The organism is Amycolatopsis sp. NPDC004169 (assembly GCF_040610315.1).
In the GTDB taxonomy this organism is placed as follows: Bacteria; Actinomycetota; Actinomycetes; order Mycobacteriales; family Pseudonocardiaceae; genus Amycolatopsis.
Map to the genome: position 1 here is coordinate 1 of NZ_JBEXMD010000007.1, position 53,457 is coordinate 53,457.

57 protein-coding genes and 4 pseudogenes (1 of these 61 only partly in view) are annotated in these 53,457 nt (G+C 72.5%); 29 read left to right on the forward strand and 32 right to left on the reverse strand.

Annotated features, from left to right (window positions below; all coding sequences use genetic code 11):
- The 3 genes from ABZX11_RS11100 to ABZX11_RS11110 all read right to left on the reverse strand — a co-directional run.
- A partial coding sequence (locus ABZX11_RS11100) for a M15 family metallopeptidase (RefSeq protein WP_354912041.1) occupies window positions 1-563 on the reverse strand: 563 nt, incomplete at its 3' end.
- Window positions 564-905: 342 nt separating this feature from the next.
- Complete coding sequence (locus ABZX11_RS11105) at window positions 906-1,307, reverse strand: arsenate reductase ArsC (RefSeq protein WP_354912043.1); 402 nt, start codon at window positions 1,305-1,307, stop codon at window positions 906-908.
- A gap of 12 nt (window positions 1,308-1,319) precedes the next feature.
- Window positions 1,320-1,667 (reverse strand): metalloregulator ArsR/SmtB family transcription factor, encoded by a 348-nt coding sequence (locus ABZX11_RS11110; RefSeq protein WP_354912046.1) that lies wholly within the window; start codon window positions 1,665-1,667, stop codon window positions 1,320-1,322.
- Window positions 1,668-1,738: 71 nt separating this feature from the next.
- Here ABZX11_RS11110 and ABZX11_RS11115 point away from each other — a divergent pair, with 71 nt between their 5' ends.
- Window positions 1,739-2,152 carry an ArsI/CadI family heavy metal resistance metalloenzyme gene (locus tag ABZX11_RS11115; protein ID WP_354912049.1) on the forward strand — a complete coding sequence of 138 codons (414 nt, stop codon included), beginning with the start codon at window positions 1,739-1,741 and terminating at the stop codon, window positions 2,150-2,152.
- Here the strand turns inward: ABZX11_RS11115 and ABZX11_RS11120 are convergent.
- The 3 genes from ABZX11_RS11120 to ABZX11_RS11130 form a co-directional block, all read right to left on the reverse strand.
- Window positions 2,091-2,447: a GNAT family N-acetyltransferase gene (locus tag ABZX11_RS11120; protein WP_354912052.1), complete on the reverse strand. Its 357-nt coding sequence runs from the start codon at window positions 2,445-2,447 to the stop codon at window positions 2,091-2,093. The two genes, ABZX11_RS11115 and ABZX11_RS11120, sit on opposite strands and share 62 nt — an antisense overlap.
- A gap of 108 nt (window positions 2,448-2,555) precedes the next feature.
- The gene (locus tag ABZX11_RS11125) at window positions 2,556-3,104 is read right to left on the reverse strand and encodes a type 1 glutamine amidotransferase domain-containing protein (protein ID WP_354912055.1); all 549 of its coding nucleotides are present in this window, start codon (window positions 3,102-3,104) and stop codon (window positions 2,556-2,558) included.
- Window position 3,105: 1 nt separating this feature from the next.
- Window positions 3,106-4,260 (reverse strand): glutathione-independent formaldehyde dehydrogenase, encoded by a 1,155-nt coding sequence (locus tag ABZX11_RS11130; protein WP_176170411.1) that lies wholly within the window; start codon window positions 4,258-4,260, stop codon window positions 3,106-3,108.
- Window positions 4,261-4,427: 167 nt separating this feature from the next.
- On the opposite strand from ABZX11_RS11130, the gene ABZX11_RS11135 reads away from it, so the two are divergent.
- Both ABZX11_RS11135 and ABZX11_RS11140 read left to right on the forward strand, forming a co-directional pair.
- On the forward strand, window positions 4,428-5,378 hold the full coding sequence (locus ABZX11_RS11135; protein ID WP_354912059.1) for an SRPBCC family protein: 951 nt from the start codon (window positions 4,428-4,430) through the stop codon (window positions 5,376-5,378).
- A complete protein-coding gene (locus tag ABZX11_RS11140) occupies window positions 5,375-6,550 on the forward strand; it encodes a zinc-dependent alcohol dehydrogenase (protein ID WP_176170413.1) in 1,176 nt (391 codons plus the stop codon). The genes ABZX11_RS11135 and ABZX11_RS11140 overlap by 4 nt, the downstream gene beginning before the upstream one ends.
- Here the strand turns inward: ABZX11_RS11140 and ABZX11_RS11145 are convergent.
- The 5 genes from ABZX11_RS11145 to ABZX11_RS11165 all read right to left on the reverse strand — a co-directional run bounded on the left by ABZX11_RS11145 (window position 6,540) and on the right by ABZX11_RS11165 (window position 10,271).
- Window positions 6,540-7,145, reverse strand: coding sequence for a hypothetical protein (locus ABZX11_RS11145; protein ID WP_354912062.1), 606 nt, complete (start codon window positions 7,143-7,145; stop codon window positions 6,540-6,542). The two genes, ABZX11_RS11140 and ABZX11_RS11145, sit on opposite strands and share 11 nt — an antisense overlap.
- A gap of 68 nt (window positions 7,146-7,213) precedes the next feature.
- The gene (locus ABZX11_RS11150; RefSeq protein ID WP_354912065.1) at window positions 7,214-8,149 is read right to left on the reverse strand and encodes an ABC transporter substrate-binding protein; all 936 of its coding nucleotides are present in this window, start codon (window positions 8,147-8,149) and stop codon (window positions 7,214-7,216) included.
- Window positions 8,150-8,158: 9 nt separating this feature from the next.
- Window positions 8,159-8,926: an amino acid ABC transporter ATP-binding protein gene (locus ABZX11_RS11155; protein WP_354912068.1), complete on the reverse strand. Its 768-nt coding sequence runs from the start codon at window positions 8,924-8,926 to the stop codon at window positions 8,159-8,161.
- The gene (locus tag ABZX11_RS11160; protein ID WP_354912071.1) at window positions 8,923-9,789 is read right to left on the reverse strand and encodes an amino acid ABC transporter permease; all 867 of its coding nucleotides are present in this window, start codon (window positions 9,787-9,789) and stop codon (window positions 8,923-8,925) included. The genes ABZX11_RS11155 and ABZX11_RS11160 overlap by 4 nt, the downstream gene beginning before the upstream one ends.
- Window positions 9,786-10,271, reverse strand: a complete 486-nt coding sequence (locus ABZX11_RS11165) for a GNAT family N-acetyltransferase (RefSeq protein WP_354912074.1) — start codon at window positions 10,269-10,271, stop codon at window positions 9,786-9,788. The genes ABZX11_RS11160 and ABZX11_RS11165 overlap by 4 nt, the downstream gene beginning before the upstream one ends.
- Window positions 10,272-10,470: 199 nt before the next feature.
- Between ABZX11_RS11165 and ABZX11_RS11170 the strand changes: the two genes are divergently transcribed.
- Together ABZX11_RS11170 and ABZX11_RS11175 are read left to right on the forward strand one after the other, a co-directional pair.
- Window positions 10,471-11,457: an LLM class flavin-dependent oxidoreductase gene (locus ABZX11_RS11170; RefSeq protein WP_354912077.1), complete on the forward strand. Its 987-nt coding sequence runs from the start codon at window positions 10,471-10,473 to the stop codon at window positions 11,455-11,457.
- Window positions 11,454-12,737 (forward strand): LLM class flavin-dependent oxidoreductase, encoded by a 1,284-nt coding sequence (locus ABZX11_RS11175; RefSeq protein ID WP_354912079.1) that lies wholly within the window; start codon window positions 11,454-11,456, stop codon window positions 12,735-12,737. Before ABZX11_RS11170 ends, ABZX11_RS11175 begins: the two co-directional genes overlap by 4 nt.
- A gap of 148 nt (window positions 12,738-12,885) precedes the next feature.
- Here ABZX11_RS11175 and ABZX11_RS11180 read toward each other — a convergent pair whose 3' ends face one another.
- A complete protein-coding gene (locus ABZX11_RS11180; RefSeq protein ID WP_354912082.1) occupies window positions 12,886-13,731 on the reverse strand; it encodes a LysR family transcriptional regulator in 846 nt (281 codons plus the stop codon).
- Window positions 13,732-13,821: 90 nt separating this feature from the next.
- On the opposite strand from ABZX11_RS11180, the gene ABZX11_RS11185 reads away from it, so the two are divergent.
- Complete coding sequence (locus ABZX11_RS11185; RefSeq protein WP_354912085.1) at window positions 13,822-14,661, forward strand: TIGR03620 family F420-dependent LLM class oxidoreductase; 840 nt, start codon at window positions 13,822-13,824, stop codon at window positions 14,659-14,661.
- Window positions 14,662-14,850: 189 nt separating this feature from the next.
- Window positions 14,851-16,020: a S8 family peptidase gene (locus tag ABZX11_RS11190; RefSeq protein WP_176170420.1), complete on the forward strand. Its 1,170-nt coding sequence runs from the start codon at window positions 14,851-14,853 to the stop codon at window positions 16,018-16,020.
- Window positions 16,021-16,078: 58 nt separating this feature from the next.
- Here the strand turns inward: ABZX11_RS11190 and ABZX11_RS11195 are convergent, their stop codons facing one another.
- From ABZX11_RS11195 to ABZX11_RS11205, 3 genes and pseudogenes are all read right to left on the reverse strand, one after another.
- Window positions 16,079-16,879 carry a hypothetical protein gene (locus ABZX11_RS11195; protein ID WP_354912088.1) on the reverse strand — a complete coding sequence of 267 codons (801 nt, stop codon included), beginning with the start codon at window positions 16,877-16,879 and terminating at the stop codon, window positions 16,079-16,081.
- 200 nt (window positions 16,880-17,079) lie between these two features.
- Window positions 17,080-17,495, reverse strand: a pseudogene (locus ABZX11_RS11200) (ABC transporter permease); the annotation flags it as partial.
- A complete protein-coding gene (locus tag ABZX11_RS11205) occupies window positions 17,494-18,630 on the reverse strand; it encodes an acyl-CoA dehydrogenase family protein (protein WP_354912091.1) in 1,137 nt (378 codons plus the stop codon). The pseudogene ABZX11_RS11200 and the gene ABZX11_RS11205, both read right to left, overlap by 2 nt.
- Before the next feature lie 163 nt (window positions 18,631-18,793).
- Here ABZX11_RS11205 and ABZX11_RS11210 point away from each other — a divergent pair, with 163 nt between their 5' ends.
- The 14 genes from ABZX11_RS11210 (at window position 18,794) to ABZX11_RS11275 (ending at window position 31,299) form a co-directional block, all read left to right on the forward strand.
- Window positions 18,794-19,903 carry an LLM class flavin-dependent oxidoreductase gene (locus ABZX11_RS11210; protein ID WP_354912094.1) on the forward strand — a complete coding sequence of 370 codons (1,110 nt, stop codon included), beginning with the start codon at window positions 18,794-18,796 and terminating at the stop codon, window positions 19,901-19,903.
- Complete coding sequence (locus tag ABZX11_RS11215) at window positions 19,900-20,577, forward strand: alpha/beta hydrolase (protein ID WP_354912096.1); 678 nt, start codon at window positions 19,900-19,902, stop codon at window positions 20,575-20,577. The genes ABZX11_RS11210 and ABZX11_RS11215 overlap by 4 nt, the downstream gene beginning before the upstream one ends.
- 8 nt (window positions 20,578-20,585) lie before the next feature.
- Window positions 20,586-21,008, forward strand: a complete 423-nt coding sequence (locus ABZX11_RS11220) for an Rrf2 family transcriptional regulator (protein ID WP_176170425.1) — start codon at window positions 20,586-20,588, stop codon at window positions 21,006-21,008.
- An 11-nt stretch (window positions 21,009-21,019) separates the two neighbouring features.
- Window positions 21,020-21,448: a cupin domain-containing protein gene (locus ABZX11_RS11225; RefSeq protein WP_176170426.1), complete on the forward strand. Its 429-nt coding sequence runs from the start codon at window positions 21,020-21,022 to the stop codon at window positions 21,446-21,448.
- Window positions 21,449-21,451: 3 nt separating this feature from the next.
- Window positions 21,452-22,177, forward strand: coding sequence for a DsbA family protein (locus ABZX11_RS11230; protein ID WP_176170427.1), 726 nt, complete (start codon window positions 21,452-21,454; stop codon window positions 22,175-22,177).
- Window positions 22,178-22,277: 100 nt separating this feature from the next.
- The gene (locus ABZX11_RS11235) at window positions 22,278-23,246 is read left to right on the forward strand and encodes an ABC transporter substrate-binding protein (protein ID WP_354912101.1); all 969 of its coding nucleotides are present in this window, start codon (window positions 22,278-22,280) and stop codon (window positions 23,244-23,246) included.
- Window positions 23,243-24,049 (forward strand): ABC transporter permease subunit, encoded by an 807-nt coding sequence (locus ABZX11_RS11240; RefSeq protein ID WP_176170429.1) that lies wholly within the window; start codon window positions 23,243-23,245, stop codon window positions 24,047-24,049. Before ABZX11_RS11235 ends, ABZX11_RS11240 begins: the two co-directional genes overlap by 4 nt.
- A 17-nt stretch (window positions 24,050-24,066) precedes the next feature.
- Window positions 24,067-25,035, forward strand: a complete 969-nt coding sequence (locus ABZX11_RS11245) for an ABC transporter substrate-binding protein (protein WP_354912104.1) — start codon at window positions 24,067-24,069, stop codon at window positions 25,033-25,035.
- Window positions 25,032-25,730, forward strand: coding sequence for an ABC transporter ATP-binding protein (locus tag ABZX11_RS11250; protein ID WP_176170431.1), 699 nt, complete (start codon window positions 25,032-25,034; stop codon window positions 25,728-25,730). Before ABZX11_RS11245 ends, ABZX11_RS11250 begins: the two co-directional genes overlap by 4 nt.
- The gene (locus ABZX11_RS11255) at window positions 25,727-27,187 is read left to right on the forward strand and encodes an FAD-binding protein (RefSeq protein WP_176170432.1); all 1,461 of its coding nucleotides are present in this window, start codon (window positions 25,727-25,729) and stop codon (window positions 27,185-27,187) included. The genes ABZX11_RS11250 and ABZX11_RS11255 overlap by 4 nt, the downstream gene beginning before the upstream one ends.
- Window positions 27,184-27,537, forward strand: a complete 354-nt coding sequence (locus tag ABZX11_RS11260) for a ferredoxin family protein (protein WP_176170433.1) — start codon at window positions 27,184-27,186, stop codon at window positions 27,535-27,537. Before ABZX11_RS11255 ends, ABZX11_RS11260 begins: the two co-directional genes overlap by 4 nt.
- Entirely contained in the window at window positions 27,534-28,589 is a 1,056-nt protein-coding gene (locus ABZX11_RS11265) for an LLM class flavin-dependent oxidoreductase (RefSeq protein ID WP_354912109.1), read from the forward strand. Before ABZX11_RS11260 ends, ABZX11_RS11265 begins: the two co-directional genes overlap by 4 nt.
- Complete coding sequence (locus tag ABZX11_RS11270; protein ID WP_354912112.1) at window positions 28,586-30,808, forward strand: molybdopterin-dependent oxidoreductase; 2,223 nt, start codon at window positions 28,586-28,588, stop codon at window positions 30,806-30,808. The genes ABZX11_RS11265 and ABZX11_RS11270 overlap by 4 nt, the downstream gene beginning before the upstream one ends.
- Window positions 30,808-31,299 (forward strand): flavin reductase family protein, encoded by a 492-nt coding sequence (locus ABZX11_RS11275; RefSeq protein WP_176170436.1) that lies wholly within the window; start codon window positions 30,808-30,810, stop codon window positions 31,297-31,299. The genes ABZX11_RS11270 and ABZX11_RS11275 overlap by 1 nt, the downstream gene beginning before the upstream one ends.
- 3 nt (window positions 31,300-31,302) lie before the next feature.
- Here the strand turns inward: ABZX11_RS11275 and ABZX11_RS11280 are convergent, their stop codons facing one another.
- Entirely contained in the window at window positions 31,303-31,851 is a 549-nt protein-coding gene (locus ABZX11_RS11280) for a TetR/AcrR family transcriptional regulator C-terminal domain-containing protein (RefSeq protein ID WP_254896729.1), read from the reverse strand.
- 35 nt (window positions 31,852-31,886) lie between these two features.
- Between ABZX11_RS11280 and ABZX11_RS11285 the strand changes: the two are divergent.
- From ABZX11_RS11285 to ABZX11_RS11295, 3 genes and pseudogenes are all read left to right on the forward strand, one after another.
- Window positions 31,887-32,456 (forward strand): annotated as a pseudogene (locus ABZX11_RS11285) (nitroreductase family protein); the annotation flags it as partial.
- A gap of 109 nt (window positions 32,457-32,565) precedes the next feature.
- Window positions 32,566-33,405 (forward strand): helix-turn-helix transcriptional regulator, encoded by an 840-nt coding sequence (locus ABZX11_RS11290; RefSeq protein WP_354912116.1) that lies wholly within the window; start codon window positions 32,566-32,568, stop codon window positions 33,403-33,405.
- A gap of 30 nt (window positions 33,406-33,435) precedes the next feature.
- Window positions 33,436-34,185 (forward strand): SDR family NAD(P)-dependent oxidoreductase, encoded by a 750-nt coding sequence (locus tag ABZX11_RS11295; protein ID WP_354912119.1) that lies wholly within the window; start codon window positions 33,436-33,438, stop codon window positions 34,183-34,185.
- Here ABZX11_RS11295 and ABZX11_RS11300 read toward each other — a convergent pair.
- From ABZX11_RS11300 to ABZX11_RS11320, 5 genes are read right to left on the reverse strand one after another with little or no spacing between them, the layout of a single operon-like run.
- A complete protein-coding gene (locus ABZX11_RS11300; RefSeq protein ID WP_176170441.1) occupies window positions 34,173-34,463 on the reverse strand; it encodes a muconolactone Delta-isomerase family protein in 291 nt (96 codons plus the stop codon). The two genes, ABZX11_RS11295 and ABZX11_RS11300, sit on opposite strands and share 13 nt — an antisense overlap.
- Window position 34,464: 1 nt before the next feature.
- Window positions 34,465-35,583 carry a muconate/chloromuconate family cycloisomerase gene (locus tag ABZX11_RS11305; protein ID WP_354912122.1) on the reverse strand — a complete coding sequence of 373 codons (1,119 nt, stop codon included), beginning with the start codon at window positions 35,581-35,583 and terminating at the stop codon, window positions 34,465-34,467.
- A gap of 33 nt (window positions 35,584-35,616) precedes the next feature.
- Window positions 35,617-36,462, reverse strand: a complete 846-nt coding sequence (catA, locus tag ABZX11_RS11310; protein ID WP_354912124.1) for a catechol 1,2-dioxygenase — start codon at window positions 36,460-36,462, stop codon at window positions 35,617-35,619.
- Between the two features lie 26 nt (window positions 36,463-36,488).
- Complete coding sequence (locus ABZX11_RS11315) at window positions 36,489-38,045, reverse strand: 4-hydroxyphenylacetate 3-hydroxylase N-terminal domain-containing protein (RefSeq protein ID WP_354912126.1); 1,557 nt, start codon at window positions 38,043-38,045, stop codon at window positions 36,489-36,491.
- A gap of 28 nt (window positions 38,046-38,073) precedes the next feature.
- Window positions 38,074-38,634, reverse strand: a complete 561-nt coding sequence (locus tag ABZX11_RS11320; RefSeq protein WP_354912129.1) for a flavin reductase family protein — start codon at window positions 38,632-38,634, stop codon at window positions 38,074-38,076.
- A gap of 113 nt (window positions 38,635-38,747) precedes the next feature.
- On the opposite strand from ABZX11_RS11320, the gene ABZX11_RS11325 reads away from it, so the two are divergent.
- A complete protein-coding gene (locus ABZX11_RS11325) occupies window positions 38,748-39,542 on the forward strand; it encodes an IclR family transcriptional regulator C-terminal domain-containing protein (protein WP_354912131.1) in 795 nt (264 codons plus the stop codon).
- A 111-nt stretch (window positions 39,543-39,653) separates the two neighbouring features.
- Here ABZX11_RS11325 and ABZX11_RS11330 read toward each other — a convergent pair whose 3' ends face one another.
- Window positions 39,654-40,610, reverse strand: coding sequence for a quinone oxidoreductase (locus tag ABZX11_RS11330; RefSeq protein ID WP_354912134.1), 957 nt, complete (start codon window positions 40,608-40,610; stop codon window positions 39,654-39,656).
- Between the two features lie 49 nt (window positions 40,611-40,659).
- On the opposite strand from ABZX11_RS11330, the gene ABZX11_RS11335 reads away from it, so the two are divergent.
- Both ABZX11_RS11335 and ABZX11_RS11340 read left to right on the forward strand, forming a co-directional pair.
- The gene (locus tag ABZX11_RS11335) at window positions 40,660-41,241 is read left to right on the forward strand and encodes a TetR/AcrR family transcriptional regulator (RefSeq protein WP_354912136.1); all 582 of its coding nucleotides are present in this window, start codon (window positions 40,660-40,662) and stop codon (window positions 41,239-41,241) included.
- Window positions 41,242-41,314: 73 nt separating this feature from the next.
- Window positions 41,315-41,809, forward strand: coding sequence for a MarR family transcriptional regulator (locus ABZX11_RS11340; protein ID WP_176170450.1), 495 nt, complete (start codon window positions 41,315-41,317; stop codon window positions 41,807-41,809).
- Between the two features lie 13 nt (window positions 41,810-41,822).
- Here ABZX11_RS11340 and ABZX11_RS11345 read toward each other — a convergent pair whose 3' ends face one another.
- Window positions 41,823-43,835 (reverse strand): ATP-binding protein, encoded by a 2,013-nt coding sequence (locus ABZX11_RS11345; RefSeq protein WP_354912140.1) that lies wholly within the window; start codon window positions 43,833-43,835, stop codon window positions 41,823-41,825.
- Window positions 43,836-43,909: 74 nt separating this feature from the next.
- Here ABZX11_RS11345 and ABZX11_RS11350 point away from each other — a divergent pair, with 74 nt between their 5' ends.
- Entirely contained in the window at window positions 43,910-44,545 is a 636-nt protein-coding gene (locus ABZX11_RS11350; protein ID WP_354912143.1) for a TetR/AcrR family transcriptional regulator, read from the forward strand.
- A 22-nt stretch (window positions 44,546-44,567) separates the two neighbouring features.
- Here ABZX11_RS11350 and ABZX11_RS11355 read toward each other — a convergent pair whose 3' ends face one another.
- From ABZX11_RS11355 to ABZX11_RS11365, 3 genes are read right to left on the reverse strand one after another with little or no spacing between them, the layout of a single operon-like run.
- Window positions 44,568-45,515, reverse strand: a complete 948-nt coding sequence (locus ABZX11_RS11355; protein WP_354912146.1) for an NmrA/HSCARG family protein — start codon at window positions 45,513-45,515, stop codon at window positions 44,568-44,570.
- A gap of 26 nt (window positions 45,516-45,541) precedes the next feature.
- Window positions 45,542-46,492 carry an alpha/beta hydrolase gene (locus ABZX11_RS11360; protein WP_354912149.1) on the reverse strand — a complete coding sequence of 317 codons (951 nt, stop codon included), beginning with the start codon at window positions 46,490-46,492 and terminating at the stop codon, window positions 45,542-45,544.
- Window positions 46,493-46,537: 45 nt separating this feature from the next.
- Window positions 46,538-47,473, reverse strand: a complete 936-nt coding sequence (locus ABZX11_RS11365) for an NADP-dependent oxidoreductase (protein ID WP_354912152.1) — start codon at window positions 47,471-47,473, stop codon at window positions 46,538-46,540.
- Between the two features lie 279 nt (window positions 47,474-47,752).
- Here ABZX11_RS11365 and ABZX11_RS11370 point away from each other — a divergent pair, with 279 nt between their 5' ends.
- Entirely contained in the window at window positions 47,753-48,682 is a 930-nt protein-coding gene (locus ABZX11_RS11370; RefSeq protein WP_354912155.1) for a 2-dehydropantoate 2-reductase, read from the forward strand.
- A gap of 110 nt (window positions 48,683-48,792) precedes the next feature.
- On the opposite strand, the pseudogene ABZX11_RS11375 reads toward ABZX11_RS11370, so the two are convergent.
- The 6 genes and pseudogenes from ABZX11_RS11375 to ABZX11_RS11400 form a co-directional block, all read right to left on the reverse strand.
- Window positions 48,793-49,041 (reverse strand): annotated as a pseudogene (locus tag ABZX11_RS11375) (AAA family ATPase); the annotation flags it as partial.
- Window positions 48,993-49,607: pseudogene (locus tag ABZX11_RS11380) on the reverse strand (P1 family peptidase); the annotation flags it as partial. The pseudogenes ABZX11_RS11375 and ABZX11_RS11380, both read right to left, overlap by 49 nt.
- Window positions 49,608-49,680: 73 nt before the next feature.
- Window positions 49,681-49,842, reverse strand: coding sequence for an alpha/beta hydrolase (locus ABZX11_RS11385; protein ID WP_354912158.1), 162 nt, complete (start codon window positions 49,840-49,842; stop codon window positions 49,681-49,683).
- Window positions 49,839-51,119 carry a bifunctional o-acetylhomoserine/o-acetylserine sulfhydrylase gene (locus ABZX11_RS11390; RefSeq protein WP_354912161.1) on the reverse strand — a complete coding sequence of 427 codons (1,281 nt, stop codon included), beginning with the start codon at window positions 51,117-51,119 and terminating at the stop codon, window positions 49,839-49,841. The genes ABZX11_RS11385 and ABZX11_RS11390 overlap by 4 nt, the downstream gene beginning before the upstream one ends.
- Window positions 51,116-52,147 carry a 2-oxoglutarate and iron-dependent oxygenase domain-containing protein gene (locus tag ABZX11_RS11395; RefSeq protein ID WP_354912164.1) on the reverse strand — a complete coding sequence of 344 codons (1,032 nt, stop codon included), beginning with the start codon at window positions 52,145-52,147 and terminating at the stop codon, window positions 51,116-51,118. Before ABZX11_RS11395 ends, ABZX11_RS11390 begins: the two co-directional genes overlap by 4 nt.
- A gap of 691 nt (window positions 52,148-52,838) precedes the next feature.
- A protein-coding gene (locus tag ABZX11_RS11400) for a TetR/AcrR family transcriptional regulator (RefSeq protein WP_354912166.1) crosses the window boundary here: on the reverse strand, window positions 52,839-53,457 show its 3' portion. It continues 14 nt past the right edge of the window; only the last 619 of its 633 coding nucleotides appear in the window; the start codon falls outside the window, past its right edge; its stop codon occupies window positions 52,839-52,841.

Sequence of the window (53,457 nt, forward strand, 5' to 3'; positions counted from 1 at the left end):
ACGTCCCCGGCGTGGATCATGCCGGGCAGGGTCTGCGTCCGGTCGACGTAGGGCGCGCCGTTGGGCGGGTAGACCGCGCCGCTGCCGGAGACGTACGGGTTCTGCACGGTGTTGATGTCGATGGCCCGCCCGTAGGAATGGTTGGACCAGGCGGTGCCCCCGGTGATCGCCCGGCAGTTGAACGCGGAGGTGTTGTTGGCCGCCATGGACGCGTCGTCGTCGGAGTCGTACTTCTCGACGGTGTCCATCCGCTCGATGGGGAACCGCCCGAAGTAGAGGTCGCCGAAGACCCGGGCCACCTCGAGCGCCCGGTCGGCGTGGACGACCAGCTCGCCCCGGTGCACGGCACCGTCGAAGCCCAGGAAGCTCAGGTTGACCAGCCGCAGCTGGTCCGGCCCGACCGGGCACCCCTCGTGCCAGCTGTTCCCCAGCCGCTCCGCGGAAACCGGCCTGATGACCGCGACATAGGCCGGAAGCCCACTCCCGGCCGGTGCGGCCACCTCCACGGTCTGGTCCGTGGCCGCCGGCGCCTGCGTGGCCCCGGCCAGCAGCACCGACAACACGAAGGTGAAGACAGCAAGAACTCTGGTTCTCGAATTCAAGGCGTTCGCTTTCTCTCGATTACTCCCGCAGCGGCGGGGAATACACCGCGGCGAGGAGTCAGGAAATGTGGTGCGGCCGGCGCGCCTTCGGTGCGTCACCCCTGCTATCCCCCAGCCGGGTGATCAACTCTTGCCCGGCCGACCGTGCCAGCGGCAGCTGACCAGCGTCAACCGGACCGAAGACGTTTCATCCAGGCGCGAAACATCAGCACGCGACGCGCTCGCGGCAACCTTTGCGGCGTCGCGCCGCAGCCTGCGAAAACGGTGGTGGGAAAAGAGATCAGGCGGAAATGCCGGCGATCATCAGCCGTGGAGTCCGGCGAGCAACTCCCGCACCAGGCGGTCGATCTCGTCCCGGATCGGCCGGACGTCCTCGACGCCCTTGCCCGCCGGGTCGTCCAGCTGCCAGTCCAGGTACCGCTTGCCGGGAAAGATCGGGCAGGCGTCGCCGCAGCCCATGGTGATCACGACGTCGGCCGCCTCGACCGCGGCGGTGGTCAGCTTCTTCGGGACCTCGCGGGAGAGGTCGAGCCCGATCTCGGCCATCGCCTCCCGCACCGCGGGGTTGATGCTGTCGGCGGGCGCGGAGCCGGCCGAGCGGACGTCGACCGCGCCACCGGCGTGGTGGGCGAGCAGCGCGGCGGCCATCTGGGAGCGGCCCGCGTTGTGCACGCAGACGAAGAGGACTTCAGGCTTGCCGGTCACGGGCGTTCTCCCTCAGCCGGTGGTCGTGAGCACGGCCGACAGCCGAGCGAGCACCTCGGGGTGCACGCGGTAGAAGACCCAGGTGCCGCGGCGGTCGCCGGTGATCAGGCCGGATTCGCGCAGGACCTTGAGGTGGTGGGAGATGGTCGGGCCGGTCAGGTCGAAGACCTCGGTCAGGTCGCACACGCACGCTTCCCCACCGTCGTGGGACGCGATCAGGGAAAGCAACCGCAGCCGGACGGGGTCGGCCATCGCCTTGAACAGGTGCGCGAGCTCCACCGCCTGGCCCTGCGTCAGCGGCTCCCGAGCCAGCGGCGCGCAGCAGGTGTCCGCCGTGACGAGCGGCAGTTGCTTCGACATGTCTCTATCTTGACAGGCTTCTATGCAAGGGGCAATGCTGCTTAGACACACATCTATCCAAGGAGGCGGCGATGTCACGGGTACAGCTGGCCCTGCGGGTCGGGGACCTGGCCGGATCGATCGACTTCTACTCGAAGCTGTTCGGCACCGAGCCGGCAAAGCTCCGGCCGGGCTACGCGAACTTCGCGATCGAGGAGCCCGCGCTGAAGCTGGTACTCCTGGAGGGCGAGCCGGGCCAGGAGACGGCGATGGACCACCTCGGCGTCGAAGTCGAGTCGACCGACCAGGTCGGCGCGGCGACCCGGCGGCTGACCGGCGAAGGCCTCGAGACGCTGACCGAGGACGACACCACGTGCTGCTACGCAGTGCAGGACAAGGTGTGGGTCCACGGCCCGGGTAAGGAGCCGTGGGAGGTCTACACGGTCAAGGCCGACTCGAAGACGTACGGCGCCGACCGGGCAGCGCCGGAGGGCTGCTGCCGCTGAAGCCCCGGAGCCGGTGCGCAATCGAGGGCGCACCGGCTCCGCGCCCCTGGGCTTCCGGGTCGACGTAGACGCTGTGCTCGACGACCCCGGCGTACACGCACCGCGAGGACACGGCCGAGACCGCGGCCCAGCCGATGGCCCGCCCAGCCGGGTCGAGCGCGACCAGCCGGTGCTCCGCAAGGTGGTCGGCGTCCCAGGCCTCCCAGGCAGGAGCCGTAAATTCGAAGCCGGCCTGCCCGGTGTCCAGCCCGGCCTGGTAGATCGCCAGCACCTGGTCCGCGTGGTCGGCCGTCATGGCCACGACCTCGACCGCCAGGTCCGCGGCGGCGTCGCGATCGGGCGTGACGGTCCAGCACGGTCAGCCCTTCTATCGTTCATCGACGATAGAAGGGCTGGCCGGCAACTACCCCGTCTTCGCGAACTCCTGCACGATCCGCTCGCAGAACACCGGCAGGTCGTCCGGCGATCGGCTGGTCGTGATGTTGCCGTCGGTGACGACCGGCTCGTCCACCACCTCGGCCCCGGCGTTGCGCAGGTCCGTGCGCACGCTCGGCCACGAGGTCAGCCGGCGCCCGCGTGCGACGTCGGCCTCGACGAAGTTCCACGGGCCGTGGCAGATCGAGGCCACCGGCTTGCCCGAGCGGACGAAGTCCCGGACGAACCGCACCGCGGCGGGTTCCATCCGCAGCTTGTCCGGGTTCACGGTCCCACCCGGCAGGAGCAGTGCCTCGTAGTCGTCGACCGAGACGTCGCCGACCAGCTGATCCACCTTGAAAGTGCCGGCGTCCTCCAGGTCGTGGTCGCGCGCCTGGATCTCGCCCTCGGCGATGGAGACCACGGTGGTGCTGGCGCCGGCTTCGTCCAGCGCCTGCCGTGGCTGTTCCAGCTCGACCCGTTCCACCCCGTCGGCCGCGAGGATGGCGACCCGGCGTCCGTTCAGCTCTCCTGACATGTCAGGCACCCGCCATCGCCGGGTGCAGGACGACCTTCGTCCAGCCGTTTTCCCGCTTGTCGAAGTGCTCGTAGGCCTCCGGCGCGCGCTCGAGCGGCAGCTCGTGGCTGACGATGAACGACGGTTCGGCCTTGCCGCCGGCGATCAGGTCGCGCAGCTGCCGGTTGTACTTCTTGACCGGGGCCTGGCCGGTGCCGATGTGCTGGCCCTTGAACCAGAACATGCCGTAGTCGAAGGCGAGCTTGCCCTGCTTGGCCAGCTCGTCCTCGGCCCCCGGGTCCTGGGGCACGAAGACGCCGACGTTGCCGATCGTCCCGGTGAACCGGACCGAGGCGACCAGCCGGTTCATCGTCAGGTTGGCCCGCTCCCGGCCGTCGGGCTCGTGCGCCTGGTAGCCGACGCACTCGCAGCCGTTGTCCGCGCCCAGCCCCATCGTCTCGTCGAGCACGGCCTGCACCGGGTCGACCTTCGAGTCGTCGATGGCGATCGCGCCGATCGATTCCGCCAGCCGCAGCCGGTCGGCGTGCCGGTCGACGACCATCACCTTGCCCGCTCCGCGGATGGTCGCCGAGAGCGCGGCCATCAGCCCGACCGGGCCCGCGCCGTAGATGACCGTCTGATCGCCGGGACGCACGCCGGCCATCTCGGTGGCGTGGTAGCCGGTCGGGAAGATGTCGGCGAGCATCACGTAGTCGGTCTGGCGCTGCTCGGCGTCCTCGCCCAGCCGCAGGCAGTTGAAGTCGCCCCACGGCACGCGCAGCAGCTCGGCCTGCCCACCGGCGTACGGGCCCATGTCGGCGAAGCCGTACGCGGCACCGGCCATCTTCGGCTCGGGCTGGGCGGTCAGGCAGTAGTTCGTCAGCTGCCGCTCACAGTTCTTGCAGTGCCCGCAGGCGATGTTGAACGGCATGACGACCCAGTCGCCCACCTGGACCTTGTCGACCCCGGACCCGACCTCGACGACTTGTCCCAGGTTTTCGTGCCCGAACCAGCGTCCGGTCTCGAAATCGGTGCGGCCCTCGTACATGTGCAGGTCCGAGCCGCAGATGTTCGCCGACGTGATCCGCACCAGGACGTCGGTCGGCCGTTCGATCTTCGCGTCCGGTACGTCCTTGACGCTGACCTGCCGCGGCCCGTCGTACACCACTGCCTTCACAACAGCCTCCTCGCGTGGGTGTCCCCTCGGGCGGCGGATTTCCTCGGGGGAAACCGATAAACCGCGAACGGCCGCGGTCGTTCGAACGAGTCGGCCGGTTAGCCGGATCGCGCAGGGGTAGCCGCCGCAAGATGAGCCCGACAACGGAACGAAGAGCGCAAGAGAAAGTGCAGCGGCGGGGACGGCGGCTGGGCTGGTTGAGCCTGGGCCTTGGCGTCGCACAGCTGGCGGCCCCGCACACCGTGCGCCGGCTCAGCGGCGTGGACGACTCGGCGAAGTCGCGCGTGGTGGTGCCGGCCGTCGGCCTGCGGGAGCTGGTCCACGCGGCCGGGCTGCTGGCGAGCAGGCGGAAGGGCGTCTGGGCCTGGACCCGGGTCGCGGGCGACGCGATGGACCTGACCGCGCTCGGCGTGGCCCTCACCCACCGTGGCGGTGACCGACGGCGGCGGCTCGCCGGGGTCACCGGCGCCATCGCCGGCATCACCGCGCTGGACCTGCTGACCGCCGTGCAGGCCACCCGCGCGGAACACACCAGTCCCGCGCGGGCCGCGCGGGCCACACGCAAAGGAGATTCCGTGGAACTGACCGCAGCGACCACCATCCGCAAACCACCGCCGGACGTCTTCGCCTTCTGGCGCGACCTGGAGAACCTTCCCACCTTCATGGCGCACCTCGAGCAGGTCCGCACCACCGGCGACCGGACGAGCCACTGGACCGCCGCCGCCCCCTTCGGCCAGGACGTCGAATGGGACGCGGAAATCACCGAAGAGACCCCCGGCGAGCGGATCGCGTGGCGCTCGACCGGGAAAGCGACCGTCCCCAACGCCGGCACCGTCTGGTTCACCCCCGCCCCCGACGGCGAAAGCACCGAGGTGAACGTCGTCCTGGCTTACGAGCTGCCCGGCGGCGCGCTGGGCAAGGCCGTCGCCAAGTTCTACGGCGAGGAACCGCACCAGCAGCTCGACGACGACCTGCGCCGGCTCAAGCAGGTCCTGGAAACCGGCGAAGTCGTCCGGTCCGACGGCGCCCCGTGGGGCAAACGGGCCCGCAAGGAATTCCCCCAGCGCCCGGCCCAGCCGCTGTCGGACGCCGAACTCGAGAAGGGACCGGACGCATGAGGGCCAACACCTGGGCGGGCCGCAACAAGGTCGAGGTCCGCGAGGTCCCGGACCCCAAGATCCTCAACCACCGCGACGCGATCGTGCGGATCACCTCCACCGCCATCTGCGGCTCGGACCTGCACCTGGTCGACGGGTACATCCCGACCATGCAGGACGGCGACGTCATGGGCCACGAGTTCATGGGCGAAGTCGTCGAAGTCGGGTCCGGCGTCGACGCGAGCCGGTTGCGCGTCGGCGACCGGGTCGTCGTGCCGTTCCCGATCGCCTGCGGCGCGTGCGCCGCCTGCGCCGCGGAACTGTATTCCTGTTGCGAGAACACCAATCCCAACGCGGGGATCGCCGAAAAGATGTTCGGTCACCCGGTCGCCGGGATCTTCGGCTACTCCCACCTCACCGGCGGGTTCGCGGGCGGCCAGGCGCAGTACGCGCGCGTGCCGTTCGCCGACGTCGGCCCGATCAAGATCGAGTCGGACCTGACCGACGAACAGGTGCTGTTCCTGTCGGACATCCTGCCCACCGGCTTCATGGGCGCCGACATGTGCGACATCCGCTCCAGCGACGTCGTCGCGGTGTGGGGTGCCGGTCCGGTCGGCCAGTTCGCCATGGACAGCGCCCGGGTCCTGGGTGCGGCGAAGGTGATCGCCATCGACAAGGAGCCCTACCGGCTGCGGCTGGCGGAGCAGGCCGGCCACATCCCGGTGAACTTCGAGGAGGTCGACGTCCGGTCCCGGCTGCTGGAGCTGACCGGTGGCCGCGGTCCCGACAAGTGCATCGACGCGGTCGGGATGGAAGCCACCCACGGCAGCGCGCACGTCGCCGCCTACGACCGGGTCAAGCAGGCGGTGCGGTCGGAGACCGAACGCCCGCACGCGCTGCGCCAGGCGATCCTCTCCTGCCGCAGCGGCGGCGTGGTCTCGGTGATCGGCGTCTACGGCGGCCTGCTCGACAAGTTCCCGGCCGGTGCGTGGATGAACCGGTCGCTGACCCTGCGGACCGGGCAGTGCCACGTGCAGCGCTACATGGAACCGCTGCTGCGGCGCATCGAAAGCGGCGAGCTGGACCCGACCCGGATCATCACCCACACCCTGCCGCTGGAGGAGGCCGAGCGCGGTTTCGACCTGTTCAAGAACAAGAAGGACAACTGCGAGAAGGTCGTCCTCAAGCCGTGACGCCGGTCGCGTCCGGCCGCCGGTGAACCCGGTGGCCGGACGCGGCGGCCAGCAGCGCCGTCCCGACGGCCACACCGATCATGGTCACCACCCCGCGCGGCCAGAAGATGTGACTGTCGAGAAAGGACACACTCGCGGCGAGCAGGACGACCCCGCCGGGCACGGCCCGCCGGCCGGCCCGCGCGATCGAGGCGGCGGAGACCAGCGCGGACGCGGCCAGGAAGCACCCGGCACCGAGGTGCCCGAGGAGGTCGCCGACCTCGAACAGGGAGCCGACCACCGGCGTGACACCGTGCTGGAAGCCGGTCACCGTGCCGGCGGCGATCCCGGCGACCGCGTCGAGCCCGCCGTAGAAAGTCGCGAAACCGTACGCCGCCACCCGGCCGGGCCGGCGCAGCCACGGCGACGCCGGCGCCAGCAGGAGCCAGAGCGCCGCGGCCGGCAACGGGAACACCGGCAGCAGGATGATGTGCAGCACGGTCCACCACCCCGCCGTGCCCGCGTCCAGCACCGCCGGGTGGGCCGCGCCGAACCCGGCCAGCAGCAGACCCGGCACCGCGAACAGCGCGGCTCGGAACCATCGTGAACCCGGCACCGGCCGAGCGTAGCGGCGGCCGGTGCCGGGTTCCGCCGGACGGGCATTAGGGAACTCTTACGGCCGGTTCACTTCCGGGGCAGGCCCTGCGGGTTGATCTCGGACGCGGGCAGCGCCTCGGAGGTGAGGTTCCAGCGCTTGAGCACCTCGGCGTACTGGCCGTTCTTGATCACCGTGTCCAGCGCCTGTTGCAGGGCCTTGACCAGGCCGTTGTCCTTTTTGGTCATCGCGGCGATGTCGGCCGGGATGGTGCCGCCGCCGGAGACCGTGCCGACGATCTTGGTCTTGCCGTCCACGGCGACGTGGTAGGCCGAGGTCGGGTTCGGGCCGGCGTAGGCTTCGATGCGGCCGGACTGCAGCGCGAGGTAGTAGTCCGAGGTCGTCTGGTAGTACTGGAACTTCGCCGGTGCCAGCCCGGCCGCCTTGTTCTGCTGGTCCCAGCGCAGCAGGATCTGCTCCTGGTTGGTGCCGGCGCTGACGCCGACGGTGAGCCCGGCGATGTCCTTCGGCCCCTGCACCGCGAGGGTCTTCTCGTTCTTCACCTCGAACGCGATGGTGTCCTTGCGGTAGGTCGCGAAGTCGTACTTGTCCTTGCGCTCCTCGGTCACCGTGATGTTCGAGAACCCGGCGTCGAACTGCCGGTTCTCCACCGACAGGAACAGGTTTTCCCACGAGGAGGCCTGCAGGTCGAGCTTGAGGCCGAGCACGTCGGCGACCAGCTGTGCGAGGTCGGGCTCCACGCCGATGACGGTCTTGTCGTCGTCGGCGCGGAAGGACAGCGGCGGGGTGCCGTTGCCGGTGGTCCCGACGACCAGGGTACCGCGAGTGCGGATGCCGGCGGGGACGAGCGCGGCGATCGCGTCGACCTTCTGCGCCCGGACGCGGTTCTGGTTCGCGGTGATGTTGACGCCGCCGGGCTGGGCCGCCGGGGCGGTGGCCGCTTCCGGGCTGCCGCACGCGGCGAGCACGAACACCGAAGCCAGCAAGAGTGTTCTCAGTTTCATGAGTTCTCCTCAAAGGACCTTGTCGACGAAGGCCCGGGTGCGGGCGTGACGGGGGTTGCCGAGGACCTCGGCGGGCGGGCCCTGTTCGACCACGCGGCCTTCGTCGAGGAAGACGACGGTGTCGGCGACTTCGCGGGCGAAGCCGAGTTCGTGGGTGACGACGATCATCGTCGTCCCGGTCCGCGCCAGGTCGCGGATGACCGCGAGGACCTCCCCGACCAGCTCGGGATCGAGCGCCGAGGTCGGTTCGTCGAAGAGCAGGACGCCGGGTTCGAGGGCCAGCGCCCTGGCGATCGCGACCCGCTGCTGCTGGCCGCCGGACAGCCGCCGCGGGTACTGGTCGGCCTTGTCGGCGAGCCCGACCCGGTCCAGCAGTTCGCGGGCCTTGGCCTCGGCTTCCGCGCGCGGACGGCGTTGCGCGGAGATCGGTGCCTCGACGACGTTCTCCAGCACGGTCAGGTGCCCGAACAGGTTGAAGTTCTGGAAGACGAACCCGATCTTCGTGCGCTGCTCGAGGATCTCGCGTTCCTTGAGCTCGTGCAGCCGGTTCCCGGACCGGCGGTAGCCCATCAGCTCGCCGTCGACGCTGATGAAGCCGCGGTCGGCGCGTTCGAGGTGGTTGATCAGCCGCAGCAGCGTCGACTTCCCGGAACCCGACGGTCCCAGCAGGACGGTGACTTCCCCTTGGCGGACCTGGAGGTCCACGCCGTCGAGGACGGTCAGCGCCCCGAAGCTCTTGTGGACCCCGCGAACGTCCACTGTGTACTCGGCGGTCATGCCCCGCGCCCCAGCCGGCGTTCGACGTAGTACTGCACGACCGACAGCACGCTGGTCAGGGCGAGGTACCAGGCGGTGGCCACCAGCAGCAGCGGGATCACCCGGCCGCTGCGCGTGTAGATCACCTGCACCTGGTAGAACAGCTCCGGCAGCGCCATGACGTACACCTGGGACGTCGCCTTCAGCAGCCCGACGATCTCGTTGGCCGCGGTGGGCACGATGGTGCGCAGCGCCTGCGGCAGCACGATCCGGCGGAACTGCCGCCCGGTCGGGATGCCCAGCGCCGCGGCCGCTTCGCGCTGTCCCGCGTCCACCGAAAGGAAACCCGCGCGCACGATCTCCGCGGCGTAGGCACCCTGGTGCAGCGCGAGCCCCAGACCGGCGGCCAGGAACGGCGGGATCAGGCTCATCGTCCCCACCGAGACGAAGGAGGGCCCGAACGGGATGCCGAAGGAGATCTCATTGTAGAGGATGGCGAGGTTGTACCAGAACAGCAGCTGGAGAATCAGCGGCACCGACCGGAAGATCCACGTGTAGGTCCAGCTGACCGCCCGCAGCAGCGGGTTCCGGGAAATCCGCAGCAACGCCAGCACGGTCCCGAGCAGGAATCCGGCCACGACCCCGAACAACGTCAGTTCGAGGGTCAGCGCGACCGCTTCCAAGATCGATTTCTGGAAGACGAACTTCGCGAACGTCGGCCAGTCGAACGCGGTGTTCGTCACCAGGGCGTGCCCGGCCATCGCGACCAGGACCGCGACGACGACGGCGGCCACCCAGGTCAGCGGATGGCGGGCGGGAACGATCTTCAGCGCTTCTTCCGGTGGCGCGGCGGGAGCGGGCCGCGTGCCGAGATCGCTGGTCATCTCGCCCCCACCACGGCGATGAGCGCTTTCGAAAAGGGCAGCGACGTGCGGGGCACGGCGTGGACGTCGAAGTGCGGGGTGTACCCGGTGGCCAGGTACAGCCCGCGCGCCTCGGGCTGGTTCGGGCCGGTGGTCAGGAAGATCCGCGCGTACCCGCGGCCGGCGGCTTCGGCTTCCAGCTCGGCGACGACCCGGCGGCCGAGACCACGGCCGCGGTGCGCGCGGTGCGTCCAGATGCGCTTGAGCTCCGCGGTTTCCCCGTCGTAGCGCTGGAAGGCGCCACCCGCGACCGCGACGCCGTCCGCGAGAAGCAGCAGCAAGCCACCGTGCGGTGGCGCGAACCGCTCGGGCGGGTATTCGCGGAGTTCGAAGTGGACATCGCTGAGCACGCGGTGGTAGCGCGCCGAATACTCGCGGGCGAGGTCGGCGAGCATGGGCCGGACCCGCGGATCAGACTGGGCGACCCAGACGGATTCGGGCATGAGGATACCTGTTCCGGAAAAGGGGAAAGGGAGGAAAAGCGCGGACGCCTTCCGGCTGACACGTCGAACTTTAAGAAGCACGCCGAGCCCGGTCAACGAGCCGGCCGCGGGTTCCAGATCCTGGACGAGGTACCCGGCTCCGCCGTCCACATCCTGAACGTGCGTGCGCCGCGGCCGCGCACCGGATAGCTGTGGAGGCATGACTTCTCGCAGTCTGCACGTCGCCGTGGAGCTGGACGGCGCCGAACCCGGCCGGTTGTCCCCCGGCGCCTTGGCCGGCGTCGTCACCACGGCCGAGCGCGCCGGGTTCACCTTCGCCACCTTCGACGACTCGCCCCTGCCGCCGCGCGGCGGGCTGCGGCTCGACGCGGGCACCCGCGCGGCCTACGTCACGACCCTGACCGATCGCCTCGGGCTCGCCGTGACCGCGAACGTCACCACGGCCGAGCCGTTCCACCTGGCCGCGCAGCTGGCGAGCCTCGACCACGCCTCGCACGGACGGGCGGCCTGGGTGGTCGCCGCCGACGGCTCGGCCGCGGCACTGGCCACCGTCGGCGGCTCCCGGCTCGACCCGGACGCACTGCACCACGAGGTCGCGGAAAGCGTCGAAGCCGTGCGTCGGCTGTGGGACTCCTGGGACGACGACGCCGTGATCAAGGACGTCGCCACCGGCCGGTACCTGGACCCGGACAAGGTCCACCACGTCGACTTCACGGGGACGCGGTTTTCGGTCAAGGGACCGCTGATCACGCCGCGGCCCCCGCAGGGCAGGCCGGTGGTGCTCGCCCCCGACACCCTCGCCGAAGCCGCTCGCCCGGACATCGTGCTCGTGGGCGGCACCGGCCTCGACGACGTCCGCGCCCGCGCCGCGCGGGCCCGGGAAACCGGCGCCCGCCTCGTCTTCGCCGAAGTCGAGGTCCGGCTCGGCGACGCCGGACGCCGGACGGACCCGGACCGCCTGCACTACACCGGGTCCCCGCTCGGCCTGACCGAACTGCTGGGCTGGCTCGCGACGAGCGTCGACGGCGTCCGCCTGCACCTCGCCGGCCAGGCCGCCGACCTGACGGCGCTGGCCGGCGAAGTACTGCCTTCGCTGCGCAGCGAAGGCCTGCTCGTCCCGCCGCGCCCCGGCGCCACGCTCCGTGCGTCGCTGGGCCTGCCGCGCGCGGAAAGCGTGTTCGCATGAGCGCGCGGCTGCACCTCGGCGTGTTCTACACCGGCGTCGGCCCGCAGTTCCTGTGGGACGACCCGTCGAACGCCGACCACACGGCGATCGAGACGTACGTGTCGGTGGCGCGAACCCTCGAGCGCGGGCTGTTCGACGCGTTCTTCCTCGGCGAGGGCCTGCGGGTGCGGGAGAACCGCGGCCGCGTCCACGCCCTCGACGTCGCCGGCCGCCCGGACGCGATCACCCAGCTGAGCGCCCTCGCCGCCGCCACCACCCGGATCGGGCTGGTCGCCACCCAGAACACCACCTACAACTTCCCGGCCGACCTCGCCCGCCGGCTGTCCTCTTTGGACTTCCTGTCCGGCGGACGGGCCGGCTGGAACATCGTCACCACCGACAACGCCTGGACCGGCGAGAACTTCCGGCACGGCGGCTGGCTGGCCCACGAGCGCCGCTACGATCGGGCGGAGCAGTTCGTCGAAGCCGCGCTGGCGCTGTGGTCCGGTGCCGGGCTGGTGGACCGGCACACCGACCTGGTGAACGTGCGGGCGGCCCCGACCGTGCCGCCCAGCCCGCAGGGACGGCCGGTGCTGTTCCAGGCCGGCGACTCCCCCGGCGGCCGCGAACTGGCGGCGAAGTACGCCGACGTCGTCTTCTCCGCCAACACCGCCTACGACAAGGCGCTCGCCTACGCCGAAGACCTGCGCGCCCGTCTCGCCCGCCACGGCCGCCCGGCGGACGCCGTCCGGATCCTGCCCGGCGCCACCGTCGTCCTCGGCGACACCCCCGCCGACGCGGCCGACCGCGCGGAGGACATCCGGCGGCGCCAGATCACCCCGCAGCGGGCACTGGCGTTCCTCGAGCAGTACTGGGGCCAGGACCTGTCGGCCTACGACCCGCACGGCCCGCTGCCGGACATCGAGCCCGTGGAGGGCGAGCTCGACCCGTCCCGCGGGACGATCTCCATCGCGGACCGGACCGGCAAGCTCGAGCGGATCCGGCGGTGGCGGGAGCTGGCCGAGGCGAAGAAGCTGTCGATCCACCAGCTGGTGCTGGAGGTCCAGCCGCGGCAGCGCGGCTTCGTCGGGACACCGGGACAGGTCGCCGACGAGTGGGCGCACTACGTCCGCACGCGCGCGGTGGACGGGTTCAACCTCAGCCCGCACCTGGTCCCCGCCGCCCTCGACGACGTCGTCGACCGGCTGGTCCCCGAGCTGCAGGACCGCGGGGTCTACCGCACCGAGTACGAAGGGACAACGTTGCGGGAGCACCTGGACCTGCCGCCTCTCACGGCTTGAGGCCCGCGGCGATGCACCGAGTACCGCGCCGTCTCCGACGATCCACCGGTAGGTGCAGGACGCGTCGGGGGCCGGCCGAGCGATTCACGCGGAGAAGCCCGCCGGGGTGTGGACCTCGTCGGGGCGGCCAGGCGGACCGCGGTGCCGGTCACCGGAAGGCCGCCCGGTGGGCCGCGACGCACGGGGGCGGGAGGTCGTCCGGGACGACGACGCTGCCGGTGATCGTCGTCGCCGGTTCGAGCGGGATCGCCCGCACGCGGCCGGGGCGGAGCTCGGCGACCTGATCGGCGGGCAGCACGGTCCAGCTGCGCGGATCGGAGCCGACCTCGACGAGCGTGTCCGCGACCGTGCCCGCGCGGTGCCCCGGCGGCACCGGCACCCCCGCCTCGCGCAACGCGGTCACCACGGACCCGTCGTGCTCCTGGGAGATCCGGAACGGCCCGCCGGCCAGCTCGGCCACGCCGATGCCCTCGCGGCCGGCCGCGGGGTGCCGCGTGGACACGACCGCGAACAGGGACTCCGTCCACGTCGGCAGCACCCGCACCCCCGGCGCCGCCCGCACCCCGCGCGCCAGCACCAGGTCGAGCTCCCCCTGCCGCAGCGCGTTCAGGCGCGCGGGCAGCGGCAGGTCGACGAGCACGACGTCGAATCCCGGAGCCCGTTCGCGCAACGCGTCGATCCCGCGTTCCAGCCGGGCGGTGAACTGGCCGGTGCCGGTCCCGATGCGCATCACCCCCGCCCGCGGGCTCGCCGCGACCCGCACCCGGTCGGCGGCGGCCAGCGCCTCCCGCGCCGCGTCCAGCACCCGCAGGCCGTCCGCGGTGAGCCGGACGCGCCGCGGCGACCGGTCGAACAGCCGCACCCCGAGTTCGCGCTCCAGCCGGGCGATCTGCCTGCTGACCGCGGGCTGGGCGATGTGCAGCCGCTCGGCCGCGCGGCCGAAGTGCAGCTCGTCGGCGACCGTGACGAAGTACCGCAACGCCCGTAGTTCCACCGGCCCTCCCCTGCGACGATGCCTCCAGGTTATCGCTGCGCGTGCACGCCGGCTCTGGTTCGCGGCGCGCCGCCGTGCTGGAGTCGGCCCATGACCATCGATCTCGGCCTCTTGGGCGCCCACCTGCGCGAGCACGAAGTGAATCCGGCCGCCGCGGCGCAAGTCGAGCGGGCCGGCTACGGCACCCTGTGGCTGGATGCCTCGCCGCCCGCCGACCTCGGCCTCGCGGAGAAGCTGCTCGACGCGACCACCCGGCTGGTACTCGGCACCAGCATCGTGAACGCCTGGACCGCCGACGCGGACACCGTCGCCGCCTCCCACCACCGCATCGAAGCCCGCCACCCCGGCCGGTTCCTGCTCGGCGTCGGCATCGGGCACCGCGAAGTCCACGCCGAATACGCTTCGCCGTACGACACGCTGGTGTCCTACCTGGACCGGCTCGCCGGTGCCGGTGTGCCGTCCGGCCGGACCGTGGTGGCCGCGCTCGGGCCGAGGATGCTGCGCCTGGCCCGCGACCGCGTGGCGGGCACCATCCCCGGCATGACCACCACCGAGCACACCCGGCGGGCGCGGGCGATCCTCGGGCCGGGAAGGCTGCTGCTGCCCGGGCACTTCGCCCTCATCGAGCCGGACGCCGGACGCGCCCGCGCGATCGCCCGGTCCGCCCCACCGGGGTTGGCGCTGGGCGTCACCAACTACGCCAACAACCTGCGGCGCCTCGGCTACACCGACGACGACCTCGCGGACGCGGGCAGCGACCGCCTCATCGACGACCTCGTCGCCCACGGAGAGCCGGCGACGGTGGCAGACCGGCTGCTCGCCCACCGGGACGCGGGCGCCGACCAGATCGGCGTCTTCCCCCTCGGCGACGACCCGATCGCCACGCTGATGGGCGTCGCCGACGCGGTGCACGCCGCCACAGCCCGGTGAGCCCGGCACCGCAAGGACCGAACGTCGTCAACCGCTGTCCACCTCGCGGGAACCTCCTTTCGTAGGGCGGAAACCCGCCGCCACAGCGCCGCAAAACCGGCGCAAAAACGCAAAAACCCGCTCCTGCCGAGAAAACACGCGCGGGCCTAACTTCGGTGGCGAACGTCCCCTTCCCCCGAGGAGCAGGAAATGCGAGCAGCGAGACTCACCGGAGCCGCGGTCGCCGTGGCGGCGGCGGTCGTCTTCACCGGTGTCACCCCCGCCCAGGCCGCCGAAGGCGTCGTGCTCGGCACCGCCGATGCCGGGACCGTCGACGGCAGCTACATCGTCGTGCTGAAGGACAGCGCCAAGAACACGAACAGCGGCGACCTCGCCCGGCGGTACAGCGGGACCGTCGGGCGGGTCTACACGCAGAACCTCGCCGGGTTCTCCGTACGCCTGGACGAGAAACACGCCAAGCGCCTCGCCGCCGACAACGCGGTGGCCTTCGTCGAACAGGACAAGACCGTCCACGCCGAAGCCGTCCAGCAGAACCCGCCGTCGTGGGGCCTGGACCGGGTCGACCAGCGGAACCTACCGCTGAACAACCAGTACTCCTACACCACCACGGCGTCGAACGTGAACGTCTACGTGCTCGACACCGGCATCCGCGCGACGCACCAGACGTTCGGCGGGCGCGTGCACCAGGGCTACGACTTCGTCGACAACGACACGAACGCCGACGACGGCTACGGGCACGGCACGCACGTGGCCGCGACGATCGCCGGTTCGCAGTACGGGGTCGCGAAGGGCGCTCAGCTGTACCCGGTGCGGGTGCTCGGCTCCGACGGCAGCGGCACGATCTCCGGCGTGATCGCCGGCGTCAACTGGATCACCTCCAACGCCAAGAAGCCCGCCGTGGCCAACGCCAGCCTGGGTGGCGGGGTGTCGTCCGCCCTCGACACGGCGGTCCGGAACTCCGTCAACTCGGGCATCACCTGGGCCGTCGCCGCGGGCAACTCCAACGCCAACGCCTCGACCTCGTCGCCCGCCCGCGTCGCCGAAGCCATCACCGTCGCCGCCGCGGACAAGACCGACACCCGCGCGTCCTTCTCCAACTACGGTGCCGGTGTCGACCTGTTCGCCCCCGGCGTCGGCATCACCTCGGCCTGGAACACCAACGACACCGCCAGCTACACCGGCAACGGCACGTCGTTCGCGTCGCCGCACGTCGCCGGCGCCGCGGCGATCTACCTCGCCACGCACACCACCGCCACCGCGGCGCAGGTCAGCCAGGCGCTGATCGCCGCGGCGACGCCGAACCTGGTCAAGAACCCGGGCAGCGGCACCCCGAACCGGACCCTCTACATCGCACCCTGACGCCGCACCGGAAAGGAGGGCGGGGCCCCGGCGAGCGCGCCGGGGCCCCGCTTGCGTTTCACGGTTCCCACCGGATCCCGACCCGGCCGGCGGCGTCGGCTTCGGCGACGTGCACGGTCCCGCCGGAGTCCGGCCACAGCTCACGGACAGCGCCGTCGCCGGGCAGCCGCACGCACCGCGCCGGCAGCTCGGCGAAGCGGGCCTCCAGCAGGTAGTCGCGGACCGGGTGGTCGAAGACGCGCAGGAACTCGTGCGCGGCCGGCCGGGCCGGGAACGTCGCCCCGTATTCGACGATGACGGACTCCCCGGGGGCGGGTGCGGCGTCCAGCACGAGGTCCGCGGTCAGCAGGCTGCGGTCGAGGTCGTGCCCGACGCTGCCGACGCGGCAGTTGCGGTCCGCGACGATCTTCGGCGTCACGCCGGGTGGCAGGTCCCACCGCACCGGCCAGCGCTCCGACCCGGCCTCGACGGCACGCAGCACCACCCGGACGCGCACGGCGGCGAGCCGGCCGCGCTCGTCGATTTCCGCGCGGTCGTGCTGGCTGAGCACGACCAGCCGGCCGTGCCGCCGCGGCCGTGGCGGCCCCAGCAACGTGCCCAGCGAGCCGGACGGCAGGTCGAGCAGTTGTTCCAGCCCCGCGAGCACCCGCAGTGACTCGGCGCGCTCCGGGCGCCGCCGTCCGGACTGCCAGAGGCTCAGCGTCGGAACGCTGACCGTGAGACCGCGCCGTGCGAGGCGGTGGCGGATGCGGTCCAGCGACAGCCCGCTCTCCCCGATGGCCGCCCGCAGCGCGTCGGGGAACGGACCCTGGGCGAGCAGGCGGTTCAGGTCGGCCGAGCGTGCGGCGACGGGGCGCATGGGAGCTCCTCGGGACGGATCGGTCGCGGAGTCACGCTCAGCGACACCAGCTCCGGCTCACCGGCGCCGTCGTCCACGGTCGTGTGAGACTCCATCCCGTTGCCATACACCGAAAGTAAGCAGGCGTACGTTAAGTGTCAACGTTGTCCGAATTCTGAGCTCCGCCCGGAGTTCAGGCCGCGATCGCGTTCAGCTCCCGGCTACCGGGTTCGCCGCCGCAGCACCTTCCGTTCGAGCAGCCGGACCAGCGCGTCGGTGACCAGGCCGAGCAGCGCGTACAGGACCAGTCCGACGACCACCACGTCGGTGCGGGCGTCACGGGCGCTGGGGTTCAGCCGGGCGGAGCGGCTCTGGCACGTGGTCAACGTCCACTCGGGAATCCGCGGCGCCGACCCGGCACTGGTCGAAGCTCTTCGCCGATGCCGAACCACAGGATGAACAGCGGGATCAGGCCGAGGAACGGCAGCGTCCGCAGCATCTGCACCGGCGGGTCGACCAGGGCTTCGCCCCAGCGGGACAGCCCGGAGACGATGCCGAGCAGGACACCGGCGAGCGCGCCGAGGGCGAAGCCGGAACCGACGCGGCCGAGGGAAACGGCGAAGGCGGCACCGAGTTCAACCGAGGATGGACCGGCCCAGCCCGGTCAGCACGGCGTCGTCCTGCGGGGTGTGCACCCGGCTGCACAGCACGTCGCGGTAGTGCCGCTGCAGCGGGTTGGCCCGCGTCAGCCCCGGGTTCCCGGCCAGCGCGACGGCCTGTTCCACCGCCTCGATGAGCAGCCTGGTCGCGAGCACCTTCGCCACCCCCGCCTGCGCCGCCGCGGCCGGGTCGCCCTCGTCGGCCCGGCGGGCGATCCCGAACAGGATCTCCTCCGCTCCGGTGATCCGCGCCGCGATCTCCCCGACCCCGCTCTGGAACCGCGGCAGGGTGGCCAGTGGCTTGCCGAGCCCGCTGGGGACGCGGTCCCGCAGGAACCCGGTCAGCCAGTCGAGCGCGTTGCGCGCGACACCGAGGTAGATCGACGGCAGCGCCAGCGGAAAAGCAAGCACCGGCGCCCGCTGGGTGTCCGGTGTGGACAGTCCGGGCGGCGCCTCCGCCGGTACGTCGGTGAACACGACGTCGTGGCTAGCACTGGCGCGCAGCCCGAGGTGGTCCCAGGTCGGCTCGATCGCGATGCCCGGCGCGCCGGCCCGGACCAGGAACCCGCCCACCCGCGGCGACGGCTCGTCGGTGCGGGCCCAGACGACCATCCACCGCAGGCCCACCGAACCGGTCGAGTAGATCTTGCGTCCGGACAGGCGCCAGCCGTCCGCCGTCCGGCGGGCGGTCGTCGCGGGCAGGCCGCCGCGGGTCGGCGAGCCGAGCTCCGGTTCGACGCGCAACGCGTTGATCAGCACCGGCCGCTCGGCGGATTCGGCGAGCACGCGCCGGTAGACCTCGTCGGGCCAGGACGGCTCGGCGCCCTGCGCGGCGTGGACGAACAGCGTCATCGCGGTGACCAGCGCCACCGACGGATCCCCGCGCCCCAGCTCGGAAAGCAGCCGGGCGGTGTCGAGGACGCCGGCGCCCGGACCGCCGTAGCGCGGGTGCACGGTCGTGGTCAGCAAGCCGGCGGCGTGGACCAGCTCGACACCCTCGTGCGGGAACGTCGCTTCGCGGTCGTGCTCGCCGGCCCGTGCGGACAGCGCGCTGACGATCGACGGCAACGCGGCCAGGTCGGGCTGCGGCACGGTGGCGACGCTCGTGGTCACGGATCCTCCCGGGGAGTCGGCGAGCGGGTGCGACGATAAGCCGCCCGGTGCGGCCGGAGCCAGCGCCGTCCACCAATTGGACACCCGGAGATGCCCAATTGACAGTGCGGCCGCCCGTGTCGTTCGCTGGAGAAGCGTTTTGCTGCGGCGAAAGGAAAAGCAGATGCCCGTCGAGTTCGTCGGCATGATCGGCACCCAGGACGCGAGCGAAACCCGGCCCGCCAGAGGCCCGGTCATCGACCCCGCCTACGTCCGCCGGTTCGCCAGGGCGCACGAGGACGGCGGGTTCGACCGCGTGCTCATCGGCTACGGCGCGGGCTGGCCGGAGGGCCAGCAGGTCGCCGCCTACGCGGCTGCGCACACCGAGCGCCTCGGCCTGCTCGTAGCCCACCGCCCCGGGTTCGTCGCGCCGACGCTGGCCGCCCGCGCGTTCGCCACCCTCGACCACTTCAGCGGCGGCCGGGTCGCCGTGCACACCATCACCGGCGGCAGCGACGTCGAGCAGGCCCGCGACGGCGACTACCTGCCCAAGGGCGAGCGCTACGAGCGCACCGGCGAGTACCTGGAGATCCTCAAGCGCGCCTGGACGTCCGGATCCGCGTTTTCCCACCACGGCAAGCACTACCGGCTCGACGACTACACCCCGCAGGTGCGGCCGCTGCAGAACCCGCGGATCCCGCTGTACTTCGGCGGTTCCTCGGAGGCGGCCTACCGGGTCGGCGGCGAGCACGCCGACGTGTTCGCGCTCTGGGGCGAACCGCTGAAGGAGACCGCGGAGCAGATCGCCTCCGTCCGGGCGGCGGCGAAGGCGGCCGGACGGCCGACCCCGCCGCGGATCAGCGTGTCCTTCCGGCCCATCCTGGGCCCGACCGAGGAACTGGCCTGGGAACGGGCCGAGCGGATCCTCGACAAGATCACCGCGTCCGGCGCGGCCAAGGCCGCTCGCGAGTGGCGCGACGGCGGCGCGCCCACCAACGTCGGCAGCGTCCGGCTGCTGGCCGCGGCGGCGAAGGCCGATCGCCACGACCGTGCACTGTGGACACCCCTGGCCACGGCCACCGGTGCCGCGGGCAACTCCACCGCGCTGGTCGGCACCCCCGAGACGGTGGCCAGGGCCCTGCTGGACTACGTCGACATCGGTGTCACCACGCTGCTGATCCGCGGCTACGACCCGCTCGACGACGCGATCGACTACGGCAGGCACCTGCTGCCGCTCGTGCGCTCCGAGCTGGCCCGCCGCGAGCGGCAGCCGGCCACGGCGGCCGCCGTATGACCCGCGCTCCCGCCGCGGCCGCCCGCTGGGCCCCGCCGGAGGGCGTGGCGGTGCGCGGCACGGTCGTGCTCCTGCCCGGCCGGGGCGAGCACCCCGGGCTCTACGCCCGGCTGGGCACCCGGCTGGCCTTCGACGGCTACCGGGTCGTCGCCGTGGCCGCTCCGGACGACGCCGCGGGCGAGCTCCGCGGCACCCCGGTGCCGGTGGTCCTGCTCGGCAGTGACACCGGCGGCCTCGCCGCCCTCGCCCTCGCCGCCGAGCTGCCGGTGCACGCGGTCGTCGCCGCCGGTCTGCCGCTGTCGGCCGAGCACGTCGACGACTCCTCGTGGGAAAGCGAGCTCGACGCGCGGACGGCCTGCCCGGTCCACCGGACACTGCTCGAGGCCGACGACCGCCTCCGGCGCGGCGCCGTGCTCACCGACCCGGCCGGCGTCCCGGCGGTGCTCCCCCGCACCCCGGTGCTCGTCCTGCACGGCAGCGCGGACCGGGTCGCGGACCCGAAGGCCGCGCGCGCGTTCGCCGAGATGCTCCCGGCCGGCCGGTTCGCGCTGATCGAGGGCGGCAGGCACGACGTCCTCAACGACGTCGCCCACCGCAGCGTGGCCGCCGAGATCGTCCAGTTCCTGGAGTGGCTGCGCGCCGGGACGCGCGGGCCGCTGCTGGTCCGGGGATGATGGCGGGCATGCGCATCTCGGCCAGGGCGGACTACGCGATCAGGGTGCTGCTGGAGCTCGCCGCGGACACCTCGCGGCCGATCACCTGCGAAGCCGTCGCCTCCACCCAGGACATCCCCGCCCGGTTCATCAAGGCGGTCATGCGGGACCTGCGCCAGGCGGGGCTGGTCCGCAGCCAGCGCGGCTGCGAAGGCGGCTACTGGCTGGCCAGGGCGGCCGGCGAGGTGACCGTGCGGGACGCCGTGGTGGCGGTCGACGGCGAGTTCCTCTCCGTCCGCGGCGAACCCCGCCCGGCGCTGGCCTACCACGGCACGGCCGCCGGGCTCACGCCGTTCTGGTCCGGCCTCGAGGCCGGGCTCGACGCGCTGCTGCGCGCCACGACCATCGCCGACCTGCTCGACGGCGCGGCGCCCGCCCGCGTCGCCACCTGAAAGGACTTCGCGTGAGCGACCTCTGGCACCAGCCCCTGCGGCACATCCGCGGCGCCGACCTCACCGGCGACACGAACCAGACGACCGGCATGACCCGCCTGGAGGCGATCTCCGGCAAGACGGTCGGGTCGTCGAAGGTCTGGATGGGCGAGACGCACGTCGCGCCGGTGACCAACTCGGGCGACCACCACCACGGCGAGGCGGAGACGGCCATCTACGTCAAGTCCGGCCACCCGGTGTTCGTCTTCGCCGACGGCGAGGAGGAGATCCGGATCGAAACCGGGCCGGGCGACTACATCTTCGTGCCGCCGTACGTGCCGCACCGCGAAGAGAACCCGACCGACGAAGAGGCGGTCGTGATCATCGCGCGCAGCAGCCAGGAAGGCATCGTGGTCAACCTGCCCAGCCTCTGGTCCCCGGTCGACGTCCCCGAGGACTGAGCCGTGCCGCTCGAAGTCGTCGAGTACACCGATCCCGCGTGCCCGTGGGCGTGGGGGTCGGAACCGAAGTTCCGCCTCCTGCGGGCGGAACTGCCGGACGTCCGGTGGCGCCGGGTGTTCGGCATCCTCTTCGACGACGACGAGGACCCGGCACCCGACCCGGCCGCCGAAGCCGCCTGGTACGCGAAGTTCATCGACGGCGTCACCGAGCACACCGGGGCACCCAAGCCACCGCACCTGGCCTGGGTGGCCCGCACGAGCTGGCCGGCGTCGCTGGCCGCGAAAGCCGCGGAGTCACAGGGGGAAACCGTCGCCGACCTGGTGCTGACCCGGCTGCGGGAGACCACGTTCGTGCACGGCACGCCCGCCGACGACACCGAGCGGGTGCTCGCCGCCGTCGCGGGCGTGCCGGGCCTCGACCTCCCCGCGCTGCGGGCGGCGATGGCGAGCGACGAAGTCCGGCAAGCCGTCCGCGACGACTGGCGCGAAACCCGCAACCCCTGCCCGGAAGTCCTCGACATCACCGCGCCCGGACCGCACAGCGGCCGGGCCAAGCACCTCGAGCACCACGTCCGCTACGCCCTGCCGACGCTGACCTTCACCGGTCCGGGCGGCCGGTTCGTCGTGCCCGGCTGGCGTCCGCTGCGCGAATACTTCGACGCCGCGCGTGCCGCGGCGGTCCACAGTGGATCTCTTCCCGGTTCGTGGGAACCCGCCCGGGAGCGTTGACTCCGCCCGGCCGCGGGGGAAAATAGACACACGCCGGTGACCATTTAGCCCGGCGCCGCAACCGAATCTCCGCGGCCGACACCGCATTGGGGAGTTCCGCATGCCCTCGAAACCCCGGCTCGCCCTGCTCGTGGCCACCCTGCTCGGTCTCACCACCCTGACCGCGTGCGGATCGTCCACATCGGACGCCTCCGGCCCGGTGGTGCTGCGGGTGGGCGACCAGACCGGCGCCACGCAGTCCCGGCTCAAGGCCGCCGGGCTGCTCGACAACCTGCCCTACAAGATCGAGTGGTCGCAGTTCGCCGCGGCGGTCAACCTGCACGAGGCCCTGCGCGCGGACGCGGTCGACATCGGCGGCGCCAACGACTCGCCGACGGTGACCGCGATCGCCGGCGGCTCCAAGATCAAGGTCGCCGCGGCCTGGAGCAACGGCGGCAAGGGCACCTACCTCCTGGTGCCGAAGGACAGTCCCGCGCACACCGTCGCCGACCTCAAGGGCAAGCGGATCTCCCCCACCACCCGGGGCAGCGTCGCGCACTTCCTGGTGATCGGGGCGCTGAAGCAGGCCGGGCTGACCGACAAGGACGTCACCCTGAACTTCCTCGCGCCGTCCGAGGCGAACGGCGCGTTCTCGACCGGCAGCATCGACGCCTGGGCCACCTGGAGCGTCTACGCGGCCCGTGCGCGCGGCGAACTGGGCGCGCGGGTGCTGTCCGACGGCGCGGGCATCAACTCCGGTCTGAACGTGCTGTCGGCCACCGACAAGGCCTTGGGAGATCCGCGGAAGCGGACGGCCATCCAGGACTTCGCGAGCCGCGTCGACAAGAGCTACGCGTGGTCGAAGGACAACCCCGACGCCTTCGACAAGTGGTACGCCGGCTTCGCGCACCAGCCGATCGAGATCGCGAAGCAGGTCCGTCCGGACGAGACGAACTACCAGCGCATCCCGGTCGACGCCGCGCTCGCCGCCCAGCTGCAGAAGACCTACGACACCTGGGTGCAGCAGGGGCTGTTCCCGGACGGGAAGAAGCTCAGCGACTACATCGACGCACGCCTCGATCCGCGATGACGCGCGCCGCAGCCCGGCCCGTCGCGGCCACGTTCCGGTTCCCGTACCGCGCGGTGTCGTGGCTGACCCCGGTCGCCGTGCTCGCGCTCTGGGAACTCCTGGCGCAGACCGGGATCCTGCCCAAGCAGGTGCTCCCGGCCCCGAGCAGCGTGCTCGCCAAGGCGGGCGACCTCGTCGCCGACGGCGAGCTGCCGTCGAACTTGCTGGCCAGTCTGCAGCGGTCGGCGACCGGGTTCGCCATCGGCGCGAGTCTCGGGCTCGGGCTGGGCCTGCTGGTCGGACTGTCCAAAGTGGCCGAAGCGCTGCTGGACCGCAGCATCCAGATGGTCCGCGCGGTGCCGTTCCTGGCCATCCTGCCGCTGGTGATCGTCTGGTTCGGGATCGGCGAGGCCGGGAAGATCTTCCTGATCGCGCTCGGCACCGCCGTCCCGCTCTACCTGACCACCGTGCTCGGCATCCGCCAGATCGACCCGAAGCTGCTGGAGATGACCGACGTCGTCGGTCTGGGCCGGGCCGCGCAGATCCGCTGGGTGGTCCTGCCGGGTGCGCTGCCCTCGATCCTCGGCGGGCTGCGGCTGTCGCTGACGGCGGCCTGGCTCGCGCTCGTCATCGCCGAAACCCTCGGCGCCGACGCGGGACTCGGGTTCATGGCCACCAACGCCCGCGAGTTCCTGCAGACCGACGTGATCGTGCTCGTCGTGCTCATCTACGCCGTGATCGGGATCCTCTGCGACCTCGTCACCCGTCTCCTCGAACGCCGGCTGCTGCGCTGGCACCCCACCTACGCCCGCCTGACCGCCTGACCGCCTGAGGAACCGCCATGACACTCTCCCGCCGCACGTTCCTGACCGCAGCCGGGCTCACCGCCCTCGCCGCCCCGCTCGCCGCGTGCGCCACCGGCTCGGCCGGGGGCGCCACCCAGGGCAAGGTCCGGCTGACCTACAGCACGATCTCCGTCCCGAAGGCCCGTGGCGTGCTCGAGAAGACGCTCGAGGACCAGGGCATCGCCGTCGAGTGGGTGGGTCCGTTCCCCAACCACGCGCCGACGCTGCAGGCGGTCGTCGGCGGCACCGCCGACTTCAGCTTCGGCGGCAGCACCACCCCGGCCGACCAGGCGATCCTCTCGGGTGCCGACCTCGTCTACGTCGCCTGGGCGGCGTCCACCCCGCGGACCACCGCCATCGTCGCCGGGGCACACACCGGCATCGAGAAGGTCACCGACCTGGTGGGCAAGACCGTCGCGGTCAACAAGGCGGGGCTCGGCGAGTTCCTGCTGGTCGCCGCGCTGGAGAAGTACCAGGTACCGCGCGAGTCGGTGAAGGTCACCTACCTCAACCCGCCCGAGGCGTCCGCCGCGTTCGGGGCCGGGAAGATCGACGCCTGGGCCATCTGGCAGGGCTTCCGCGAGATCGCCGAGGTCCAGTACGGCGCCAAGCCCATCTTCGTCGACGGCGACGAGCTGGACTTCCAGATCGACTTCACCAGCTACCTGGTCCGCCGCGACTACGCCGAGAAGAACGTCGACACGATCCGCAAGGTGATCGCCGCGTTCCAGGCCGACTACGAGTGGCAGAACCAGCACTACAAGGAGTCCCTGGACATCGGCAACGCCGTTTCGCACTACCCGCAGGCGGTGCTGGACAAGATGGCCGCCAAGAACGTCCGGACGAAACTGGCCCTGATCGACGACGACGGGATCGCGCAGCTCCAGCGCGGGGCCGACTGGCTCGCCAAGCGCAAGGTGCTCAGCGGCCCGATCACCATCGCCGACCACGCGGTCAAGCTGTGACCACCGCCGTGCGCGTGCGCGCGCTGACCAAGAGCTTCGGGCCGCGGACCGTCCTGGACGGGCTCGACCTCGACATCGCGCCCGGCGAGTTCGTCGCGCTCATCGGGGAAAGCGGCTGCGGCAAGACGACGTTGCTGCGGCTGCTCGCCGGGCTCGACACGCCCGACGGCGGCGAGCTGGCGGCGCCGGCCGAGCGGATGGTCGTGTTCCAGGAGCACCGGCTGCTGCCGTGGCGGCGGGTGTGGCAGAACGTCGCCGTCGGCCTGCCCCGCGAGGCCGCGGCCCGCGCGCTGACCGAGGTCGGCCTGGCCGGGCACCTCGACGCCTGGCCGGTCACGCTGTCGGGCGGCGAGGCCCAGCGCGTCGCCCTCGCCAGGGCGCTGGTGCGCGAACCGCGGCTCCTGCTGCTCGACGAGCCGTTCGCCGCCCTCGACGCGCTCACCCGGATCAAGATGCACGCACTGGTCCGGCAGCTCGTCGACGCGCACCGCCCGGCGGTCCTGCTGGTCACCCACGACGTCGACGAGGCCATCCTGCTCGCCGACCGCGTGGTCGCGATGCGCTCCGGCCGGCTCGCGGCCGAGCACCGCGTCGCCTTCGACGGCGAACGCAGCCGCCGCAACCCGGAGTTCGACGAGCTGCGGCACCGGCTGCTGGCCGAGCTGGGGGTCGCCGAACTGGCGGAGTCCCGGTGAAGGCCGACGTGCTGGTCATCGGCGGCGGCCTCGCCGCGACCTGGACCGCCTTGGCCGCGGCCCAGGCCGGCGGGGACGTGGTGCTGGTGGACAAGGGCTACTGCGGCACCAGCGGCGTCACCGCCACGGCCGGGGTCACGCACTGGTTCGTCGAACCGCGGGACCACGAGCGCGCGGTGGCCGAGCGGCACGCGCACGCCGGCGGCCTCGCCGATCCCGAACAGGCGCTGCGGGTGCTGCGCACGACGTGGGAGCGGCTGCCCACGCTGGACCGGTACTACCCGTTCCCGGTGCGCGACGGCGAGCCCGACCGGACGAACAACGTGCGCGGGCCGGAGTACCTGCGGGCGATGCGGGGCCTGGTGCACCGCGCCGGGGTCCGGATCCTCGACCACCACCCGGCGCTGGAACTGCTGCTGCGCCCGGACGGTTCCGCCGGCGGCGCGGCCGGGGTCCGGCGGCAGGCGGGCGGGAACTGGCAGGTGCAGGCGGGTGCGGTCGTGCTGGCCACCGGCGGCACGGCGTTCCGCTCGCACCTGCTCGGCTCGCGCGGCAACACCGGCGACGGCCACCTGATGGCCGTCGAAGCCGGAGCGCGGCTGTCGGGCATGGAGTTCTCGAACTACTACACCCTCGCCCCGGCGTATTCGACGATGGCGCGGTCGATGACGTACCTGTTCGGCACCTACACCGACGCCGACGGCCGGGTCATCGAGCTGCCGTCCGGCCCGGACCGCAACCGCGTGCTCGGTGCGGCGATGCTGCGCGGCCCGGTGTTCACCACCCTGGACCGGGCACCGGACTGGGTGCGCCGGAAGATGCCGGTGGTCCAGCCCAACTTCCTGCTGCCGTTCACCCGCCGCGGGATCGACCCGTACACCGACCGGTTCGAAGTCACCCTGCTCGGCGAAGGCACCATCCGCGGGGTCGGCGGCCTGGTCGTGGCCCCGGACTGCGCCACGGACGTGCCCGGGCTCTTCGCCGCCGGGGACGTCGCCAGCCGGGTCCCGGTCGTGGGGGCGATCTCCGGCGGCGGCTCGCCGAACTCGGCGTGGGCGGTCTCGTCGGGCACCTGGGCCGGGCGCGCGGCGGTCCGGTACGCCCGCGGCACGAAAGCCTCGCCGGTGCGGCCGATCGGGCGGGCCGGGATCCGGCCGGGCGGCCGACCGGCCACAGTGGACACGACCGCGGTGATCGACGTGGTCCGGGAGGAGCTGAACGCCTACGACAAGAACATGTTCCGGGACGAGGCCGGTCTCCGCCGGTCCCTGGCCCTCCTGGATTCCCTCTGGACGGACGTCGAGGCGGGCTTGACCGGCACCGGCCGCGACGCCGTGACCGCGCGGGAGACCGCGTCACTGGTGGCCATGGGCCGCTGGGTCAAGGAGGCGGCGCTGCGGCGGCGGGAATCCCTCGGCATGCACTGGCGCACGGATCGGCAGGAGGCCGCCGCGTGATCGAACTCGTCCTCGCCGACCGCTGCATCGCCTGCGACAAGTGCGTGCGGGTGTGCCCCACCGACGTCTTCGACGCCGTCCCGGACGCCCCGCCCGTCATCGCCCGCCAGAGCGACTGCCAGACGTGCTTCCTCTGCGAGCTGTACTGCCCGGTCGACGCGCTGTTCGTCGACCCGGACTGCCGCCACTCCGTGGCCGTCGACGAAACCGCCGTCCGGGCGGGCGACTGGCCCGCGCAGTACCGGCGCGACTCCGGCTGGGGCCGGGCCCGCCGCACCCACACCAACGAAAGCTGGCGGATGAGCGACATCTTCGCCGCCGCCCGCGCCCTGGGACAGGAGACCCCGTGACACTCGAATTCATCGGTTACGCCGCCGGCCGCCAGGCCAGCGAGATCATCGCGCCGGAAGGCCCGGTCATCCAGCCCGGCTACCTGCGCGAGGTCGCCCGCACCCACGAAGAGGCCGGGTTCGACCGGGTGCTGATCGCCCAGTCGGCGAGCAGCCCGGACGGGTTCGTGCTCGCCGACCAGGTGCTCGCGGCCACCGAGCGGCTCGGCGTGCTGCTCGCCCACCGCCCCGGGTTCGTCGCGCCCACCCAGCTGGCCCGCAAGTTCGCCACCCTCGACGCGTTCCACCCCGGCCGGGTCGCGCTGCACGTGATCACCGGCGGCGACGACGCCGACCAGGCCCGCGACGGCGACTTCACCGACAAGCCCACCCGCTACCGCCGCACGGACGACTTCCTGACCGTGGTCCGCCGGACGTGGGACTCGGCCGCGCCGTTCGACCACGAAGGCGAGTTCTACCGGGTCCGCGGCGGGCTCTCCGACGTCCGCCCGGCCGCCGGGATCCCGGTGTACTTCGGCGGCGCGTCCGCCGACGCCATCCGGGTCGGCGCCAAGCACGCCGACGTCTACGCGTTCTGGGGCGAGCCACTGGCCGGGATCGCCGAGCGCATCGAGCAGGTCCGCGCGGCCGCCGGCCGGGACATCGCGTTCAGCGTCAGCCTGCGGCCGATCCCGGCGGCCACTGAGGCCGAGGCGTGGGAGCGGGCGCGGGAGATCCTGCGGCTCACCCAGGACCGCGTCGGCGAGTTCAAGGGCCGTCGCGATTCGAGCGAGGCCGTCGGCTCCCGGCGGCTCCTGGAGGCGGCGGCCACCGGCGAGGTGGTGGACGAGCGGCTGTGGACGGCGGTGGCGAAGACGACCGGGGCCGCCGGGAACTCGACCGCGCTGGTCGGCAGCTACGAGCAGGTCGCGGACTCGCTGCTGGACTACGTCCGGCTCGGCGTCGGCACGCTGCTGATCCGCGGGTTCTCGCCGCTGGCCGACGCCCGCGACTACGGCACCCTCGTGAAGCTGGTCCGGGAGCGCGCGGACGCGGCTACCGTCGGCGCATGAAACCGAGCACGTCGCACTGGGGTGCCTTCTCCGCCGAGGTCGACGCCGACGGCCGGCTGCGCGTCGAGCCGCACCCGGCCGATCCGGCGCCGTCGCCGTTGCTGGGCAACCTGGCCGCCGCGCTGGACCACCCGAGCCGGGTGGCCCGGCCGGCGGTCCGCCGCGGCTGGCTCGAGGACGGCCCCGGCCCGGACGACCGCCGCGGCCGCGACGAGTTCGTCGAGGTGCACTGGGACGACGTCCTCGACCGCCTCGCCGCCGAACTGGACCGGGTCCGGACCGAGCACGGCAACCAGGCGATCTTCGGCGGCTCGTACGGCTGGGCGAGCGCCGGGCGGTTCCACCACGCCCAGAGCCAGCTGCACCGGTTCCTGAACACGATCGGCGGCTTCACCGGATCGCGGAACACCTACAGCAACGGGACGTCGTCGGTGCTGCTGCCGCACGTCGTCGGCGACACGCACGCGGTGCTGCGCCAGGCGTCGACCTGGCCGACGATCGCCGAGCACACCGAGCTGATCGTCGCCTTCGGCGGCGTGCCGGAGAAGAACGTGTTCGTCACGCCCGGCGGGGTCACCGTGCACGGCACGCCGGGGCACCTCGCGCGGCTGCGGGCCCGGGTCGCGCTCGTCAGCCCGCTGCGCGACGACCTGCCGTCCACAGTGGACGCCCGGTGGTACCCGGTCCGGCCCGCCACCGACACCGCGCTGATGCTCGCGCTGGCGCACACGCTCGTCGCCGAAGGGTTGCACGACGAGGAATTCCTCGCGCGCTACTGCGTCGGCTTCCCGGAGTTCGAGCGGTACCTGCGCGACAAGGACCCGGAGTGGGCGGCCGGGATCACCGGCGTCCCCGCCGCCGACATCGTCGCGCTCGCGCGCGAGATGGCCGCGCACCGGACGCTGATCACGGTGACGTGGTCCTTGCAGCGCACCGAACACGGCGAGCAACCGGTCTGGGCGGGTATCGCGCTGGCGGCGATGCTGGGCCAGATCGGGCTGCCGGGCGGCGGGTTCGGGCACGGCTACGGCTCGATGGGCGACGTCGGCGACACCGGACCCGAGCTGCGCGTGCCGTACCTACCGCAGGGCGAGAACCCGGTGCGCGAGTTCATCCCGGTGGCGCGGATCGCGGACCTGCTGCTGCACCCGGGTCGCGAGTACGACTACAACGGCGAAGTCCGCCGCTACCCCGGCACCCGGCTCGTCTACTGGGCCGGCGGCAACCCGTTCCACCACCACCAGGACCTCAACCGCCTCCGCCGCGCGTTCACCCGCCCGGACACGATCGTCGTCCACGAACCACACTGGACGGCGACCGCGCGGCACGCCGACATCGTCCTGCCCGTGACCACGGCGCTGGAGCGGGAAGACCTCGGGTCCGGCCGCCGTGACACCCACCTGATCGCGATGCACCGGATCGCGCCTCCCGCGGGAGAAGCGCGCGACGACTACGCGATCTTCGCGGCTCTGGCGGCCCGGCTCGGCGTCGCCGAGGTGTTCACCGAAGGCCGTTCCGCGCGGGATTGGCTGGAGCACCTGTACTGCTCCTGGCGCGAAGAACCGGCGTTCGAACAGTTCTGGGCCGACGGCGAACTGCGGCTGCCGCCCGGCCGCGAGCACCACACGCTGTTCGCGGACTTCCGCGCCGACCCGGTCGCGCATCCCCTGCGCACGCCGAGCGGCCGCATCGAGATCACGTCGGCGACCGTCGCCGGGTTCGGCTACCCGGACTGCCCCGGCCACCCGGTCTGGCTCCCGCCGTCCGAGACCGGTCCGCTGTGGCTGATCGCCAACCAGCCGCACACCCGCCTGCACAGCCAGCTCGACGCCGGTGACGTCAGCAGCGCGGGCAAGGTCGCCGGTCGCGAGCGAATCCGCCTCAACCCGGCCGACGCGGCGGCCCGCGGCATCACGACCGGCGACGTCGTCCGGGTGTTCAACACGCGGGGCGCCTGCCTGGCGGGCGCGGTCCTCGACGACGCCCTCCGCCCCGGCGTCGTCCAGCTCCCGACCGGCGCCTGGTTCGACCCGGTCGAGGACCACCCCACCGGCCCGCTGTGCGCGCACGGCAACCCGAACGTCCTGACGGCCGACATCCCGTCGTCACGGCTTTCGCAGGGCTGCGCCGGTCAGCACGCCGCGGTCGACGTCGAACGCTTCACCGGCCCGGCCCCGCGCGTGCGGGCCCTGCATCCCCCGCTTCGGAAAGGACGCTGATGATCGACCTCCAGTCCGTGACGTCCGAGAGCCACCTGCGCGAAGCCTTCGGCTGCTTCCCCTCCGGCGTCACCGCGGTGTGCGCCCTCGTCGACGGCACACCACGCGGGCTGGCCGCCAGCTCGTTCACGTCGGTCTCGCTGGCGCCGCCACTGGTGTCGATCTGCATCCAGCGGACGTCGTCGACCTGGCCGCTCCTGCGGGACCGGCCGCGGCTGGGCCTCAGCGTCCTCGCCGAAGGACAGGACGACGCCTGCCTCAGCCTCTCCGCCCGCCACGGCGACCGCTTCCGCGACGTCGGCTGGGAGCCCGGCCCGGACGACAGCGTGTTCATCACCGGATCGAGCGCCTGGCTGGAGTGCTCCCTGCACGACGAAGTCCCGGCCGGCGACCACGTGATCGCCCTGCTGGAGATCCACCGCCTGCGCACCGGCGGAACCCCGCCGCTGGTCTTCCACGGCAGCCGCTTCCGCCGGCTCGCCGCCGTCTGAGCCTCACGCCGGCCGCAGCCCGCCGATCAGCAGGTCGAGCTGGTACTCGAAGTCCTGCACGCAGTCACCGGCCTCCAACGCGGGCAGCACCCGGCGCAGGCTCGGCAGTTCCGCCGCGGTGGCCATCCGCCGGAAGTACGCCACCACGGGTTCGGCCCGGACCGCCGGGGTGCCGGTCCCGGCCGTGCCGGTGAGCACCGAGCCGAACAGCATCCCCAGCAGCGACCGGTAAGCACGCGCCGCGGCCTGCTCGGCCAGGCCCGCGTCGAGCAGGGCGCGGAGGATGGCGTCGATCACCCGCAACGCCCCGGCCGAGCGCGGGTTCGCGTCCTGCGCCGCCAGCGCCCGCACGACGACCGGATGCCGCGTGAAGCTCGCGTGCAGTCCTTCGGCCAGCTGCCGGAGCCGCGCGTCCCACGGCGACGCGGGATCCGGCAGGGGCACCTCCTCGAAGACCCGGGCGGTGAGCCCGTCCAGCAGGTCGCCCTTGTTCTCGACGTGGTTGTACAGCGACATCGCCTCGACGCCGGCCGCGGCGGCGACCTTGCGCATCGACAGCGCCGCCAACGGTCCGCCGCAGGCTCGACCTCGACCGCGAAGTGCCCCAGCGGGTGCTCGACGACTGCCTCCGCATCGCCCAGCAGGCACCCGCGGCGGGCAGCATGGCCGCGCAGTTCCGCTGGCTGGTGGTCCGGGACGCCGGGATCAAAGCCAAGATCGCCGCGTACAACCGCGAGACCGCCGAGGCCGCGTGGGCGAAGTACGGTCACCTCGTCGAGGAACGCGCCCTCGCTTCCGCCCAGCACCTCGTCCGCAACCTCGAACGCGTCCCCGTCCTGGCCATCCCCTGCATGATCGGCCGCCCACCGGCCGACGCGTTCTCGCAGTCCGCGTACTTCGGCTCCGCCTACCCCGCCGTGTGGAGCTTCCAGCTCGCCCTGCGCACCCGCGGCCTCGGCAGCTCCATCTGCGGCTACCACCTCCAGGACCACGAAGCCGACGTCGCGAAGCTGCTCGCCATCCCGGACGACGTGACGCAGATCAGCCTGCTCGCCGTCGCCCGCACGACCCAGCGCGACTTCCGGCCCGCCGCGCGCCCGGCCGTCGAGGACATCACCTACTTCGGCACCTGGGGCTCGCGTCAGCCAGAAGAGTGATCACCGGGGCCCGTAGCCGGGGTCTGGGACACCTAGGTTGAGCGTGGCCTTCATGTCCCGGCTTCGCGCGGCGATGCTGGAACCACGCCACGGAGAGAAGGAGGTTGGCATGGCCGGCAACGAGCTCGGCGAGTTCCTTCGGCACCGGCGGGAACGGCTGCGGCCCGAGGATGTCGGGCTGCCCGGCGGTGGCCGGCGCCGCACGCCCGGCCTGCGCCGGGAGGAAGTCGCGAGCCTGGCGGCCCTGTCGCCCGACTACTATTCGCGGCTCGAGCAGGGCCGGGTGCGGACGCCGTCGGCCGCGGCGCTGGCGAGTCTGGCTCGCACCCTGCGGCTCACCGGTGACGAGCAGGACTACCTGTTCCGCCTGGCCGGGCAGCAGCCACCCGAGCCGCGGTCACCGCTGGCGCACGTCGACCCGGCCATGAGCTACCTGCTGGACGCGCTCGGGCACACGCCGGCCCAGGTGGCCGACGACCTGCTCACCGTGGTCGCGCAGAACCGGGCCGCCGAGCACCTGCTGGGTGTCTGGACCGGGCTGCCCGGTTACCGGTCGAACGTCACGTGGCGCTGGTTCGCCGATCCGGCGTCGCGGGACAGCAACGATCCGGCCGAACACGAACGCATCGGCCGGGCCTACGCCGCCGATCTGCGCGCCGGGGTCGCCCAGCGCTCGCCGCGCGACCGGTTCGCGCACGGCCTGGTCGCCGATCTCCTGCAGCGCAGCGACGAGTTCGCCGAACTGTGGGCACAGCAGCACGTCGCGGCGCTCACCTCGGCACCCAAACGCATCCGGCACCCGCTCGTCGGCGACCTCGACCTGCAGTGCGACGTCGTGCTCAGCCCGGCCACCGGGCACCGGCTCGTGCTCTTCCGGCCCCGCCCCGGATCGGACGCGCACGACCAGATCGCGTTCCTCGACGTCCTCGGCAACCAGAACTTCTCCTGAGTCATCTCCCGGCATTTCGGAAGGAATCCAGTGAACGTCACCGGTAACACCGTTTTCATACCCGGCGCGACCTCCGGCATCGGCCTCGGGCTGGCCCGGCGCCTGCAGGACAAGGGCAACACCGTCATCGTCGGCGGGCGCCGCACCGAACTGCTCGAGCAGATCCGCACCGAGCACGGCCTCGACACCGTCACCATCGACACCGCCGACCCCGCGTCGATCACCGCCGCCCGTGACGAGCTCGCCACCCGCCATCCCGGGCTGGACACCCTGATCACGATGGCCGGCATCATGGAGCCCGAGGACCTGCGCGACCCGGCCGCGCTGGACGTCGCCGAGCGCACCGTGGCGGTCAACCTGCTGGGCCCCATCCGGCTGGTCCACGCGTTCCTGCCCGGACTGCTGGCCCGGCCCGCCGCGACCGTCATGACGGTGACCTCCGGTCTGGCCTACGTGCCGCTGCCGGCCACGCCGACGTACAACGCGACCAAAGCGGCCGTCCACTCCTTCACCGAAAGCCTGCGGGTGCAGCTGACCGGCAGCGACGTCCAGGTGATCGAACTGGTGCCGCCCGCCACCCGCACCACGCTGATGAACCAGCAGGACTCCGAGGTGGCGATGCCCCTGGAGGACTTCCTCGACGAGGTCATGGCCCTGCTCGAAGCCGGCCCGAAGGCCGAGCAGATCCTCGTCGAGCGCGTGAAGTGGCAGCGCAACGCCGAGGCGGAGGGCCGCTACGCCGAAGTCCTGGACGTGCTCAGCGGCCGCTACCGCTCCTGACCACCCGCCGCGGCCGGATCCGACGGGTGCGTGGCCAGCGGGGTGACCTCGATCTTCATGAACGGGTACAGGGGCAGGCCCGAGAGGATCCCGTGCAGCTCGTCGTTCGAAGCCACGTCGAAGACGCTGAAGTTGCTGTAGCGCCCCACGATCCGCCAGAGGTGCACCCACACGCCCGCGCGCTGGAGCTCCAGCGCGCGGGCCTTTTCGGCGGCCACCCGGTCGGTGACGTCCAGCCCCGGCGGGATCGCGACGTCCATCCGCACGTGGAACAGCATCTCAGCGCCTTTCCAGGCGGCGCACCGCCGCCAGGTCGAGTTCGACGCCCAGGCCCGGGCCGTCCGGCAGGTGCAGCTCGCCCTCGGCGTAGCGCAACGGCGTGGTCAGCAGCTCTTCGCTCATCAGCAGCGGCCCGAACAGCTCGCTCCCCCACGTCACGGCCGGGGTGGTGCAGGCCAGCTGCAACGTCGCCGCCGTCCCGACCGGGCTTTCGATGGACGTGCCGGCGTGGCACGGGATCCCGGCCGCGGCGGCGACCTCGGCGATGGCCCGGGTCGCACGCAGGCCACCGGACTTGGTGGTCTTCAAGGAAAAGATGTCGGCCGCGCGGGCTCGGGCCAGCCGGAGCGCGTCGCCCGGGGTGCGCAGGCTTTCGTCGGCCATCACCGGGATCGGCAGGGCGCGGTTGATCTCGGCGAGTGCTTCGACCTCCGCCCCCGGCACCGGCTGCTCGACCAGGTCGACGCCCGCGTCCGCCAGCCGCGGCAGGTACTTCAGCGACGTCAGCAGGTCCCACCGCGCGTTGAGGTCGACCCGCACACTGGCCACCCCGACGAGCTTTTCGGCCACCGCGCACACCCGCGCGACGTCCTCGGCCGGGTCGAGCGCGCCCATCTTCAGCTTGAAGCTGCGGTGGCCGGCGTCCAGCTTGGCGAGGGCTTCGTCGGCGACGACCGGCGCCGGTTCGGTGCCCAGCGCCCAGGTCACCGGCACCGACCGGCGCACGACGCCGCCCAGCAGCGTGTGCACCGGCACCCCGAGCGCGCGGGCCCAGGCGTCGTGCAGGGCCACCTCCACCGCCGCTTTCGCGTAGAGGTTGGCCGCGACGACGTCGCCGAGATCGCGCAGGATCCCGGCGACGTCGTCCACCTCGCGGCCGAGCAGGACCGGCGTGAAGTAGCGCGCCACGACGAGCCGCATGGTTTCCACGGACTCGCCGCCCCACCACGGGCCGCCCGGCACCACGCCCTCGCCGACGCCGACGGCGCCGCCGCGGGTGTGGACGAACACCAGCAGCACCGGCTGCGCGGCCATGCCGGTGCGGGCGAAGCGGTGCGGACGGCGCAGCGGCACGTCCAGCAGCACCGTCTCGACACGCTCGATCCCCAGGTCGGTCATCGATCCTCGTTTCGGCAGCAGGGAGGCGGGACGTCAGGCGCGTTCGAGCACGAAGTCGTAGCTCGCGCGCAGCCGGCCGTCACCGGCAGGCTGCGGGTCGAGCACGAGCTCCGGCTTGGTGGCTTCGGCGACGTCGCTGTCGAGCCACTGCCCGCCCTGGAAGTACAGCTGGGTGGTGATGGTGCGGTGGCCCGGCGCGCGCACCATCAGGTGCAGGTGGGCCGGGCGCCACGCGTGCCACCCGGCGGCGGCGATGAGCTTGCCGGTCGGGCCGTCGGTCGGGATCTGGTACGGCGCGGGCTGGACGGTCGTGATCTCGAACCGGCCCTCGCCGTTGCTCACCACGACACCGCGCAGGTTGCCCGCCGGGATGTCCGGCGCGAAGCCCGAGTAGTAGCCGTCGTCGTCGGCGTGCCAGATGTCGAGCTCGGCGCCGGCGACCGGGGCGCCGTCGACGTCGCGGACCTGCCCGGCGAACACCAGCGGAGTCCCCTTTTCGCCGGAGCGCATCGGCAGGCTCGCCTGCCACGGCAGCTTTTCCTGGTCCGGCAGGTAGTACGGGCCCTGGATGCTGCCCTTCGTGCCGTCCTGGGTCCGGGCGGCGACCTCCTCGACGACGTGCTCGACGAACACGTCGAGGAACAGCGGCCACTCACCGCCTTCGCCGACGTCCATCAGCCACTGCTTCGCGGCCTGGAACTCCGGGTAGGTGACGTCGTGGTCGCGGATCGCCTGGTGGACCCCGTGCAGCACGGCGCGGGCGACTTCGTCGACGCGTTCGGGCGGGACGTCCCGCGTGGTGCGGGCGGCCGCGCGGAAGGCGGCGCTGGCGGAGCTGCCCGAGCCCGCCGCGGTGGGTACGTGTTCGGTGGTGGTCATGCGCGGTCCTTCGTCAGCGGGAAAGGTCAGCGGGAAAGGGAGGTGGCGCCGGGGTTGTAGAGGTCGGGGACGGTCCAGCCGTCGAGGTCGTACTCGGCCATGCACTGCTCGGCGAAGCCCTTCATCGCCTCGGCCGAGCCGGACTGCTGGGCGGCGAACAGCAGCTCGGCGCGCACGCCTTCGTGGTTGCCGGAGTAGTTGCGCTCGTAGAGCTCGTGGCGCCCGCCGAACTCGCTGCCGATCGAGTCCCAGATCAGCTTCATCAGCTTGACCCGCTCGACGGCGCTGTAGCCGTGGGAGCCGCGCACGTACTGGTCGAGGTACGGGCGGATCTCCGGCGAGGAGAAGTCCTTCGCCGACGACGGCAGGTAGATCAGCGCGGACCCGAGGTCCTGCAGGATGATCTCGCGGATGCGCGGGTAGCCGAGCGTCATGAACCAGCGGTAGGCGAGGCCGTAGTCCAGGTGCGGCAGGACGGCGCCGTTCTTCCACTCGTCCGGGTTGGCGGCCATCGCGTCCGAGAGCGCCCAGAACAGGTTGCGCCAGCCGACGACCTCGCCGACGCGGGTCTGGATGCCGCGGAAGTCCTTGGTGCCGGTGACTTCCACGCCCTTCATCAGCAGCCCGGCGATGAAGTCGAGCTTGACGGCCAGCCGCGCGACGCCGTGGAAGGTGAAGCGGTGCAGGAAGCCCGAACCGGGGAAGAACGTGCTCGCCTTCTCGGCGTCGCCGTAGATGAAGACGTTCTCCCACGGGATCTTCACCTTGTCGAGGATGAAGATCGTGTCGTTCTCGTCGAACCGGCTCGAGAGCGGGTAGTCGAACGGGCTCGACGTCGCGTCGGCGACGTTGGAGTAGGAGTTGCGGCAGATCAGCTTCATGCCCGGCGCGCCCATCGGCACCGTGCAGACGAGCGCGAACTCGCGCTTCTTGATCGGCAGGCCGTAGTGAGCGATGAAGTTGTAGTTGGTGATGGCCGAGCCGGTCGCGACGACCTTGGCACCGGAGACGATCAGGCCGTCGTCACGCTCTTCTTCGACGTGGATGAACAGGTCCTTGACGTCGTCGGGGTTGCGGTCGCGGTCCACCGGCGGGTTGATGATCGCGTGGTTCCAGTAGAGGACCTTCTCCTGCGACTCGGCGTACCAGCGCCGGGCGTTGTCGGCGAAGGGCTCGTAGAAGTCGGAATTCGCGCCGAGCGTGCCGAGGAAGGCCGCCTTGTAGTCCGGGCTGCGGCCCATCCAGCCGTAGGTCATCCGGGCCCAGGCGACGATCGCGTCCCGGTCGGCGAACAGGTCCTCTTTGGACTTCGGCGTGCGGAAGAACGGGTGGGTGAAGCCGCTGCTGCCGGTGTCGGTCGGCGCGGTGAGCACGGACTGCTGGTCGGGATCATGGAGCGCGTCGTAGAGCCGCGCGGTCATCCGCACCGAGTTGCGGAACGCGGGGTGCGTGGTGACGTCGTCGACCTTGTCCCCGTAGATGAACACCTCCCGGCCGTCGCGGATGGACTCCACGTACTCGTCGCCGGTCATCGGCCGGGTCGTGCGCACCTTCGCGGGCGCGTCGTGCTCTTGGATGGTCATCGGGCCAACCCTTCGTCGGTGAACGGGTTCAGGAAGCTGCTGCGGTGAGCGGGGCGGATTCGGCGGCCGAGCCGAACCAGCCGAGGTCGGGGCAGTCGACCGAGGCCGACCAGTGGGCGTGGCCGCGCGGGCCGAGTTCGCGGAACCCGCCGGCGAAGAACAGCAACGGGTCGGCGTCGCCGGTTTCGAGGTGGGCGACCTCGCCGATGACGATGAGGTGGTCACCGCCGTCGTAGGTCCGCCACGGACGGCACGAGATGGTGGCCGCGGTGCCGGTCAGCACCGGCGCCACCACGCCTTCGGCCCACGCCGGCGCCCGGTCCTGGGGCCGGCCGGCGAAGTGCCATGCCGTGTCGAGCTGGTCCGCGGCGAGGACGTTGACGGCGAACGGCGCGCCGTCGAGGTAGCGGCAAGCCTTCGACCGGCGCGTCAGCGTCACCTGGCACAGGGCCGGCTCCAGGGAGACGGCGGTGAAGGCGTTCACCGTCGCCCCGTGGGGTTCGCCCTGGTCGTTGCGGCAGGTCACGACCGTGACGCCGGTGGCGAAGCGGCCGAAGGCGTCGCGGATTGCACGCTGGTCGAGCGTCATTGCCCTTACCTCCTGTACGCTGTGCGTACATCATGAACGCTATGCGGACACGTTAAGGAGAGTCCCCCGGCGCGTCCGCGTTGTCAAGACGGCCGGTGCGGAAGGATGGGGCGATGGAGACCGACCGCGACTTCATCCAGAGCATCGAGCGGGGCTTCGCCGTGCTGATGGCGTTCGACGCCGAGCGCGCGAACCCGACGCTCGCCGAGCTGGCTTCGGCGACCGGCCTGTCCCGCCCGGCCGTGCGGCGGATCCTCCTCACCCTGCAACGGCTCGGGTACGTCCGCGGCGACGGGCCGCGCTGGTCGCTGACCCCGCGCGTGCTCAGCATCGGCCAGCACTACTCGGCTTCGCACGGCATGATCGAGACCGCCCAGCCGCGGCTGCTGAGCCTCGCCGAGGAGACCGGCGAATCGGCGTCACTGGCCGCATTGGACGGTGCCGAGGTCGTCTACGTCGCCCGCGTCCCGGTGCGGCGGATCATGAGCATCAACGTCTCGATCGGCACGCGCGTACCCGCCCACGCGACCTCGATGGGCCGGGTCCTGCTGGCCTGGGCGCCACCGGCGCTGGTGGACGAGGTCGTCGCGGCCGGGCTCCCGCGGTTCACCGCGCGGACGATCACCGACGAAGACGGCTTCCGGAAGGCGCTGCGGACCGTGCAGGACCAGGGCTGGTCACTGGTGGCCGAGGAGCTGGAAGAGGGCCTGCTGTCGGTGTCCGCGCCGGTGCGCGACGCGAGCGGCGCGGTGGTGGCCGCCCTGGCGTCGTCGACGTCGAGCGGGCGCTCGGACGTGGAGATGCTGCGCCAGGAGGTCGTGCCGCTGGTGGTCCGCACGGCGGCGCGGATCAGCGCCGACCTCGGGCATCGCGTCGCCCCCGGCTCCGGCCGCGAAGGGTTCTTCTAGCCGCGTCCGGCCGTGCCGCGGATGCCGTCCCACAGGACGCGTTCGCCGCCCGCCGGATCGCCGACCTCCGGTGAGCACTCGCCCTTCGGTGCCGTGGGACGCCTTCCGTGGTCACGGGATCAGCAGCAGTTTCCCGGTCGTCGCCCGCGATTCGAGGTCCGCGTGGGCCTTCGCCGCTTCGGCCAGGGGGTAGCGGCCGCCGATCCGCACGGTCAGCTCGCCCTTCTCGACCAGCCCGAACAGCTCGGCCGCGTGCCCGACGAGCTCCTCGCGGGTCCCGATGTGGTCGGGCAGCGTGCCGTAGGTGAGGCGGGTGCTGCGCGGGATCTCGTTCATCGCGATGGTCGGCACGTCCCCGATCAGCGGCCCGTAGAACACCATCGTGCCGTGCGTCCGCAGCACCTTCAACGAGCCGGCGAACGTCGGGCCGCCCGCGCCGTCGAACACCGCGTGCACGCCCGCACCACCGGTCAGGTCCAGCACCGGCTCGACGAACGCCTCCCCGGTGGAGATCAGGACGTGATCGGCGCCCGCGGCGGTGGCGACCGCGACCTTCTCCGGCCGTGAGACGAGGCCGATCACCGTGCCGCCACGCGCCTTGACCAGCTGGGTCAGCAGCAGCCCGACCCCGCCGGCGGCGGCGTGCACGAGCGTGATGTCCCCGGGCTGCACCGGGTGGCAGACCGTGCAGTGGTGGTGGGCGGTCAGGCCCTGCAACAGCACGGCGGCCGCGGTTTCGTCGTCGATGGCGTCCGGCACCGCGACGACCTGGGCCGCCGGGAGCACGATCTGCTCCGCGTAGCCGGCGTGGGTTTCGATCGCCAGCCACGCCACCCGGTCTCCCGGGGCGAACTCGCCGACCCCTTCGCCCACCGCCGCCACCACGCCGGCGCCTTCCATCCCCGGCACTTCGGCCAGCCGTCCCCGGCGGATCCCGACGTCGAAGAAGTTCACGCCCGCCACCCGGACGTCCACCAGGACCTCTCCCGGGCCCGGCCGAGGCGCCTGCCGCTCCTGCAGCCGCAACACTTCCGGGCCACCCGCTTCGGTGATCACGATCGCTTTCATGCGACCGAAGCTAGGCCGCGAAAAATGTACCTGCAAGTACACTTTTGCCATGACCACGAAGAAGGGCGCGGCCACCCGACGGCGCATCGTCGAAGCCGCCGCGGCCGAGATCCGGGAACGCGGCGTGAACGCCATCACCCTGGACGACGTGGGCCGGCGCAGTGGCACCGGGAAAGGCCAGATGTTCCACTACTTCCCGGAAGGGCGGGAGCAGCTCCTGCTGGCCGTCGCCGAACACGAAGCGGACCGCGTCTTCGAAGGACAGCAGCCGTACCTCGACGAACTCACCTCGCGCGCGGCCTGGGAAGCGTGGCGCGACCTGATCATCACCCAGTACCGCGACGAAGGGCTGTACTGCCCGCTCGGGGTGCTGATCTCCGACGTCGGCCGCTACAGCCCCGCGTCCCGAGCCGTTGCCGCGCAACTGGTACGGCGGTGGCAGGCGTGCGTCCGGGCCGGCATCGAGGCCACGCAGGCGGCCGGCGAGGCCGACCCGGAACTCGACGCCGACCGCACGGCCGCGGCCCTGGTCGGCACCATCCAGGGCGGGGTCACCGTTCTGCTGTCCACCGGGTCCACCGAGCACCTGGAAGCCGGGCTGAACCTCTGCCTCGACCGCCTGCTGGTGTGAGCGCCCGGTGGCGGGAGGAGACCCGCCTCCGAGGGCGCCCGGAATTTCGAATTCGAAGCAGTAGACTGCGGCCATGGCCGCTTCGCTCGATCCCGTGCAGCTCGGTACCTACTTCGACCTGATCGAGGTGACCAGCCTGCTGCGCCACGCCGTCGAGCAGCAGCTGAAGGACGCCGGCGACCTCAGCTACGTCCAGTTCCAGCTCCTGGCCCGCCTCGGCGACTCCCCGACGGGCAGCCACCGCATGACCGACCTGGCCGACGGCGTCGTCTACAGCCGCAGCGGACTGACCTACCAGGCGAGCCTGCTCGAGAAGGCGGGCCTGGTCGTGCGCACCCCGTCGCCGGACGACGAGCGCAGCACGGAGGTCACCATCACCGAGGCCGGCCGCACCCGGCTCGCCCAAGTGCTGCCCGGGCACGTCGAGGTGGTCAGCGGCCTGCTGTTCGAGCCGCTCTCCGCCGCTGACGTCGAAACCCTGGCCGCCCTGCTGGCCCCGGTGCGCGACCACATGCGCTCGACCCCGCCCCGCTCGGCGACGTCCCGCCGCCGCGGCCGGCGGGCCTGACGGAAGGCGTGGATCAGCTGCCCGTCAGCAACTGCTCGACCAGCCGCGCCTTGGCGGCCGCGAGGTGACGCCGGTAAGTCCCGTAGGGCACCCCGAGCCGCCGGGCGGCCGCCTTCAACGTGCGGGGAGCCGCGATGTAAGTCGCCGTGAGCACTTCGTGTGCCTTCACCCCCGCCGGATCGACCGGCAGGGCGTCGAGGGCCGTCGTGATGGCCGCGCGCAGGTCCGCCGCCGGGTCGGCCGAGCCCGGCGGGACGAGGGACGACCGCAGCAGCGCGCTGGTCGCGAAGGCCCTCGGGGTGTGCCACATCCGCAGCGCCTCCAGCACGTCCTTCTCGAACGCCGCGCGGCGCCGGTGGTCCTCCGCCGCGCCGGACGGCGGCGTGGCCGGCCACGTGGCCACCGGCGTGGCCACCGTCTGGACCCGGTGCTCCACCCACTGCTCCACCGTCTGCCGCCGCCAGTCCCGGCCGAACACGCACTGGCGCCGGCCGCCGACGTCCACGGCCGCGATCTCGCGCAGGCCGGCCTCGAAGAGGTAGTCCCGCCACCGGTCACCGTCTTCGAAGACGGTGAAGGCCACCGCGCGGCCGCGGGTCCGCATCTCCTTCGCGATGGTGCGCCGGCTGATCAGGTCCAGCATGGGCGATGGCCGCTGGTGCCGTCCCGGCTCGACGGCGAACCGCCGGATACCCAGGTGCTCACCCGGCCCCAGCGGCGCGACCGCCGCCACGGCGTCCCAGACCGCCGCGATCACCGGGTCCGCCGCCCGGTCCTCCGGCAGGGACGCGGTCAGCTGCAGGGTGGCCATGAACCCCGCCGGGGTGGCGGACCCGGCGTGGCGGTAGACGCGGAACCCCTCCGGCTGGCGGCGCACCCAATGGGCGACCGCGGCCGCGGAAGCCGGGCCCTCGGTCTCCGCCGCCATGCGCAGCACGGCGGGCACGTCGGCCGGGCGCAGCGGGGTGTCTTCGAGGTGCGGGTGCGCCCGCCAGTCGTACGGGTGCTCAGGGCCGTTCCGGGGGCGGCACAGGAACATCCACTCCGCGACCCGCAGCAGCGCGTCGTCCTCCGTGGCGGCGCGCACCGCCTGCAGGGCCGCGACCGAGATCCGGACGCGGATCTCGTCGTACCGCTCGGGGTCGCGCCAGCGCAGGTCGGCCGCGAGCGTGGCCCGCACGGCATCGTGCGGGTGCAGCCCTTCGGGCGTGGTCTCGACGTAGGGCTGCTGCCGCAGCCAGGAGAACACCGCCGGCGTTTCCCCCTCCCCCAGCACCGCGCGCACCAGCGATTCCCGGGTGACGTACGCCTGGGCGACGACTTCGAGAGCACGCTGGTGGGCCGCGGTGGGCACGTCGCCGACCAGCCGGTCGACCAACGTCGTCAGCACGCCTTCGGTCGGCTCCCACGGCGCGTCCGGCGCCGCGAGCGGCACCGACGCGGCGAGCGAGAGGGCCAGCGGGCTGCCTCCGGCGAACGCGACGAACGCCGGGCGCCGGTCGGCGGGGACACCACGGGCGGCGAGCAGCGCGTCGGACTGCGCGACGTCCAGCGGTGACAGGGCCAGCTCCGCGAACAGCGGCGCCCAGCCCGGGTCCAGCGACCACTCGGCGTCCGGCGCGATCCGGCTCGCCAGGACGACGAGCGCGCCGTCGGCCAGGCGGAGCAGGAAGGTGTCGCGCAGCCACGCTTCGAGCGGCTGGCACCGCTCGAAGGTGTCGAGGAGCAGGACGGTGCCCGGCTCGGCGCAGACCGGAACGGCGGCCTCCTCGAGGCGACGCGGATCAGCGTCGAGGAACCGGGCGTCGACGTGCACCACCCGCCGCCCCGCGAGCTCCGCCTGCCGCGCAGCGTGGCGCAGCAGCGAGGACTTGCCGATGCCGCCGGGACCGTGCACGTACGCCACGAGCGGCGCGTCGGCGGCCCCCGACAGCATCCGGTCGAGCACCGCCCGTTCCGGCTCCCGGCCCACCAGCGCCCGGCTTCGCGCCTCGGCCAGGCGGCCCGCCAGACCCGTCGTACCCACCCGACCTTCCTCCACCCAGGCCCAGAAGAGCCGACACTGTTCATCAGAGCTGACTCTCCTGAACAGTAGCAGCTATGATCAACGCCGTGGAGGACGAGCGCGAGGCCAGTGCCCCGTCGAGCAGGCGGAGCGAGTACGCCCGGCTCACGCGCCAGGCCATCGTGGACGCGGCACGCGACCTCTTCGTCCGCAAGGGATACTTCGACACGAAGGTCGAAGAGATCGCCCGGGTGGCCCGGGTCGCTCCGGCCACCGTCTACGCGGTCGGCGGCGGGAAACACGGACTGCTCCGGACGCTGGTCGAGTCCGGCACCACGGGCGAGGACGTCGCGGCCATCCTCGCCCGGATCGCGTCGATCGACGAGCCACGGGAGCTGGTCGGCTTCGTCGTGCACGCCTCCCGGGTCGAGTTCGAGCGGTGGTCGGACCTGATGCGGCAGGTGGTCGCCGCCGCCCCGCGGGAGCCGAGCGTGCGCGAGGTCCTCCGGATCGCGCACGACAGCATGCGCGGCGGACTGGCCTTGACCGCCCGCCGGCTGGCGGAGCTGGGCGCGCTCCGCGACGGCGTGGACGTCCGCCACGCCACCGATCTGCTCTGGCTGCACCTGTGCAACGCGGCCTACTTCATCCGCACCGACGACCTCGGGTGGCCGCTGGACACCTCCGAGGCCTGGCTCAACGAGACGTTGCCCCGCGCCCTGCTCGGCTGAGCGCGGGGAACCCCGGCGCCGGTCAAGCCGGCCGGACGGCCTCGACGTGCGCGGCCAGCCAGGCGCGGAACGTCTGCAGGCGCGGGTTGAGCGCCCGGACCGCGGCCAGGTCGCGCGCGGCGACGAAGTCACGCTCGCCTTCGACGTAGAACTGGAACATGTTGCCGAACTCGTCCCCGGCGGGCAGGCCGAGGGCGCGGAACTCCGCGGGCGTGAGCGGCCGGTAGCCGACCGGTTCGCCCAGTGCGTCGGCGAACGCGGCGGCGTACTGGGCGCCGGTCAGGTGTTCACCGGCGATGCTCACGGTCTTGCCCACGTACTCGTCGCCCGCGGCGAACACCCCGTAGGCGGTGCGGCCGATGTCCTCGGCCGCGATACCCGGCAGCCGGGCTTCGCCGATCGGCAGGGTGAACACGAGCCTGCCGTCTTCGCCCCGCACCGGTCCGGAGCCCTGGGCGAAGCCCTCCCAGTAGAACGTGCTCCGCAGGTAGGTCGTCGGGACACCCGAGTCGCGGAAGAAGGCGTCCGCTTCGGCCTTGGCGTCGAAGTGCGGGACCGTGTAGCGGTCCTGCAGCACCGGAACCCGCCGGCCGGCCACCGGAATGACGTCGCGGGTGTCCTCCAGGGTCGACCAGACGACGTGAGCGACCCCGGCCGCCTTCGCGGCCCGGGCGGCGGTCGCGGCCTGGGCCAGTTCGACGTCGGCGGACATGGATTCCCAGAAGTCGGTGACCACGTAGGCGCCGTGCGCCCCCTCGAACGCCTTGCGCAGGGACTCCTCGTCGTCCAGGGTCGCCTCCACCACTTCGGCGCCGCGCTCGGCGAGCGCGCGGGCTTTCGGCGAGTCCGCGTTCCGGGTGACCGCCCGCGCGGCGAAGGGCCGGTCGGGGTCGTCCAGGATGGCCCGGACGAGTCCCCCGCCCTGCGCACCGGTCGAACCCAGTACCGCGATGATCTTCTTGTCGCTCATGACTTTTCCTTCGTGGTGCCGGGCGTTCAGATCGACTTCAGCACCCGGACGCGGTCGGCGACGGCCCGCCGGGCGACGTCGGCGCCGAAGGCGATCGAGTCGAACTCGTGCGGGACGCCCGGGTGCAGGTGGAATTCGACCGGCACCCCGGCGCGGCCGAGCTTGGCCGCGTAGGCGAGGTCCTCGTCGCGGAAGACGTCGAGCTGCCCGACTTCGATGTACGCGGCCGGGAGGCCGGTGGCGTCCTCGAGCCGGGCCGGCGCCGCGGTCGCCGGGACGTCGGGGCCACCGGCCGCGTCCCCCAGCAGCGCCGGCCACGCGGTGCGGCTGTCGTCGTAGGACCACAGCACGTAGGGCGCGATGTGCGGGTCGGGGGTGGGCGCACGGTCGTCGAGCATCGGCATGACGAGGATCTGCCGGGCGATCCGCGGGCCGCCGCGCTCGCGGGCGAGGATCGCCAGCCCCGCGGCCATGCCCCCGCCGGCGCTGTCGCCCATCACCCCGATCCGCCCGGGGTCGACCCCGAGTCCGTCGGCGTGCTCGTGCAACCAGCGCAACGCGGTGTAGGCGTCTTCGAGCGGCGCGGGGAACGGGTGCTCCGGAGCCCGGCGGTACTCGACCGACAGCATCGGCACCCCGCTGGCGGACACGTACCGGGAGACCGGCCCGTCGAACAGGTCGATGTGGCCGAAGATGTACCCGCCGCCGTGGAAGAACAGCACGGCGGAGCCCGGTGCCGCGCCTTCCTTGACGTACCAGCGCATCGTGATCCGAGCGCCGTCTTCGGTGGTGGCGTGGTACTCGGTGGTCTTGACGTCGTCCGGGATCGGCTGGGCCGCTCCCGCGGCGCCGATGATCGGCTCCCACAGGGCGCGCCGTCCCGCGATGTCCCCCACCGCCGGCGGCGGTGTCTCGGCCATCGCGCCGGCCATCGGGGCCAGCGCCTCGGCCAGTTCGGGGTCCAAGCTCAGTGCCATGATCGCTGCTTTCTCAGGTTGTCGTGATCGGGATGCGGGCAGGCGTCAGGCGGCAGGCGGGACGACGACGACCTTGCCGTGCACCGCGGGCCGGGCGTGCAGGGCAGGCAGGTCGGCCAGCGCGACGCGCTCGGCGACCTCGACGCGCAGTTCCCCGGCGTCGACCAGTGCCACCAGCTGCGCTAGCTGACCGGCGTCACTGCGGACGAACAGGTCGATGCCCCGCACGCCGCGCTCGTCGTCGCCGGGCGCCGGCATCCACACGGTCGTGTTCACCAGTGCACCGCCCGGCCGGACCAGGGTGAGCAGCGCGGCCAGCTCCGCCGGGTCGACCGGCGCGAGGTTGAGCACCAGGTCCACGGGCTCGGACACGGCGGCGGTCACGGAGCCGGCGGTGTGGTCGACCACCTCGTCCGCGCCGGCCGCCTCGACCGCGGCGCGGCTGCGCGGGCTCGCCGTGGCGACGACGTGGGCGCCGGCGCCCTTGGCCAGCTGCACCGCGTAGTTCCCGACCGCGCCGCCGGCGCCGTTGATCAGCACCCGCTGGCCGGTGGTCAGCTTGCCGTGGTCGAACAGGGCCTGCCGCGCGGTGAGACCCACCAGCGGCAGCGCGGCGGCGTCGGCCAGCGGGACGCTCTTCGGCGCCGGCGTCAGCACCTCGGCCGGGGCGAGCACGTACTCGGCCGCCGCGCCGGGCTTGTCCATCGGCAGGAAGCCGATCACCTCGTCGCCGACCGCGACGTTCCCGACGCCCTCGCCCAGCGCGTCGACCGTGCCGGCGACGTCGAGGCCGGGGGTGTGCGGCAGGGCGACGGGGATCGGTCCCTGCATGAACCCGCCGCGGATGTTGCCGTCGACCGAGTTGAAGCTCGTCGCGGCCACCCGGACCCGCACCTGCCCGGCGGCGGGCACCGGGAGGGCGACGTCTTCGTAGCGCAGGACTTCGGGCGTGCCGTACTCGTGGAAACGCACTGCCTTCATCGGACTCTCACTCTCGTCTACTGCTTCGAATTCGAAGCATCTGTGAAGGACAGTACCTCTGCTTCGAATTCGAAGCAAGTGAGGTGGGTCATAGCCCGCCGCGCTCCCGCAGCCTGCCCGGCGCCCCTGCCCGGTCTCCACGTCCGGCCGTGCTCACCCGGGCCCAGCACTGCCCACGTGGGCACTCCGGAGCCTCGGCCGCCACCGCACGAAGCCGGAGCGGTGCCCGCAGTCCGGGACAGCTACCCAGTTACCCCTTCAACCGGTAACGTCGAAGCCATGGCACTCAAGATCGCAGTGATCGGCGCCGGCGGCGTCGGCGGGTACTTCGGAGGCCGCCTCGCCGCGGCCGGGCACGACGTCGGTTTCGTGGCGCGCGGAACGCACCTCGCCGCGCTGAAGCAGAACGGTCTGACCGTCACGAGCGTGGCCGGGGACTTCACGATCGCCCCCGTTCAGGCCACCGACGACCCCGGGGAAATCGGCGAGGTCGACTTCGTCCTGCTGGCCGTCAAGACCTGGCAGCTCGAGGCCGCGATCACCGCGGCCAAGCCGCTGATCGGCCCGGAGACCGCGGTCGTCACGACCCAGAACGGGGTCGATGCGCCGGGACAGGTGGCCGAGGTCGTCGGCCGGAACGCCGTCCTCCCCGGCGCCGTGGAAGTCATCGCCTTCCTCGACGGTCCCGGCCGCGTCCGGCAGCTCGGCGGCGGGAAGCTCACCTTCGCCGAGTGGGACAACGCGCCGAGCGACCGGGTGGCCCGGCTGCGGGCCGCCTTGCAGGAGGCGGGGCTGACCGCCGTGGTGGCCACCGACGTCTGGGCCGCGCTCTGGGAGAAGTTCCTCGCGCTCGCCTCGCTCGGCGCGATCGGCACCGTCACCGACGCCCCCTACGGCGTGCTGCGCGCCCGCGCGGGCACCCGCCGGCTGATCGCGGACAGCATGGCCGAGATCGCGCAGGTGGCACGGGCCAAGGGCATCCGGCTCGCCGACGACGTCGTGGCGGCGGAAATCGCGTTCCTGGACCAGCTCCCGCCGGACGGCACCACTTCGCTGCAGCGCGACATCCGGGCCGGCCGGCCTTCGGAACTGGAGGCGTGGGCCGGCACCGTCGTCCGGCTCGGCCGGGAAACGGGCACGCCGACGCCGGTGAACGACCTGCTCCACGAGCTGGCAAGCACCAGGGCCCAAGCCGTCAAAGCCGGGTGATCGGAGCAGACGAGCTCGACTTCGAGGACCCGGTGCCCGGCCGCGCGCCACGCGTCCCTGGTGATCTTCAGCGGGTTCACGCACTCGGCGACGACGGAAACAACGTTGGCGAGCTGGTCGCGGGCCAGGGCGTAACCGGTGACGTACCCGGCCGCCCGCGGTGGCGCACGAAGCTCACCGGAGTCCACCAGGGCCTGCTCGATCGTGTCGATCCGCAGGTAGGCCGCGCCCAGTGCCCGGGCCAGCGGCCGCGCCACCGTGGTCTTGCCCGTGCCCGGCAGCCCGCCCAGCACGACCAGGACCGCGGACGTCACCCGGCCTCGGCGTACAGCTCGCGGTAGGCCGCGATGTGCCCCCACCCCGTGGTCACGGACTCCGCCGCCAGCACGGCGTGCACGATCGCCCGTGCGAAGGCGTTCGACGCGGCCCCGAACAGCTCCGGGGTCGCGCCGGCGCCGCTCGTGCCGGTGGCCACCGCGAACACCGTGTCCCCGTCGGCGATGCCGTGGGCCGGGCGGATCGCCACCGCCAGCCCGTCCTGGCCCGCGCCCGCCAGGCGGTACGCCGCCCCCGCGTCGAGGGCGGCGTCGGTCGCGACCACGCCGACCACCGTGTTCAACGGGGTCCGGGTGTCCCGGTCGCGGATGGACGCCGCCAGCCGCTCCCGCGCCGCGGCGCGGGCGGCTTCGTCCGGCTCGTACACCGGGAACTCCCGCCAGGCCGCGCCCCGCCGGGACGTCGCCCCCAGTGCGTACCCGTAGGGCAGCCCGGACGCCGGGTCCACCGCGGGGTGGTGGGAATTCAGCACGGCCAGTGCGGCGACGACCGTGCCGTCCGGCAGCACCGCGCTCGCGGTCCCCACGCCCCCTTTCATCTGGGCGCTGACCGCGCCGGTTCCGGCGCCGACGTTGCCCTGCGCCACCGGGCCGCCGTCGGCCGCTCACCGGGTCCTTGCGCAGCTCCCACGGGCCGACCCGCTCGCCGGCGTGGTCGAGGGCTCAGACCGCGAACCCGGCGTTCGTGAGTGCCCCGGCCAGTGCCTCATAGCTGCCGATGTGCTCGCCGAGGCCGTGGAAGAACACGACCAGCGCCTGGGGTTCCGCCGGCGTCCAGTGTCCATAGTGGATCTTGCCGCGGCTTCCGGTGAACTCGGCCGTCACTGCCCCTCCAGTCCGTGCGCCAGGTCGGCCAGCAGGTCGTCGACGCCTTCGAGGCCGACCGACAGCCGGACCAGGCCCGGGGTGACCCCGCTGGCCCGCTGCTGCTCGGCGTCCAGCTGGGCGTGTGTCGTGGAGGCCGGGTGGATCACCAGGCTGCGCACGTCCCCGATGTTGGCGAGGTGGCTGAACAGCCGCAGCCGGTCGACGAACCGGCGTCCGGCCTCGAGACCGCCCTTCAGCTCGAAGGCGACGACCGCGCCGACACCGAGCGAGAGGTACCGCTTGGCCGTGTCGTGCCACGGGCTGCCGGGCAGCCCGGCGTAGTGCACCGCCTCGACTTCCGGGTGTCCGGCGAGCCACGCAGCCACTGCCCTGGCGTTCTCGACGTGCCGCTCCATCCGTAGCGACAGCGTCTCGATGCCTTGCAGGAGCAGGAAACTGTTGAACGGCGAGACCGCCGGGCCGAGGTCGCGGACGAGCTTGGTGCGCAGCCGCAGGGCGTAACCGAGCTCGCCGAACTCCTCGGCGAACACGAGTCCGTGGTAGCTGGGATCCGGATTCGTCAGCTGCGGCCAGCGTCCGGGCTCGGCGGTGTAGTCGAACTTTCCGCCGTCGACGATGATCCCGCCGATGCCGGTACCGTGCCCGGACAGGAACTTCGTCGTCGAGTGCACGACGATGTCCGCGCCGTGCTCCAGTGGCCGCGCGAGGTAGGGCGTCGGCACGGTGTTGTCGACGACCAGCGGCACCCCGGCGGTGTGGGCGACCTCGGCGACCGCGCCGATGTCGAGCACGTTGCCGCGCGGGTTGCCGATCGTTTCGGCGTACAGCGCTTTGGTCTCGGGCCGAATTGCGGCGCGCCATGCCGCCAGGTCGTCGGGGTCGCGCACGAAGTCGACCGCGATGCCGAGGTCGGCGAAGGTGTAGGCGAGCAGGTTGTACGTGCCGCCGTAAAGGCTCGCGGCCGCGACGACGTGGTCGCCGGCGCGGGCGATGTTCAGCAGCGCCAGCGTCGACGCGGCCTGGCCGCTGGCCACCGCGACCGCGGCCACCCCGCCTTCGAGGTCGGCCAGCCGTTCCTCGACGACGGCGGTCGTCGGGTTGGACAGCCGCGTGTAGGCGTGCGTCTCGAGGTCCCGCAGCGCGAACGCCTCGGCGGCGTGGTGCGCGTCGGTGAAGGTGAACGACGTGCTCTGGTAGATCGGCGTCGCGCGGGCGCCGGTCGCCGGGTCCGGGCGGGCGCCGGCGTGGATCTGGCGGGTCTCGAACGCGGTCATCCGCGCTCCGCCAGGACATCGGACCACCAGCGCTCGGCGACCTTCGGGTGCGAGCGCAGCCAGCCGACCAAGGCGTTCTCCCCGAAGGCGGCGTGCAGCGGGTTGTCGGCGTCCTGGCTGACACCCTTGGCCCCGGCCGCCAGCTCCGCCGGGAGTTCGAGGGGTTCCACGACGGCGTCGAGCCGCGGCCCGAGGAAGAACGGCACGGAGAACCGCTCCACCCCGGCGGGCGGGCTGACCACGCGGTGGTGCGTCGCCTTCAGATAACCCTGGGTGGCGATCTCCAGCATCTCCCCGATGTTGAACACGAAGCTGCCGGGGATCGGCGTGGCGTCGATCCAGCTGCCGTCGGCCGCCCGCACCTGCAGGCCGCCGACGTCGTCCTGTTGGAGCAGCGCGAGGTAGCCGTAGTCCTTGTGCGCGCCGACACCCTGGTCCTGCTCCGCCGACGGCCGTCCCGGGTAGCGGACGATCTTGACGTGCGTGGACGCTTCTTCGTCGAACCACGCGTCGAAGTAGCCCTCGTCCTGCCCCAGCGCCGCGGCGAGCGCCCGCAGCACCTCACGGCTGACGCGCAGGGCCTCGGCCTGCCAGGCCAAGGTCGTCTCCCGCAGTCCGGGAAGCGCCGGCGGCCACTGGTTGGGACCGATCAGCCGCCGCCACGCCGGTCCGCCGGACGCGACGGGCTCGCGTTCGGGGCCGATGTCGATCTGTTCCCGCCAGTCGGGGGTGCCGCCGGTGTACTCGTGGCCGGTGCGCGTGTAGCCGCGGAACTGCGGCGAGTGGATGTTCTCGATCGCGAGCCGCTCTTCGACCGGCAGCGCGAAGAACTCCTTGGCCACGTCGAAGATCCCGCGGGTCAGCGCGTCCGGCACGCCGTGCCCGACCACGTAGAAGAAGCCGACCTCGTGCGCTGCCCGGCGCAGCTCGGCGAGGAACGCGGCCCGGTCGGCGGCGGGGTCGCGGAAGCGCGAGATGTCGATCAGCGGCAGAGCGGTGGCCGCCCCGGATTCGTCGAGCGTCGTCACGTCCGGCAGCCTAAGCCGCCCCGGCAGGCGGAACGGGGGTTCCCACATCGCGGACAACGCCGCTGCCGGATCACGCGGGCCGGCGTGGGTGACGAACGGGCACCGGTCGGCTATAGCGGCGTTGTCGTGCCTCGGGAGGGTGGTTGCCCCACGGGTGAGCCGGTTGCGGACCGGCAGGCGGTGGCCGAGCTCGCGCCCGACGAAACCGCGTCCGGCGGGAGAACCCGTTCCCGCTCCCGCCGCAGTGGTTCGCGCTCCTGCTCCTGGTGGCCGCGATCGGGGTGCAGCTGGTGGCCGGGCCGACTCGACCGCGGCGCGCTGCGCGGGAGGCACGTCCGCGCTGAATCGGCTCCTTGTCCCGCGACACCACCGTGCGCGGCCGCGTCCGCGTGCTGTTCGGCTTCCACCCCGGTCCCGCGCACCGCCGCCGCGCGCGCTGGCCGAGTCGTGGCCACTGTGGACGATCGACCCCGTCGACGCGTTCCTGCTGAGCGCGGTCACCGGACTCGCGTGGCCGAGCGTCATGTACGTCTTGCGGGGCGAGACGTTCTTCGACCCCCGCGTCGCTGCTGGCGCTGTGGCCGCTGACCGGGATCGTCGGTGCGGCCTTGGCCACCCCGGTGGTGGACCGGGCCCGGGACGGGCGCACGGGCGGCACCGGCCCGTCAGTGGTCCTGGGCATCGGCCCCTGTCATCGCGCCGGCGGGCAGTCTGCTCCGGCACGCGCGCCCCGCGGCGGCCCTTCGCCGGTGAGACCGTGCGGGATGCGGGCGACGGCTGCGGCGACGGTCGCCAGGTCTTCGCCGGAGAAGCCGGCACGGCTCAGCACGGCCAGGGATTTGTTCGTGGCCAACGTGCACAACGCGAGCTCGGCCGCCTCCCGCCCGTCGGCCCCCGCCGCCAGCAAGGCCTGCTCCAGCATGGCCCGCAACGCGTCGATCAGGCCGCGGACCATCGCCTGGCTCTCCGGGTCGAGGGCCGGGAACTGGGTGGCCGACACCGTGACCAGGCAGCCGTCCGGGACCGTCGGATCCGCGATGCGGTCGAGGGTGACCTGCAGGTAGGCGGCCATCACGGCACTCGGGTCCGGGTGCGGGCCGGCCAGCGCCCGCTCGTACCGCGGGTGGTAGGTCTGTGCGTACCGCTGCAGGCTCTCCCGGAACAGGGCGCTCTTGTCGCCGAAGGTGCCGTAGAGCGAGCTCCGGCCGAGGCCGGTGCCCTCGGTCAGGCGGTCGATCGAGGCCTCCGAATAGCCCCAGCGCCAGAAGACGTGCATCGCGCGGCGCAACGCCTCGTCCACGTCGAATTGC

Excerpts from the sequence above, each read along its gene's own strand:
- ABZX11_RS11110 (WP_354912046.1), bottom strand. The coding sequence starts at position 1,667 with ATGTCGAAGCAACTGCCGCTCGTCACGGCGGACACCTGCTGCGCGCCG.
- ABZX11_RS11115 (WP_354912049.1), top strand. The coding sequence starts at position 1,739 with ATGTCACGGGTACAGCTGGCCCTGCGGGTCGGGGACCTGGCCGGATCG.
- ABZX11_RS11120 (WP_354912052.1), bottom strand. The coding sequence starts at position 2,447 with ATGACGGCCGACCACGCGGACCAGGTGCTGGCGATCTACCAGGCCGGG.
- ABZX11_RS11125 (WP_354912055.1), bottom strand. The coding sequence starts at position 3,104 with ATGTCAGGAGAGCTGAACGGACGCCGGGTCGCCATCCTCGCGGCCGAC.
- ABZX11_RS11140 (WP_176170413.1), top strand. The coding sequence starts at position 5,375 with ATGAGGGCCAACACCTGGGCGGGCCGCAACAAGGTCGAGGTCCGCGAG.
- ABZX11_RS11150 (WP_354912065.1), bottom strand. The coding sequence starts at position 8,149 with ATGAAACTGAGAACACTCTTGCTGGCTTCGGTGTTCGTGCTCGCCGCG.
- ABZX11_RS11155 (WP_354912068.1), bottom strand. The coding sequence starts at position 8,926 with ATGACCGCCGAGTACACAGTGGACGTTCGCGGGGTCCACAAGAGCTTC.
- ABZX11_RS11160 (WP_354912071.1), bottom strand. The coding sequence starts at position 9,789 with ATGACCAGCGATCTCGGCACGCGGCCCGCTCCCGCCGCGCCACCGGAA.
- ABZX11_RS11165 (WP_354912074.1), bottom strand. The coding sequence starts at position 10,271 with ATGCCCGAATCCGTCTGGGTCGCCCAGTCTGATCCGCGGGTCCGGCCC.
- ABZX11_RS11170 (WP_354912077.1), top strand. The coding sequence starts at position 10,471 with ATGACTTCTCGCAGTCTGCACGTCGCCGTGGAGCTGGACGGCGCCGAA.
- ABZX11_RS11175 (WP_354912079.1), top strand. The coding sequence starts at position 11,454 with ATGAGCGCGCGGCTGCACCTCGGCGTGTTCTACACCGGCGTCGGCCCG.
- ABZX11_RS11185 (WP_354912085.1), top strand. The coding sequence starts at position 13,822 with ATGACCATCGATCTCGGCCTCTTGGGCGCCCACCTGCGCGAGCACGAA.
- ABZX11_RS11190 (WP_176170420.1), top strand. The coding sequence starts at position 14,851 with ATGCGAGCAGCGAGACTCACCGGAGCCGCGGTCGCCGTGGCGGCGGCG.
- ABZX11_RS11195 (WP_354912088.1), bottom strand. The coding sequence starts at position 16,879 with ATGCGCCCCGTCGCCGCACGCTCGGCCGACCTGAACCGCCTGCTCGCC.
- ABZX11_RS11210 (WP_354912094.1), top strand. The coding sequence starts at position 18,794 with ATGCCCGTCGAGTTCGTCGGCATGATCGGCACCCAGGACGCGAGCGAA.
- ABZX11_RS11215 (WP_354912096.1), top strand. The coding sequence starts at position 19,900 with ATGACCCGCGCTCCCGCCGCGGCCGCCCGCTGGGCCCCGCCGGAGGGC.
- ABZX11_RS11220 (WP_176170425.1), top strand. The coding sequence starts at position 20,586 with ATGCGCATCTCGGCCAGGGCGGACTACGCGATCAGGGTGCTGCTGGAG.
- ABZX11_RS11235 (WP_354912101.1), top strand. The coding sequence starts at position 22,278 with ATGCCCTCGAAACCCCGGCTCGCCCTGCTCGTGGCCACCCTGCTCGGT.
- ABZX11_RS11240 (WP_176170429.1), top strand. The coding sequence starts at position 23,243 with ATGACGCGCGCCGCAGCCCGGCCCGTCGCGGCCACGTTCCGGTTCCCG.
- ABZX11_RS11245 (WP_354912104.1), top strand. The coding sequence starts at position 24,067 with ATGACACTCTCCCGCCGCACGTTCCTGACCGCAGCCGGGCTCACCGCC.
- ABZX11_RS11270 (WP_354912112.1), top strand. The coding sequence starts at position 28,586 with ATGAAACCGAGCACGTCGCACTGGGGTGCCTTCTCCGCCGAGGTCGAC.
- ABZX11_RS11275 (WP_176170436.1), top strand. The coding sequence starts at position 30,808 with ATGATCGACCTCCAGTCCGTGACGTCCGAGAGCCACCTGCGCGAAGCC.
- ABZX11_RS11280 (WP_254896729.1), bottom strand. The coding sequence starts at position 31,851 with ATGCGCAAGGTCGCCGCCGCGGCCGGCGTCGAGGCGATGTCGCTGTAC.
- ABZX11_RS11290 (WP_354912116.1), top strand. The coding sequence starts at position 32,566 with ATGGCCGGCAACGAGCTCGGCGAGTTCCTTCGGCACCGGCGGGAACGG.
- ABZX11_RS11300 (WP_176170441.1), bottom strand. The coding sequence starts at position 34,463 with ATGCTGTTCCACGTGCGGATGGACGTCGCGATCCCGCCGGGGCTGGAC.
- ABZX11_RS11305 (WP_354912122.1), bottom strand. The coding sequence starts at position 35,583 with ATGACCGACCTGGGGATCGAGCGTGTCGAGACGGTGCTGCTGGACGTG.
- catA (WP_354912124.1), bottom strand. The coding sequence starts at position 36,462 with ATGACCACCACCGAACACGTACCCACCGCGGCGGGCTCGGGCAGCTCC.
- ABZX11_RS11315 (WP_354912126.1), bottom strand. The coding sequence starts at position 38,045 with ATGACCATCCAAGAGCACGACGCGCCCGCGAAGGTGCGCACGACCCGG.
- ABZX11_RS11320 (WP_354912129.1), bottom strand. The coding sequence starts at position 38,634 with ATGACGCTCGACCAGCGTGCAATCCGCGACGCCTTCGGCCGCTTCGCC.
- ABZX11_RS11325 (WP_354912131.1), top strand. The coding sequence starts at position 38,748 with ATGGAGACCGACCGCGACTTCATCCAGAGCATCGAGCGGGGCTTCGCC.
- ABZX11_RS11330 (WP_354912134.1), bottom strand. The coding sequence starts at position 40,610 with ATGAAAGCGATCGTGATCACCGAAGCGGGTGGCCCGGAAGTGTTGCGG.
- ABZX11_RS11335 (WP_354912136.1), top strand. The coding sequence starts at position 40,660 with ATGACCACGAAGAAGGGCGCGGCCACCCGACGGCGCATCGTCGAAGCC.
- ABZX11_RS11340 (WP_176170450.1), top strand. The coding sequence starts at position 41,315 with ATGGCCGCTTCGCTCGATCCCGTGCAGCTCGGTACCTACTTCGACCTG.
- ABZX11_RS11350 (WP_354912143.1), top strand. The coding sequence starts at position 43,910 with ATGATCAACGCCGTGGAGGACGAGCGCGAGGCCAGTGCCCCGTCGAGC.
- ABZX11_RS11355 (WP_354912146.1), bottom strand. The coding sequence starts at position 45,515 with ATGAGCGACAAGAAGATCATCGCGGTACTGGGTTCGACCGGTGCGCAG.
- ABZX11_RS11360 (WP_354912149.1), bottom strand. The coding sequence starts at position 46,492 with ATGGCACTGAGCTTGGACCCCGAACTGGCCGAGGCGCTGGCCCCGATG.
- ABZX11_RS11365 (WP_354912152.1), bottom strand. The coding sequence starts at position 47,473 with ATGAAGGCAGTGCGTTTCCACGAGTACGGCACGCCCGAAGTCCTGCGC.
- ABZX11_RS11370 (WP_354912155.1), top strand. The coding sequence starts at position 47,753 with ATGGCACTCAAGATCGCAGTGATCGGCGCCGGCGGCGTCGGCGGGTAC.
- ABZX11_RS11390 (WP_354912161.1), bottom strand. The coding sequence starts at position 51,119 with ATGACCGCGTTCGAGACCCGCCAGATCCACGCCGGCGCCCGCCCGGAC.